Here is a 57,241-nt window from a genome sequence, read left to right on the forward strand (position 1 = left end):
TTGCTCCTACTAATCCTTGTGCTCCTGTTGCTCCTACTAATCCTTGTGCTCCAGTTGCTCCTACTAATCCTTGTGCTCCTGTTGCTCCTACTAATCCTTGTGCTCCTGTTGCTCCTACTAATCCTTGTGCTCCTGTTGCTCCCATCATTCCTTGCGGGCCGGTTGCTCCTGTAGCTCCAGTAGGCCCATTTCCTATAGGGGGATCTGGGGTATATGGATATCCAATACAACCAAGCTCATTACATTTATATCTAAATTGATTAACGCATGTATCACACTTGAAACTATTACTATAGTTACTATCCCTAATTAATCTAGCTTGATAGTAACCAAACGACATAAAATCACCTCCTGTATCATTAATAATTTATTCTTAAAAAATTTTGTAAATTAGACGATATCCTAGGATTATTTAAATGAATAATATAAATTGTCCTTAGCCTACCTATGCAAATTACTAATCTGCTCAAGCTCTTTCCTAAAGCTCCATGCTCCCTGAAACCTTTCAACCGCTAAATTTTTTTTGCAGGGTCATAGGCATTACGTTTCGGGCACTCTTTAACACTTTAGAAAAGTTATGTGGTCCCCCCTGATTGCTTTACCTCATACCTTCAGCCGGAAGAGTGCATTTGTTTATACTCAATCGTTCATTTTCTGTTATTTATTCCATTAGCAATTGATACGGTCGCGGATCTTGGACTATGTAATTCATCCTACTAGCTACACTCCAACCTCCCTCTGTCAAATCCGCAGCCAATCGTTCTAATTCTCTTGATGACCACCTTTTTTCTTTTCTATCATAGGCTTTATTACTCCCACACCTAATTCATATAAACTACTCAAAATAATAGAAAAGGTATTAGAACTTTATTTCCCTGAATATTAATAATATAGAACTCATCTTATTAACTGACTATTCCCACTATTGATTAAATTCTGTGATTGGTTTATAGTTTACTATGTTAGTAAAATATTACATCGAGGTGTTACATGAAAGCTTTAGAACGTTTTAGTCAGTTTGTTAGCAATACATTTGCAATTTGGGTGCTTCTTTTTGCAGCGCTTGCCTTTTTTATTCCTAGCGGATTTTCTTGGATTGGGGCGTATATCACGACATTACTAGGTATTGTGATGTTCGGTATGGGATTAACCATAACGGTTGCGGACTTTAAAGAAGTCTTAACTAGACCGAAGGATGTGACAGTTGGTGTAGTTGGTCAATTTCTAATCATGCCAACTTTAGCCTTTTTATTGGTGAAACTGTTCAATCTTCAACCGGAAATTGCAATTGGAGTAATATTGGTAGGTTGCTGCCCAGGGGGTACATCTTCAAATGTCATGACATTCCTTTCCAAAGGGGATGTGGCATTATCAGTGACAGTTACATCTATCACAACTTTATTAGCTCCGATCGTCACACCTGGACTTATTTATTTATTCGCAAGTGAGTACATTGATGTTGCACCTAGTGCACTTTTTATGTCGATCGTCAAAGTAATTATTATTCCGATTGCATTAGGCTTCATTGTACAAAAGTTCTTTAACAAGCAAGCCAAAGCAAGTGTGAAAGTGATGCCACTTGTTTCTGTAGTAGCCATCGTTGCTATTGTGGCTGCTGTAGTTGCAGGCAATCAACAAAAGATTGCTGAAACTGGTTTAATTATTTTCGCTGTTGTTGTTTTACACAATTGTTTAGGCTATTTTATCGGGTATTTATTTGGAAAGATCTTCGGTATGAACTTAGCGAAAAAGAAGGCTATTGCTATTGAAGTAGGAATGCAAAATTCGGGCCTAGGTGCATCTTTAGCTGTTGCACATTTCTCTCCATTAGCCGCGGTACCAAGTGCGATTTTCAGTGTATGGCATAATATATCAGGTCCTATATTAGCAACCATTTTTAGTCGTATGAACGATAAGGATAAGTAAATAAGATTCAACACATAGACTCAAATAGACCGCAAAGCTTTCTTAAGAAAACTTTGCGGTCTATTTATCTCTTGTTTTGAGGTTTTTGTACAGAATCTCTTTTGCTCATCCCCCTTCTTTTCATACCTCCCCCTCTATTTCTCCTTTTGTATCGTTTTCAAACGTATCATACATTTTCTCTTTAATGAATAGTGCAGGAATTAATCCCATGAATGCATAAGAGATACCTAATACAGCTAGTCCAAATCCAATTGATTGTGTAGTAGCGATAATTCCAATAAGGATAGGAGCTACGGCTGCACCTATTCTTCCTGTATTATAAGCCGCACCTACAGCAGTTCCTCTAATATTAGTCGGGAAGCTTTCACTTAAATAAGTAGCATTTACACCATACGGCGCTCCATATACGAAACCTAGAACCGTCATTAAAATAATGATATTTCCTGGTGATTGATAAAAATATATGACTGGTAACATAACCGCTGTAGATAATCCTGCGATCACGAAAACCCCACGACGACCAATTATATTGGCAACCCAACCAGCAAGTGCTTTACCAAGAATTGATGCCGTGTATGTTCCAATTAAATACCCTGTCATTTCTTTGAAATTAAAGCCTAATTCTTTCACTATATACGTGGGTAGCCATGTACCTACTCCGTAATATCCAAATTGCAATAGTGAAGAAGTTACTACCCATAATAAAAAGATTGTAAAAACTTTCTTATCCCTAAACAACGCAAGCCATTCATTTGATTTCTTAACTTTAGATGATTTAGCTTGTTTTTTAGCCAATCTCCAGCCAGTAGGTTCGGGTACTTTTACTCGAATATAGATCGCCACAACAACCGGGATGATGGAAATTAAGAATAATGGTCTCCAACCATATTCAGGGAGAATCGCGCCCGCTAATAAAACAGCGACTAAATATCCTAATGAATAGGAAGAACCTAATACCCCCATAATAGTTGCTCTATGTTTAACTTTTACATATTCAGCCATTAACATTGTGGCTAACGAATATTCAGCCCCCATACCAATTGCTGATAAAAAACGAACAATAATAAATTGTTCATATGTTTGTACAAAAGCTAAGAGAGCAGTTCCCCCTGAAAATAATATCATCATATAAGTCATCATTTTAACGCGACCAAAGCGGTCAGATAACCAACCTCCTAGGATTCCACCAAGCGCCATCCCTAATAGGGAAAATGTACTGATCCAGCCAGCAGCCTTAGTATCTAAGACGAATTCGTCAATTAAGCTCGGCATCACCAATGACAACATTTGGATGTCCATACCATCAACTGTTAAACCTATAAAACTAGCTACAAATACAATTTTCCATAGATTTGAGTTCTTTTCCATAACATATCTCCCTTCACATTCCTAGATTGTTTCGAAAGAAGTATCTATAAGCACAACGAGGAAACTGTATAGAATGTTTTGGTAAGAAAGGTTTAATAGTATGTTTTGTAGTATTAGAATTTCAAGTAGAAAGTAATTTACATAGAGGTGAAGGATTCTTATGATGATTTTTCATCTCCTACTTGATTAACCAAGAATTATAATTTAATTAGAATCTAACGGCACCAAACATTTTATACGGCATTTATTACCTTATTTTAAATAGTTATACATTTTATGAAATATCTTTAAAATAATTCTAAACATTATGTTTCGTAGGAACAGATAGTTTTAGATTAGAGGCATTGCTAATAAAACATGTACACATTAGTCATAAAGATAATTGATTGGACTTCCGTATACAATTAAAGAGCCCTCAGACGAATCGTGACGGAGAATTACCCGTCGACTGGATTTTCAATACGTCTGAGAGCCCTTCTATTAAATGCCTGTTGCCCAATTGTCCTTTATTGAAGTAATTGAAAATAGAAAAAAGTTCCTCATTATTTTTCAAATGAGTAACTTCACTTTGTTGAAAAAAGATATGTATAGGAATGCTATCCCTTAATTTTCTCGGTCTATGTGTAATAATGACAATCCTATTTTAGAAGGACATACATTATTTTCAACTAATTCAAAATTTCATTCAAATAAAGAGAGAATTGCTATAATCCATACACCTATCACAAGTATTAAAAACCACCAGCCGATAAACTTAACGTATTTTTTAAAAAATGATTTCTTAATGAATTTTTCTGAAAAGGAACTCATCTTTAAAAAATCATCAGGAAACTTTAACAGCATATAAGAAAAACTGCCAAAAATTAATGTAACCAATATTGCCATAATAAACATTTCCAACGTACCTACTCCTAAACTTTAAACAAAACGTCACTTACTAATTATATTATTTTGTAACTAAATTGCCTATCAAAAAATTCCAGATTTTGTCCCAAAGAACACGCACTTCCTAATTTTTCAAAAAACTAAAATCCTTCTTGTTATATTTTTTCTAGACCTTCCTATTTCCGTAGAGGGCATCTCTATATTATTGCAATTTTCACTAAAACAATTTTGTTACTTTATATAGGACAATCCTTCAAAAGAAACCCCAATAAAGTTCGTATGATTCGGACACAAGGAGCAAATGCTGTAGTTATGTTCAAAAATCCAAAGTAGTGAATTACGAAAGAAATAACTTTTTTAAATGGCATTATTGCCTCAGTACAACTACATCACCTTCTATAGGAGGAAAAAATGAATATAAAATTACGGCTTAAAATAATGATTTTTCTTCAATTTTTTATTTGGGGGTCTTGGCTCGTTACATTTGGTTCTTATATGATTAATACGTTGCATTTTACCGGTGCGCAAGTTGGAATCGTATATAGTTCTAACGGTCTTGCAGCCATTATTATGCCCAGTCTTATAGGTATCATTGCAGATCGTTGGGTAAAAGCCAATGTTTTATACGGAATATTGCATTTCCTCGGTGCGATTACCCTATTTATTGCGGCTCAAATTTCCGATCCTACGATGATGTTTTGGGTAATGCTCTTTAACTCAATCGTATATATGCCAACACTTGCATTATCGAATACGATTTCTTATTTTAGTTTGGAGAACAAAGGGTTTGATATTGTAAAGGACTTCCCGCCTATTCGTGTCTATGGGACAATTGGTTTTATTCTTGCGATGTGGATTATTAGTCTTTCCAAAATTGAATTAAGTAATATTCAATTATTTATTGCTAGCGGCTCTTCGTTAGTACTTGCGCTTTACACAATTTCTCTTCCGGCATGCCCAACTTCCAACGAAATAAAGGACAAGTCGTGGGTAAGCCTTTTGGGGCTTGATGCTTTTGTTCTTTTTAAAGATAAAAAAATGGCTTTGTTTTTAATTTTTTCAATGCTATTAGGCGTTGCGCTTCAAATTACTAATACATTCGGTGATCCATTTTTACACGACTTTGCATTGAACCCTGATTATAAAAATAGCTTTGCTGTTAAATATCCAGCTATTTTATTATCAGTGTCACAAATTTCAGAAGTATTCTTCATTCTCACCATCCCGTTTTTTTTAAGTAAGTATGGCATTAAAAAAGTAATACTAATCAGTATGATTGGATGGACATTACGTTTTGTTTTCTTTGGGTATGGAACTCCAATTGGCGGTGGATTTTTACTATTGCTGTTATCAATGATCGTTTACGGTTGTGCCTTTGATTTCTTTAATATTTCGGGAGCGATTTTTGTTGAAAAAGAAGTCGATCATCGTATTCGAGGCAGTGCTCAAGGATTATTTAGTACGATGGTCAATGGTTTTGGCGCCTATTTAGGAGCTATAATTAGTGGCAAAGTAGTTGATTATTTCACAGTTGAGGGCGTAAGAAATTGGCAAAATATTTGGTTGTTCTTTGGCGGTTATACGTTCGTTTTGGCCATCATTTTTGCTATCGTTTTTAAATATAATCACGACAGTAACGCATTGAAAAATGGATAATATCACTTCCACAAAAGAAAGAGCCTTACCGTTCATGGTAGAAGGCTCTTTTGCTGTAATGGAATTTCCCACTAAAGAATTCCACAAAATCCGCTAAAAGTTTAAACGGAATAACCTTTTCTCCACTCTTCAAGAGACATCTCATTAAAACTCTCCATATCATCTAGTCTCAATGGTGTAATTAATTCTAATGAATTACCATCCGGGTCTGAAAAGTAAATTGCTGCATGTGCATGAGGATAGTTTGATAATACTAAAGGTTGATGTTCGGAAGTAAGGCCAAATTCAGTGCGAACTTTAATGCCAATTGAAGACAACCACTCTTTTACATGCTCAAGATCTCCTTCGTCAATTTTAAATGCCAAATGTCGGATAGATGGATGGTATTTTAATTCAACGCTATCACTTTCCCATAAACCTAACCAGCTTTCTCCTTTAACAATCCAGAAAAAAGCTACCTTTCCTTTATAATATGCGAGTTCTAACCCTAACTTTTGATAAAATGCAATCGAGTTTTCTAAATTACTAACTGGTAAATGTGCTTCATATAAACCTTTTATCATTTCAACATTCTCCCATTTCACCTTTATTTATGAAATAATATATAAAAAACACATTCCATTTACATCCATCTTTAGTCTGAAATTTAAAAAACCTATCTTCTAATCTCTTCCCCCTTTCTAAATAATCAAAATAATTATGTCAATCTAATTCCCACTACAATCATAAAAAGATTCTCTTTCTTTTTTCATAACAAGCGACTTTAATGTATCGCTTAATTCTTGAATTCGACTAGTTGTATTCATCATCATTTCAAGCATATTATGTTCGTCCTCCACCGAGTGCACAATCTCTCCTGTAGAAGTTGCATTTTGTTCGGTCATGTCATTAAGTTTTTCAATCTGGAATTGGATTGTTTCAAACTGAGAAATGGCGCTGCTTAATTCATTCATCCCTCTAGTTAAATCTATATTGGCATTATTAAATGAATCTTTTAGAACATTGAAGAAGTTGCTCACATCTTGTAAAAGCATTTCCCCTTGTTGTAACGCTCTTTCACCATCATCAGAGCGTTGATGAGCTTCTGTTGATTTTTCGAACAAAGTTCTCGTTACACTCGTAATACTTACCGTAATAGCAGCACTTTCTTCCGCTAATTTCCGCACTTCATCAGCAACGATGGCGAATCCTTTACCATGCTCCCCCGCTCTTGCCGCTTCAATTGCAGCATTAAGAGCAAGTAGATTCGTCTGTTCTGCAATATGCTGTATGCCCTTTAATAAACTATCTACGGTTTTCAAGCTAGTCTGTAACTCATTCACAGTTTCGGCTGTAGAACTCATCGCTTGATTCATTACGCCCATTTGCACCATCGCATCCTGCATTTTCTTCCACCCTATTAGAATCTCCTGCTGAAGATCAGTAGATTTAGAACTAAAAGAATTTGTTTACTAGACCCAGATATTCGCTGCATTGTTTGTTGGAAATGTGTAACATGCTCATCCAATGCTTGACTACTTTTTTCAATTTCCTGAAACGTATTTTCAAGTTGATTTAATGACGTTTTTACTTCATTTTGTTGAATTGCAGCATGCTCAATTAGTTCATTGCCCCATTTTGCGATTAAATATAAAGCAATAATAACACCATTCATAATCGCTAGAAGCGTAATGAATACCGTTATATCATCAAATGGACCTAATAATGATTCCGACTTAACAATATAAAGAACAAGGAAGCTGATGTTTGTTAGCACGCCAAAGAACAATAGTAATTCTTTCTTAAAATAAAGAGCAATAATGGCCACCGAACAAAGTAAAATATAATGTTTATTTAATGAAAAGCTATCAACTAAAAATAACGTAAAGACAACACTTGAAGGAATTATTCCAAAAATAAAGCCTTTAACATACGTTTTAATTGGTAAAAAGTAATTACATATTGCTAAAGCAATAACGGCAAGTCCAACAAATAAGAACATAATGCCCTTTGAAAATATGAGCGGTCCACAAATTAGCGCAGCCAAAATTGCAATGATTGTGTATCGTAGCGAATATTTTTCTCCATTAATAAATCCTCCTAAAAAATGAATGGACATTCAGTATAATTTTCTATTATTATAAAGTATAACCACTACTTTTTATAGATAAAAATTGCATATTAGAGAATATTTCGCACTCAACAGAAATAAAGGGGGATCATTTTATGGGGAGAGTCAAACAACTTGCACCAAATTTTTATTGTATTGATACACACGATTTAAATCGAGAACAGCGTACAAGCTCTTATTTGTTGATTGATGAAAAAATTGCCTTAATCGAGACTTCTGCTAGTCCGTCAATGCCATATATAGTAGAAGGTTTAGATGAATTACATATTGATCTAGAGGATATTCAATATGTAATTGTTACGCATATCCATTTAGACCACGCTGGAGGAGCAGGTTTATTTTTACAAAGCTGTCCAAATGCCACATTCGTTGTTCATCCGCGAGGTGTATCTCATATGGTAGATCCAAGTCGTCTAATTGCAAGTGCTAAGAGTGTTTACAGAGCAGAATTCGATCGTCTATTTGATCCAATTGTACCTATTGATGCTGAACGCATTATCGAAATTGGCCATGAGGAGGTACTATCTTTAGGCCAGCATCAGCTAACGTTTTATCATACAGAAGGTCATGCAAAGCATCATGTATCAATGCATTATTCTGCTACGAATGGATTGTTTGTTGGAGATACTACTGGTGTACGTTATCCAGAAATGGAGAGCGAAGCAATTGATTTAATTATTCCCTCCACTTCACCAAATCAGTATGACCCACATACAATGGAGCAATCTATCCAGCTTTATGAAAAGTTAAATGCTTCAGAATTGTATTTCGGTCATTTCGGTGCATATAGAAATCCGGCTCAAGCTTACAGACAAGTGCGCTATTGGACGCCACTATTTCTAGCTGAAGGAAAAAAAGCGTTAACGGTATCTAGTGATTTTAAAGAACAAGTACATTTTTTAGATAGTCGCTTGAAGGCATTATTACACAACTATTTACAGGAAAACGGTATCGCAGAAAATCATCCCGTTTATCAAACAATCCCGTTCGATACCATTGTATCTGCAATGGGGATTCTTGATTATCTAGAAAAGAACGACGGATAGAATGTTGTTCTTGAACATGATTTATTTGAGGATTCCGTAGACAGCCCCATTGCCTAGTACCTGCCAACTTCTCTTGAAAAATTTCGCTCGTCCTTTCCTGTTAATCTATAATTACTTCCTCAAGTAACAGAGGTACTTGAGTTTAATAGCAAGACAGTAGTGACCATCTCATACGGGGTGGTTTTTTTGTGGTTTTAAACAAAGATTGATAATAATTAATAGAGGCTGATAAAGAAATCCTGTGAGCTAGGATCTCTTATGAAACACGATAAAAAAGAGGCTGTTTCTTATAGAAAATACTTAATGCTCCAAAATAAACACATTGCTTCCCTCTTAAGTCGAAAGTAAGAAGTGGAAAAAATTACATATATAAAATAACGCAAAAAATTGTTAAGATTTGATAGGTAAAGTATTCTATGGAATGAAATTGGAAAGATGACTTTTCTCCAACAAGTGATTATATTGGTTTAAAATTATTTGAGAATACAATCCAACCTTAGTTAGAAAAGCGAAAGAGGTAAACATTTGGCTTGTTCAACTAGCGGGTGCTCTCATTATTCGATTCACGAAATCTCAAAAGAGAAAGACTGAGTGCGATCTACGCATTACATAGATGAATTATATCTTTCTGTTTACAGCAATAATCTTTCAGAAAACAGTCTTAAACAAACATAAAAAGAGGAGCAACACAATTGAAATTATTTTTAAATGTAACAACTTATTTAGTTACTGCTATTGCCGCAGTTCTCGCATTTTATTCTTTAGCAGTCATTTATTATGAATTAAGTGGTAGTGGTAGTGGTTTTGAGATGGATTTGCAATATTTACTTGGTATTCTCTTCATGGTACCTATTACCGTGATTATTTCGTTTATTATCTGTTATTTTTTAACTAAAAAAATTACTTGCAAACCGATACTATTTGGAACAATAATCGGCTTTTGGTTAATTAAAGTTATAGAAATAGTTAACGATTCATATAACTCATATCATTATCAATCAGACGAAGATTACATACCAAACTTCTTTATTAGCAACACAATTGACTTCTATATCCTGTTATTGCCAACCATTCTTGTGTTTTTATCTCATTTCTTATTAAAGAAATATAACAACTGGTTGCATATCAGTGGTTTTACACTTGGTGCAACTATCAGTTTCTTTACAACCTACGCAATAGTTCTTTTTATGAGACATGTTAATAATTCATTAACTTCGTATCATTATTTCGATAACAAAGAATTAATGATCGTTCTCGTAGGAACTGCTATTATCACAATTCTAGGAAATATTATCGGACTCAAGAAATATAATCAGGCAAAAGAGAATTGATTTATCTCCCCGTAACTAGAACCCGGAGTAAATGTTTATTGTGTGAAAGCGAAGCGCTTATAGCTGACGCCTCGCTTTCGCTACAAAAGACATTTACTAAAAGAAATTAAATTCAAGCAATACACTACATTTCATAAGGAATTTTGGCTTCATTTGAAAAGTTTGCACTAGCCCATTCACCCTCACGCTTAAACAACTCATACACAGCTTCTCGATCCGGCGGCGGTTCATCTATCCAATTTAGTAGTGTACGAATAATAGATTCTTTTTTCGGGAAGTGATGAATAGTGACTTCAGACTGTTCATGAGTGTCGTTCAAATTTGAGAACGTACCATTACCATTGAATAATATGTTCGGATGAGTTTACGAGAGAAGCCTTGTGTAAATATTTCAAAATCTTCCTTAGAAGCTGTTTCTAACCTTTTTAACGTCCGTTTAAGAGCTTCATAAATATCACCATTAAAGCAGATTGCTATCTCCGATGTAAGTTTATACGGACCAAATCGTTCTCCTAAATCCTCTCCATACATACAGACACAGAGTTCCTTTAGAAATGCATTTTCGTAATAATTTGAGGGGGTAACCGTGTCGTCGTAATATGCTACAGCTATACCAACACCACGAACTAGAGAACGATACTTTTGAGACAGTTCTTCAGCAGTTTTTTTAAATTCTGACAACTTAACGGAACTCAGTTTGGACTCAAACAGCGCAATAAGGTCTAGATCTGATTTTTTTACAATCGCTTCTCCTAATATTGTTACCTTACTAATAATTCTAATAGACGTTTCTTGAATAACTGATTGTCAATGGTTTTACACACTTTTGCGTTAGGAGTGTGCCCTGCAAATCCATCAGAAATGGCAAGTTTACTACCGTCGTTTACTATCACTTGACCATAGGCAGCAGCTTCTGTAGTACACACATAGCAGTAACATAACTTGTCTTCAAGGACGATTTCATCCCATAATACAACACCCATTGCCACGGCATCTGGTAAATCAACAATATGCTCATTACTTCTTTGTAAATTATATTCAAGCAAGGAACGGTTACATTTAACAGAGAACACAGCTTCTTCTTTACCACTTGATAGTAATACATCCATATCGTCCTTATTCAATGCTGCTTCGCCTAAACATACATCAAATCCAATAATGGTAATAGGTATACCTGAGTTGAGCATAATACTATATGCCTCTGCATCTACATACACATTAAATTCTGCAACAGGTGTAGTATTTCCAGGGCCAAATCCAGAAGTGCCCATTGTGTAAATATGCTTTACCTTTTTCATTGTCTCAGGTGCTTTTAAAATAGCAAGGGCAATATTTGTAACAGGACCAATGGTTACAATTTCGATTTCACCAGGGTTATTTTCAATAATTTCAAGGATAGCATCTACGGCATGCTTGGTTTCTGGCAAAAGAGTAGGATTTATTAAATTACAATCTCCCATTCCGTCTTCACCATGAACATTAACAGCTGTAACTAAATCACGCATAAGTGGTTTGCCTGCTCCAACATAAAGAGATGGCTTTTGACCATTAACAACTTCGATAGTCATTAGTGCATTTTTTGTTGCCAATTCAACTGGGACATTGCCACAAACAGTTGTTATCGCTTCTACTTTAAGATTTGTTGATTTTAATGACATAATTAACGCTACAGCATCATCACTTCCATTATCTGTGTCAATAATAATTTTCCTCATAACAAGACCTCCAATACTTATTTGTCCTGATTATATAATTCAATCTATAATGAAAATAGGTCAAATGACCAAAAGCGAAAAGAAGGCGAAAATATGGATTTTAAAGATATTGTGAATGATGCATCAACGAGTATTAAGAAAGAATTTATTTATAGAAGACATAAGAAAGGTAGCCTTATTATTCACCCACATGAACAAAATAATTATCTTTATATTCTAATTACAGGTAGAGCAGAAGTGTATAGACAAAGTTATGAAGGAGCGATGCTTTCCCTATATATTTATGATTCATATAGTTGTTTTGGGGAAATAGAAATTTTTAATGAAAAAATTAAAACACTCGGTGTTATTGCAAAAGAAAATTGTGAAACGATAGCGATCCATAAAACAAAGGTTTATGAATGGATGAAAACCGATTTTAATTTTAATTTTTACATAATTAAACAACTTGCTTCAAAATTAACTTTAAGTTCAGATACTACAGCAAAATTATCATTGCTAACAGTTAAAGATCGTATCTTATTAAGCATACATAATCATTATAAAATCGGTGATTTAGATAATCTTACAAAGCAAATTTTATCAAATGAGGTCTGTGCACCAATTAGAAGCTTAAATCGTTCAATAGCTCAGTGCATAAATGAGGGCGTCATAAGTTATAAAGATAAAAAATTCTCTATAAATTCAATTGAAGAAATAGAGCAATACCTTGAAAATTTTTTATTAAAATAAAATTATGGATTATATTTGTTTTCACATGTATAACTTTTTTTCAAACCGACAAGAGTACGTTCCTAAACGTACTCTTTAAAAGATAATGATACTATAGTATGTCAACACTAAACTGTACAAAAATTATAAGGGCTTTTACTTAGTGTTCCTGAATTCGAAAGTTATTGAACCGATGAACATAATCATCAAGTTCAAAAGCAAGCTGTTCAAGAGAAAAGAGAAATGGACTCCGTTAGCGAAATCTGTATTAAATACCTTAAAGGTCTCTTCAGCCACAGCGTAGTCATAAGGGCATCTTTCATCCCCGGTGATCTTTGGATACCGAATGTTTCAAGACTCTCTGAAATTAGCTTGTTAAAAAATTCTTTCCCTCGACCGAATCACATCTATTTTCGTCCCATGATCAGCGCCGCCGGCTTTCAAATACGAACAGAAATATAAAGTCAACTTTAGTAAGTAATTTAACATTAAATTTTGATATAGCAAACGAAATTAAAATCTATTTAAAAGACTTAGATTACATAATAAAATTATAATCTTGTTAAAAAGCATCGCCACTAAAGCCGATGCTTTTTGCTTTTATCGGTTTTGCTCCTATCTGCCTGTTCATACTTAGAAGAATCCCTGAAAAGATGGATAGGACGTCAAAAGTCGTGGATAGAATCCCTAAAAAGATGAATAGAACGTCCAAAATCCTGGATAAGCACCTCATTGCTCCATTAACCGTTCTAAAGCCGATCGAAAATCCTGGCTCTCCCCTATTTCGCGGAAATTTTTAAATGGGTTGCTCCCTTTTTTCATACGCTCCAGTACAGCAGGAATCGTAAATTGATCTGGTGTTAAACGCTCATTAACCTCCTCCCAGTATAATGGCGTTGCCACTAATCCCTTCTCATTGCCACGAGTTGAATATGGCGCAATCATCGTCTTGCCTTCTGCGTGCTGCACATAATCTAAATATAATTTTTGATGTCTATTCTTCTTTAAACGCTCAATCGTATACAATTCTGGTTTTTGCTCACATAAAAACCGACAGATAAATTCAGTAAATACGCGCACCTCATCATAAGTAAAGGCGTTTTCAGGTAATGGTATATATAGCTGTAATCCTTTACCCCCTGATGTTTTCACAAAAGATTCGAGCTTAAAATAATCGAGCATTTCCTTTAAATCCAGTGCCCCAGAAACGGCAAGCGAAAATTGATCGACAGAAGGTGGATCTAAATCGAAGACAATTTCAGTCGGATGATCTGTTTGTAATGTTTGAAAAGGTATGTGCAGCTCTAATGCAAGCTGATTGCCTAACCATAGTAATGTTTCTAGATTATTGCATACAAGATAATGAATATCGTCCATCCAACCTGTAGAAGCAAATGCAGGTATTTTCTCGGGACTACTTTTTTGATAAAAGCTTTCACCCGGCACCCCATGTGGAAATCGAATTAACGTAAGTGGTCGATCTCGCAAAAAAGGTAGCAAATACGGAGAAATCATTTGCAAATAATGCAAATAACCATCCTTCGTAATACCAACTTCAGGCCAAACTGGCTTATCAGGATGCGTTATCAGAACAGTGTCTGGAATAGGAAAAAGTTGACGCTGCATATGATGCCAATGACAATCCTCTGGTAATATTTCCAGTCGAAATGTATGAAAACGCGGTTCTCGACATTTGCTGCCATCAAAACCAATACATGCTATATCAACACAGATAGATGGCTCCAATTCCCATGTTTCATTATTTCTCTGCCCATTTGCTTGAAAAAAAGTAATAAATGTTTTACGTTCTTCCTCTGACATTCCATGTTTAAAACTAACAACTTCAACTAGCTTTTCCTGTTGATAAATACTGCCATGAAAATAACCATTGCTATGATCGTATTTCGTAACGATGACCGTAACATATCTCCAATTTTTTATTTTTAACCAATGCGCCGAGCGTGTATCCCCAACCCATTTACTTGTTTTCTTCTTCGCAACCATGCCCTCTCCATTGTAAACCTTAATAGCCTCCCAAAGAGGGTCACTATGCTCCACACTACTAATCACCTGCAAAGGACGCTGATCCTCATAATTGACAGTCACCGGGAGCTTTAAAGTCGTAAAAAGCTTAGAAATTTGCTGTTTGCGTGTTTTTAAATACTTACTTGTTAGCGACTCCCCTTTTAAGCTCAGTAAATCAAAAGCTATATAGTGACAAGGAAAAGTTTTTGCATGTGTAGCAATAACATCTTTGTTTTGCATTCTCCCCCTTTGTTGGACGAGCGAAAAATCACTATTAAAGTTATTCGTGAGACAAACTAATTCACCATCAAATGTAAGTGGTAAATACTTTTTAACTTTATTAAATATACTTTTACAAAAATCGAGTATCTCTGGAAACAAGTTATTTAAGTTATTGCCATTTCTACTTATTAACATTGGCTGTTCGTCCCATACTAACATACATCTAAATCCATCATATTTTGTTTCGTACATCCATTCCTCACCAATAGGCGTTTCAAGCACTTCCGTTAAAAGCATCGGTTTCATAAGAATACCTACTTTTCTTTTTACCTTCAGTTTTTGACGATTTCAGTTTAAGATACATAAAAATAAGTAAAATATATCATAGTAAGAAAAACGAGGTGATACAAATGCATACAGTTTGGAAAGGCAGTATCTCATTTGGTCTTGTCAATATACCGGTAAAACTTCATGCCGCTACTGAAAATAAAGACATTAAATTACGACAGCTCCATAAAGAATGTCATACCCCTATTAGCTATAAAAAGGTTTGTGAAGGCTGTAACCAAGAGGTAAAAGATGAGGATATTGTGAAGGCGTATGAATATGCCAAAAATAAGTTTGTCGTATTAGATCAAGAAGAATTAGAGAGCTTGCGGAAGGAAAATGAAGATAAGGCCGTTGAAATCATTGATTTTGTGAAATTAACTGAAATCGACCCTATATATTTTGAACGTACTTATTTTTTATCTCCTGATTCGACTGGCGGAAAGGCTTATTCCCTTCTACGTCAAACTTTAGAGCAATCCGGAAAAATAGGCGTTGCTAAAATTATTATCCGTTCAAAAGAGCAATTAGCGATCGTCCGCGTTTATCAAAACGCTTTAGTGATGGAAATGATTCATTACCCTGATGAAGTAAGAAGTGTTGGGGATGTTCCAAATGTGCCAAGCGAACAAAATATAGTTCCAAAAGAGCTAGAAACTGCACTGATGCTCGTTGATCAATTAACGACCGAATTTAATCCTGAAAAATATACAGATGATTATCGCAATGCATTAATGGAGCTTATAGAGGAGAAAAAAGCTACGAGTACTATTTCAGCTAACGATAAACGCCCAGTCCCGGATAATGTCACAGACTTAATGACAGCGCTCCAAGCCTCCTTAGAAAAAACGAAAAAGCCTGCAACGAGAAAACGAGCAACGAAAACGAAGAAAAATGCTTAAAATACACATATAAGAAGCGTATCCTTTATTTATTGGATATGCTTTTTTTAAGAATCTCCCTTTTACTTGTTACGACCAATAGCTTGTCTTTATACTTTCCATATTTGTTATAAAAATTAGGTTTGCTAATCTCCTCAAAATAACGATTCCATTGAAACATTTTAATGAATATCGAAAAAATTGGCTTGTAATTTGACTTTTCTAAGCCTAGTTTTTGTAATATAAATCGTTTTATTATTCGATAAACTCTAATGAAATAATGTGTATCTAAGAAAATAATTAAGTCAGCATTCGAAAAGCTTTGTGCTACCCAGTCCTCATTATGAACGCCCTCAATAATCCAAGATTTCGTCAGAATAATATCATTCAAATAATCCACTTTTTGTTGCTCGGTTCTTCTAATATCACCAGAATTTTGTCTTATCCAAACAACATTATCTAATTCATAATAAGGTATATTTAATTTCTCAGATAATTCTTTCGCTAAAGTTGTCTTCCCACTCCCAACAGAACCAATGATATGTATTTTACGCGAAAATTCTTTGTTCAAACAAACCCTCCTAATCATCTATTAATATTATTTATGGCTCATCGCAATAGCGTGGGTTGATTTCTGTTCCGCCTAGGCGCTTCGCTTTCGTGCAGTTAAAACATTTGCCACTGGCACTTCGCTTTCGCACATAGCAAAGCGTCCTGGGGGCGTCCGATGAGCCGCTTCGCTCCATGATTTCAACTGTGACGCTGATCCACAAGGAGTCACCGCCTTCACTCCAATTAACTTATATACATGGCATTCATTTATAAACACCATTACATTATAAGAACCTAATTTGCACGAATATTGGATACATTATACAATATTCTTACAATTAAAGAAAAAGTTGAAGGAGCTAAAATATATGTTTCAAAATGAGTTTAATGGAAATCTAGAGAAATATAATAACCCTATTGAATATGATGCACTTTATGAAAATCACAAAGTAGATTTACATTATATTGAAGATCACCTAAAAACAAAGAACGCTACGATTATTGAATTAGCTTGTGGGACAGGTCGATTAGCTATTCCTCTTGCCAAGCAAGGATATGAGGTTTATGCAATTGATATTCACGAAGGGATGATTCAGCAAGCTATTGAAAAAGCGAAAAAGGAGAATGTTAATGTACATTTCACTGTGCAAGACTGCACACAACTTCATTTACCAATCACCTCAAATTTTATTTATATGACAGGTAATTCATTTCAACATTTTTTAAGTAATGAAAGTCAAAATGCTTTATTCCAATCCGTTAAACAACATCTACATCCTGGAGGAGAATTTGTATTCGATACGCGGAACCCTATTCTAAGCGAGCTATCTATTGTAGATGAATACGAGGAAAGCTTGGTTACTAGCAATGGAGAAAAACTAACCATTCAACACCATGAAGAATATGACCCTATTACACAGATTTTAACTGGTCGTTCTATCAATAAACTAGAACATTCAACTTTCGAAGATTCAATTCGAATTCGCTATACATATCCAATGGAATTGAAAAGGCTATTAGACCAAAATGGATTCGACTTGTTACATCTATATGGGTCATGGAACAAAAGTGACTTTACAAAAGATAGTATTTGTATGATTGTACATGCACAATTGAAAAAATAAGGCTTTTTTCGAAAAGATTGTTGCTATTCAACTATTGAAACAGTTTAGTTTAACAAGGATATTGGTTATTTGTCAGTTAGTTTGTAGAACGAGAGGAGCGATAAAGTAAGTATGAAGGTAATCATCTTTTTATACAATGGCGTAACTATGTTGGATGCGATTGGGCCTTATGAAGTTTTAAAGAATATGGAGGATACTGAAGTATTATTTGTCGCAGAAAAAACAGGAGAAATAAAAGCTGATTCAGGTTTTATAGACATCAATGTGAAATACAACATCGATGATATAAAAGATGCAGATATTTTAATAATACCAGGTTCAACTATAGGGTTTATGCAGGAAATGAAAAATGCAAACGTATTGAATTGGATAAGGGAAGTAGATAAAACTACAAAATGGACAACTTCTGTATGTACAGGTTCATTATTATTGGCCTCAGCAGGTTTACTCAATGGATTAAAAGCAACATCGCATTGGAGAGTTATCAATTTACTTAGCAATTTTGGAGCAATTGCAACAAGAGAAAGAGTAATAGAACAAGGTAAATATATAACTTCATCAGGGGTATCTGCTGGTATTGATATGGCTTTACATTTATCTAATAAACTAGTTGGTGAAGATCAAACCAAAGCAATTCAGCTTACTATTGGATATGATCCACAACCAATTTTTAATTCCGGTAATTTTTCAAATGCAGAAGAAAAAATCAAAAAAATTGCAGAGAAGAAATTAACAGAAGACGTAAAAAAAGAACTTGGGTTGCTAGGTATGATTAAAAACTCAAAAAATATACTTAAATTAATTAAATAAACTTTTATCGTTACAATAAAATAGTTTAATTCCTATTCCACTAAAGGGTGCAAGAGTTATAGATGCAAGCTGTCATTTTGGTAGCTTTTCTTATTGCACTAAAATGATGATAGCAAACTAGAAGCAACAATCTTGGAGAAAATAGCCCAAAATAAAAAAACTACTTCACGAACACAAGTTTCCTTTTCTGTTATAATGAAGAAAAAACTAGGAGCTCAATAGATGATAAACATTCGTGAACGCATGGAGCATTACCGTATAACAGGTTTAAGCATTGTAGCTATCGAAAAGGGAAAAATCAGTAAGAAGGAGCATTTTGGTGTTCTAGAAACAGGTACCGATAAAATAGTTAATGAGCGCTCCATTTTCAACGCTTGCTCAATTAGTAAGTTTCTAACAAGCATTTTAGTAATGAAATTCGTAGAACAAGGGATTGTAGATTTAGATGAAGAAGTTAATAAAAAACTAGTTTCATGGAAGGTTCCTGACAATCCTTTGACAAAGCATAAAAAAGTTACATTACGAAACTTACTCTGTCATCAATCTGGTATTGTGGACCCTGAGGGCAGTTTTATGGAACTAGAATCTTTCAACGAAATACCGTCCATGGTAGAAATATTGAATGGTACAACGGCTTTTTGCCCTACTACCATTGAAGTGACATATGAACCTGAAAGTGAATTTCACTATTCTGATGCGGGCTTTTGCCTTATTCAACTATTACTAGAAGATATAACGCAAAAACCTTTTTCTTATCTACTGGACACTTTTATATTTAAACCACTGAGTATGACGAACAGTACATTTTCTACCTCTCTTTCAACATCGAATTTAGAAAATTTTGCATGTGGTCATGATCAAAATGGAGCGTTAATTCCAGGGAAATATTCTATTTATCCTTATATTGCAGCTTGTGGTATATGGACTACCCCGAGCGATTTAACAAAATTATTACTGGATATTATGAATGCTATCAAAGGCCAAAGTAAAATTGGCATTTCGTCCAAACAAGTCAAAGAACTATTCCGCACACAAGGCTGTAAAGAATGGACAGGTCTCGGCGTATTTCTAGATGGCATGGGTGACAACCTTGAGTTTTCCTCTCTTGGCTGGGGTGTTGGATTTCAATGTATGCTAGTCGCCTACCCTTACCTTGAACAAGGGATTGTTATGATGACCAATACTGACACAGGTGTGCATCAAATGAAGGGAATCATGGGAGAAATCTACCGTTCGCTTTCCTAATGATGGAAAAAGAGGCTGATGATCTTATGTAAGAGTATAAGAATAGAGGATAATTAGTCTTATAAAGGCTAGTTATCCTCCTTTCTTATTTAGCTTTGATCTTGATGGTAAAGTTCATCAATTGACAGAGGAAGATGAAATTCCTGAATCGCTGTCTTTTGCTAAACTAATGCAGCCTGTTAGTTCAAGAATAAAACTATTAATTTTTAATAACTACTGACTCACTAAATATCATTCTTTATTCAATTAGTTTGCCCTACAGCTACAATTTTGCAAGTTGAAATTGCAAATCTAAAAATTGGTTGATTAGGACTTATTGGTAGTGTACCTAACACAATACCAAGCCCTGTTTGTTCCACGTTAAAATCTACTGCAATAGACCCGTTACTTGCCAAAAGATTTACTGTGGAACCAATAAGTGAATTCAGCAATTGTCTAATTGGCCGTTCCCGACAATTGCATTCACATCCAGAATCAACAGGCGGTAACAAATTGATAGTAGGTCCGGGTGGGAAAAAACCTACCCCTGTTACATCAGAAATATTTACCACAAAAGTTTGAGTTCCATTTGTAACAGTAACTAAAAAATCATTCACCTCAACAATAGTATATAAAAAAAGGAGAGGAGGTACATTAGGTGCGTCTGCAATAGTACCAAGAATTACAGTTTGCCCAACAAGTTGTTGTAAGACTGACTGAAGTGGAGAAACACAACAGTCACAAAGACATGAAGATGAAGGGACTGAAGGACAACAATTATTAAGCGCTGTGAATTTAACCGGAGGACAAAAACCAATAGGTTTTATTCTAGTAATTTTCTTTTTTTCAGACATAATTTCACCCCACTATTTCTAATAGAATATGCTTTTAAGAAATATTAGATTGGATTAAAAACTACTCAAGTTTTTATCGAACATGAACAAACATGTACCGTTAGTTGAGGAAGACAAGGTAAAACAACAATCGTTACAATCAAAAACATTAAAAATAAACCAAACATAAAATATATAGAATATGTCTGGTCTATTTTTTTACTTACGTTTGAAGGTTGTCACCTAAATATAAATGATCAAACTTCTTTCTTCACCTTATAATGCATTTGCACCATTTGCCCAAAGCGTTGTGTATTTACTAACTCCAGGTCTTGAAATGGATTATTATCCTTGAACAATGGAATGCCAGAACCTAATAGGTGCGGTGTAACCGTAATAATTATTTCATCTATTAACTGTTCCTTTACAAAGTGATCGAGAATTCCTGCTCCACCTACCATCCAAATTTTAGAGCCTTCCTGCCCCCTTAACTTTTTAGTAAACGTTACAATATCTTCATTTACAAACTCAACATGTTCGTTTTGTCCACTTAGTGACGTTGTAAATACATAATTTTTCTTATCGGGATATGGAAAAGACTCAATATGGTCTACAACCCAATCATACGTTCTTTTACCCATAATAATGGTATCAATGGATTGATACATGTTTGAATATCCAGCATCCCCTTCCCCCTCTGCTTCTTCTAGCCATTGTAAATCATCATTCTCTTTCGCAATATATCCATCCAAACTAGTTGCAATGTATAAAATGATTTCTCGTGACATAACATCATCTCCTTTAAACTTTTGAAAAACTACTGAACAAGATCTATACTAAACAAAAAACATGACAACTACTGGCATGATTAAATGAAAATAAGGTGAGAAAATGTCAAAAGCAAAACGACTATTAGATATCCTTCTGTTTGTGAGTGCAAAAAAGAAATTTACTGCTCAGGAAATTTCCGATGAATTCAATATATCGATTCGCACGGTTCATCGATATATTTTAGATTTAAGTGATATGGGCTTGCCTATTTATGCAGAACAAGGGCGGAACGGTGGCTATACTGTCCTATCGAGCAGACTTCTTCCACCTATTTTATTTACAGAAGATGAAGCCGTTTCGATTTTCTTTGCGTTTCAATCTCTTCATTATTACCGTGATTTACCCTTTAATACGGAAATACAATCTGCTTCTCATAAGCTTTATGGCTCGCTTCAGGAAGAGGCAAAGAGGAAAGTGGATCAACTTCAATCTTACATCGCGTTTTGGAATCCTAAACGGGCAATTGAAACCCCTTTATTGAAAGACGTTTTAGAGGCAGCTATTGAAAACAAAAATCTACATTTTCACTATGAATCAAAATCAGGTACAACTACGAAACATACTCATCCAATTGGTGTGTATGCTCATGATGGGTTGTGGTATATGCCCGCCTTTGATTTCACAAAACAAAAAATATTACTGTTTCGTGTAGATCGCATACTTTCCATTATAGAAAGTGAAGAAAACAAAAAGGTATTTGTAAATTTGAAGGAGTGGTTTAGTAGCAATTTTGAAACTAAACAACCTATCCGTTTACATGTACTATTATCAAAAGAAGGTGTGCGACAATGCAAAAGCGCACCAAACCTTGAAGAATTGGTCGTGATCAAAGAAGACGGCACCGGTTATATTAATTCCATTATAGACAAAGGAGAGCTGAATTTTATTAGTCCCCTTTTCTATCGACTTGGCATGCATGCACAAATCGTAGAACCGAAAGAATTGGTCGATATTTTACGACAGCAAGCAAAAGACATTTTATCTATGTATCCAGAAAATGACTAAAGTTATATGACGATTTTGTAAGATTGGCGTAACATTCATCGTTACTACTTTATGGATAACTTCCGTATACTTTGTCAATGAGGAGTGAGAAAAATGAAACCAATTGAATTAAACAAACGAATTGATACACTAGATTATTTAAGGGGATTTGCTTTATTAGGAATTATTTTAGTCAATATTCCAGCATTAATGTTGATTAATCTACCAGACACATCTGTGGATGTTGCATATAATAGGTTTTTAACACTTTTTGTAGAAGGTAAGTTTTTCACCATTTTTTCATTTTTATTTGGTGTAGGCTTTTATATTTTTATTTCCCGTGCCATGGCTAAAAATGAAAATGCCTACTTATTATTTATTAGAAGAATTATTATTTTATTGTTAATCGGACTTGTACACTTTTATTTCCAACCTGGAGAAGCATTAACTATTTATGCAATATTCGGGCTAATAGCGTTACCTTTTTACAAAGTTCGTAAAGAAATAAACCTGACTATAGGGCTTATTTTATTAGCGGTAACCGCTTATTTTGGTTTCAAAATTGCTATGCCGTTCCCTCTAATTTTACTAGGATTAGCTGCTGGGCAGTATCGAATTTTTGAAAAGATCCATGACAATCGTAAAAGAATAGCTATCTTGACAGTTATTATGTTCTTTATTAGCGTAGGGGGATTGCTGTATCAATGGCATTATGTCCCAGAGGCAATGGTGAACTTTGATCAAATGACAGAAGATGAGCTTAAGGTACATGTGACAAACATTGAAAAGTTTACACTAATCGGGCTTCAATTTAGCCCATTTGTATCAGCATTTTATGTAGGATTATTAATGCTTTTACTACAACGTCCTTTATGTCAAGTTTTGCTTTCACCTTTAAAAGACTATGGTCGAATAGCATTAACAAATTATTTAGGACAAACTGCGCTGATTTTAATAATTGGTAATGCTTTTCACCTTATTGGCAATATTCGTTTCATCCAATCTCTATGGATTTGTATAGGCATTTACATTTTCCAATTGATTTTCAGTAAAATTTGGTTAAAATTCTTTAAATTTGGTCCATTTGAGTGGTTATGGCGCATGGGTACGTATTGGACAGTACCTTCCTTACTTAAAAATTCTACTAATTCTAAAAAACACACCTAAAAAACAGTTGTTGATTTAGACAAAGGCCTAACAGCCCTCTTTTCTTTTTCATAAGATGGTAGTGTATCTAATTTGCTTCCAACTTGCTCATACCTTGGGCAAAAAACACACCCCCATCATTATTAAATCTTTCTTTGGTCACTTTTCACTTAGGAAAAGTGGCCTTTTTTTCATATCATTTACCCCCAAAATTCACTTTTAATAAAAAACCGACAAAATCATTAAAGATTTTGTCGGTACTCTGCTTATTTAGCAGCCCAAATATCAATTTCTAATTTAATGTCAGGAAGTCCTAAAGCAGTAATATAAGCTATCGTCATTGATGGATAAGGATTTCCAAACATCATCTCCCATTGTTGGTCGAAGTCATCCCAATCTATCTCTTCAGTCGCCCAAATATTGGCCTTCACCACATTGTTTGCGTTAAGTCCCTCTGCTTCTAATATTAATTGAATATTTTTTAATGTATTTTTAACCTGCTCTGTTAGTGTCGATGGCAATTCACCGCTAGCTCCTACTCCAATCTGTCCAGATAATGCATACATTGTTGCATCCTTAGGAATTATTGTAAGATGGCTATAATTGCCAACAGGGCTAGGTACTTGGATTGGATTTTTGCGTGTTATTTTAGTATTCATGTTAATCTCCTTTAGGTTTATATTTTTCTAAAAAAGGGCAGACTCGCCCCTAAAAACTCCATTTTAGAAAAAAACAGCCGTTGAGAATCCGATACCCATAGATAAAAAACGTATTGATCTTTTTTTCATTTGGATTCTCCCCCTCACCTAAAATCAATTTCACATTACCATAATTTCCTTTAACAATCAAATCTCTACATTTTTAATTCTTTTCCTTTTTCGTAAAGATTTTTATCAAACCTACTAAATAGTAAATCACACTTGACACTATTACACTATAAAATAACACAGTAATTGACGTTGGACCCCATACTTTAATAAATTCCCAATTTGATCCCCCAGGTAATACTTTCGGGAACATCATGATCAGTGCAATAATTATTGCAATACTTAAAGAATGAAAAACTAATAATAAAGCCCTTTTCATATTTAAAGCTACAATAATACGTTGTTTTTTAATAACCTTCTGCAAGGATTGTAGCAATAAAACGCTTAAAAACATCCCAAAGCCTACAACAATAACGCATATAAGTGACAGCGTTTTATCCAAATTCTGAAAGTTGTCAGCATGAATAGTATTTACCGTTTTCCCTTCCCATAAATCCATCACACCCTGCCCTATTGCAGTTGTATAGCTCGAGTTCATATTGGATAATACGGCTACTCCTATTTGTTCATCGGGCTGCATGATGAAATAAGATGAAAATGTAGGGTTTTCTCCAGCATGGAATATATATTGTTTTTTATCTTCTTTTCCTCTAACTCCCCATCCACTTGCGTAGTATGTATCCGTATCGAATGGCTCTACAGATTGATCTGGAATATGCGATTCTTGAATAATTTTATTCTCAATCGCATTAATTTGGCTATTTCCTAACTGAAGCTTTAACCAGTTTGCTATATCGTTTGTATTACTAATAATATATCCAGCAGGTATATTTCCACGGTAGATAGGTGGTGTGTATTCCTGTTCTCTCATCAGTCCTATTTTATATCCTGACGCCATCTCATTAGATTCAACTTGATGAAGTCCAACAAATGAATCTTTCATATTGATTGGCTCTAATATATGCTGTTTGATATACATATCAAACGGTTGTTTTGAAACCTTTTCAATAACGAGTCCTAAAACATCATAATTGACTGTTGCGTATTCAAATGAGCTACCTGGCTGTCTATTTAATGGCTGATCAAGCAAGTTTTTCACAGTCAATCCAAGTGCGTTCTCTTCGTTACTTTTAGGAATATTTGTTATTGTGTTCGTAGCTATACCACTTGTATGATACAGTAACTGATTAATAGTAATCGTCCGAGGTTCTCCATTATATTCCAACTCCAACCACGGGATATACTTTCGGACATCATCAGAGCGTTTTAGTAACCCTTCCTTTTCCAATTTTAAAATGGCAATTCCAGTGAAGGCTTTCGATGTAGATCCTAGTTCAAATAATGTATTGGAGGTAACTGGTGTTTTTGACTGAACATCGGCATATCCAAAACCTTTTTCATAAACCGTTTTCCCCTTCTCAACAATTACTAGCGATATCCCTGGAATTTTACTAATCGCCTTTTGCTCTTGAATAAATTGATCAATCATTTGAGTTTTTTCATTTGCATCTGCGTTTACGATTGTAGGCGTTAAACTATAAAAGGCCACAATCGTAACAATTATAGACAAATAGATTTTTAATAGTGCTTTCATTTTCATTTCTCCTTTAAGCAATTAATGCTGGGTATAAGGTTATAAATTATCATAACAGCACCGTTAACTATATCAAGCATTTCGGACTACAACAATCGTTTTACATGACTAAAAACATGACAACATGACAGTTTTGTAACGTATAGTGCATAGATAATCTTTATAAGCTTGAAATCTTGAATAGACATAAAAAGACCAGATTCTCATTCAAAAAAATAAGAACTGATCTTTTTTATGATATCCATTAGGATTTAAATTTTTGCTCAAAAGCTTTCAGAAACTGATGCACGAAAAAACTGTGTAGTTATCGTTTATTTTTTATGACAACCTCAGTTACAGCTAACGCTTTTCTTGGTTTTATATTGTCCATAATAATATCCGCGATATCATTAGGATCCATTAATGTTTTAGTTTTTTCCTCAGTAAATATCCCGTCCCAAAACTCTGTTCTCATACCACCCATGTATACAGCACATACATTAATCGCTGTTTCGTTTAATTCTAATGCTAGACTCTCGGTAAATCCGCGTACACCAAATTTACTAGCACAATAAACAGATTCCGTTACTTTTCCTTCTAGACCAGCTGTTGAAACAATATTGATGATTGTTCCTTCATTACGTTCTTTCATACCTTTTAATACTGCTTGTGTGCAAAAAATTGTTCCTTTTAAGTTAATATCAATCATTTGATGAACTGAATCCTCACTCAAGTTTTCAGCATTATCAAAATAGCCAACACCCGCATTATTAATTAATAAAGGAATGGATCCAAAATCATCTTGTATAGATTGAATTATTTGAGTAACCATTTGTTTTGAAGAAACATCCACCTCATAAATAGAATAGCCATTAGTTAACGCTTTAGCCGTATTCTCAAGCTTTGATTTTGTTCTACCAAGTAAACAAATATGATAGCCTAAAGTCGAATATTTTTTAGCAAGCGCTGCACCTAAGCCACTACCTGCCCCTGTTATAACAACGATGTTTTTACTCATATTGATCATCCTCTCTCGCAGTTAATTATACCAGAATAGGAACTCCTATCAATAAATTATTCTCACCCCGCCTTATCAAAAAGCCTTATTATGTACTGTTACTCATCTGAGTTATAGTTATTCATATAATACACCCAAAATGGTAGAAAGTCATAGCTCATTCGATAGCTAAAGAAGAAATATATAAATATCAATTTCTACATTTTTATTGAAAACTGATGAATACGTTTAGAGCATGTCTATAGAAACTGAATACAATGATTATGTAATCTGCGGATTATCAATCTATTTTTGGAAAGAGGTGAATTTAAATTGCCTTTAACTACAGGACCAATTGAAAATACAGGGAATCAACCAGCTAATGCAGCTAACGTTCGTGTCAAAATTCTCAATCTAACTGGAGGTTTACTAACTGGAGTAGTAAGAGTTTTTAGACTTGACGGAGCAAGACAATTACTATCTACAACTCCATTTGCCGCAATTGCTAACGGTTCAACATTCGTAACTCCAAGTGTAGGTGTTTCTGCTCAATATGAAGTTGAAATCGTTCCTAACCAAACTGGCGGTATATATAGCGTTTATGGTAGAACAGCTGCAGGGGTTCTCATTACTGCCCAAAGGTTTGTAAATGCAGAATTAACACAAATACTTTAATTTTCGGAAAAAACTTTGACTAACATTCTTCGTTTAAAGTAATTAAAGGTAATTCAATTGGGGTACATTTGAGAACAAGCTTCTCCTTTGTAACCTAATTTCATTTTGCTGAATAATTATGTAAAGTCACTCAATTTTTAATGAGTGACTTTTTAATTTAGAGTGTAGTACTGAATTGACGTTCCATATAAACATTCCACTTTTTAACATTTTTATTCTAATTACATCTATCTTGGTCTATATATGTCCATCTTTTCTTGTCAACCAACATTATTTTGTCATTTTTTGGGTTTTCAATACATATACTATTATATTTATTAAGCAAAATGCATACTTTCATCGAACACAGAATATAATTCTGGAGGGTGTTACATGAACACTATTAAATCTTTAATTTTCCCCCAAGACTTGCATAGATTAAGCAAAACTCTACTTAAAGAGATTTGTAATAAAATGACTTTAGATACCAATGGCAATGTATATGAATTAGCTAGCAGAGTATGGGATGTTTTTGAGCATACTGATAGCGATGTTCTTAAAATAATTAGCGATAATATTTTCTCTGGAGCAGTTTCCTTAGCTTGGTACCAGGCAACAAATAAAACTGATTTAACAGGTTTTAAACAAAGTATTATTAATAAAATGCCATTTAATCCTTTCGAAACAGTAGTTACACCAAATAGCGAAAATGTTCCTATTGATCCTACCATTATTGCTGCTGCCGATATCGAAGGTTCACAAATATATTATTTGCGATTCATTCATAGAACAGGTGTTAATGTTGATTACTTTTTAGCAAACCGTAGAGAATACATTAAACATGAAATTACAACAGTTTACATTGATGAAGTTAAGGGAATAATTGAAGTACGAGCAAGTTCAGCTGTTGCAAAAAAAATAATTGCCTGGTTAACTAAAGTAGTTGATGAACAATATGAATTCAAACAGTATGATTTATTAGAAAATTATGGTGGTAATCTTGCGACTTTAGCGGATTCCCTTCAAGGAAGGCTGATTGATGCTACAGGAAGACCAGCAGGATTAGTCAATACATTTGAAGAAACGCAGGGTCAATCCATTGTGAGTATACTTTCTGCAATTGACGAATACTATACTAATGGTGAATTATCAGTTCTAGAGCAAAATTTAAATTGCGAACATATCACCGGTATTTTAGAAACAACACCTTTTACTTTGTTACTGTTAAGTGGTCTTGAAACGATAGGATTAGGTAGTATTAGAGAACTAAGAGGTTTACCCTTATACAATTATTTAGAGCCTTATCTTTCCAAACAAAAAGGATCTATACTATTTGAACACAGTGTTGATGGTGTTAAACAAGAATATTCTGTTCGAATCGGTGTAAATACAAAGACATTTAAGTTCAATGTATTTGCGTCTGAACCTGTATTGGATTATATTAGAGAAAAATTGATTTACCAAATTTATTCTGCGAGGTAAAAGTATTGAGCAATTTAAAGCCATGGGAAATTTCTCAAAAAATAGATAATGCACTTGAGGTAATTGCTATCAGTAAAATTGATAAATTTTACCATAGTTATATTGCAAAAATAACTAACTTGCCTCTTGGATTAGTTATTGATCAATTATCTGAATTAGAAAAACAAGAAGCACTCGTTATAAAATTAGAATTTCAATGTGAGGAATGTAGTAGAAGTATTTTAACTGCTAGTAAATCCGAACTTGAAAATATCGATTCCATTACATGCAAATATTGTGGTACAGAGAATTGTTTTGATCCTTTGAACGCTATTCCAATCATTGAATTAAGTGAGGATTTCAGACAAAGTTTTTCAAAAAAAAAATTGCTAATAAAAAGGAAAATGTCGGGATAACTAAACACAATAAACCCGAGAGTTTAAGAGAAATTATCGATATTTTAACAAAAGAAAATTCTGATCAAGTATTGGATAAAGTATCGAAACTTGGGAAAGTTACTATTATATTAGGAGATGGTTATATGGGTGAATCTAGTAAATATGGTGGTCTAACTTTTGGAGAAAACAAAGGTAATATAACTATTGAAAACAATGGTACACTCAGTCAAGGGATAGCTAGCCCACCAAGTGACATTATCAATGCTTTACAACAGCTTCAAGAAGAAGTTCAGCACCTAGCAGATGAACAACGAGAAATTGCAGAAGCTCATTTTGAACTCCTTAAAACTCATATTGAAAATGGAGATAATGAGAAAGCTAAAAAACCATTAGAGAAATTAACTAGTATACTAGGTGTTATTAGCTCTATTGTCTCGATCGCTTCTGCATTAGGTCTTGGAATTCCTTTAAAATAATTTATTTCAATTATGCGATGATTTAGGCTAACATCATTTACGAACTCCTTTTCAATTTCCGTGACATCCGCGGAGGCTTTGGGCCAACGTGATGTTGGTCACTCAGTCGCGTGTTGTTGCTGTCGCTTCGCTTTCGCACAGAAAATTTGCCACAGGACGTGGCGTTCTTAGACTGAGTTCCTATATTTCAGCGGATGTTAGTAAGGTAGAATGTAATGAAAACACAGTTCATAAATCACAATATCAATAATGGGAAAACTTTTTAATATTGTCTTTTAAAGATGCTATCTGTATATTACAAGGGACTGAAAAACATCCCGTTTTTAATGCAAAAAAAAGAGACCAATTCTTGCTCAAATGATATTGAACATGAATTGGTTTTTTTATTCTCCTCTACTATCTTTTTCTTCTAAAAGTGACATGATTCGTTTTAAATTCACGGCGAATTTTGTTGTTGTACTCTATTCGTTATGTTTAGTCCTCTTAAAATAGGGAAAAGAAAAAATATAGAACCAGATACAATATTTTGGGGAGGGGTTAATAATGGCGAAACGAAGAACAGGTGTTGTAATTACAGGGTTAGCTTTAATAGCATCTTATTTAAGTAAAAAAGAAAACCGTGATAAAGCATTAAGTATGCTCAATAATGCAAAAACTAAATTAGGATCCTATTTAAATACTGTGGAAATGGACAAAAACATATCAGAGCGGATAACTGCTCAAGCAGCGACACGAGCTGGAACATCTCCAACAAAAATAGCTTCAAACGAAATGGTTGCTGAAGGTGGAGGACATACCGGTATCCACTTTTTCAATGAAGAAATTCAAGGAAAAGAACAATAATAACACAAGCATTCTCAATCCACTTTAGAAAACTGGATATTGTAACTAATTAAGTTTTTCAATTATATATTAAGTATTAAAAGTCGATTTATACCGAAAATTTTGGTATAAATCGACTTTTTCATTGGCTTGTCCAACACAGACTTTTAATGGTGTTTCCTCTGCTGTTTGATCAGCATTTTCGGCTTTCTTACAACTGTTACTTTCGTTATCTTTGTTACACGCTACTAACAAAATAACTAGTAGCAATGTTAGTGGTACTAAAAATAATTTTTTCATTGTTCAAAATCCCTCCTCCATAAATATAAATAAACGGATGGAGATTTACTATATCTAATTTTTTCTCTTTCCTTTGCTCTCCTCTACATTTAGCTTTTTTCTCAGCCTCTTAACAGCGATACTTTTAAAATGCCTTGGTAGAATTACATCATAAAAATGTTTTTACCATAAAAAATAAGCATTCAATCAAAAGATTTCCTGCCCATAAATTGATTTGCAGAAGCTGTTGCTGTTACACAGTTGCAAAAATAATAATTCATTTATCCATAATAATTCAAGTGATCATCTTTACACAAATTAGGGTACAAGTTATTCTTGTACCCTAGAAACCCTGATATATAAGCATTTGTAGCACTATCTAAAAATGTTATGCTCATATAGATAATCATACGAAAGATCGACGAACAAGTACTCATGCTCGTTAATTGCAATCGAAAATGTTCTTGTGATTTCTCCTGTCTCGATATCTCGATAAAGCTCTGAAATTTCTCCGCTTTGATCGTTGCGCATTTTAATGATTGTTTGTAGGAAGTATGGTCGCCAACTCCAGTTTTTATTGATCGCCCTAGGCTGCAATTCCCACTGACCATCTATACGCATGACGTTTGGGGATAGTTGGAAACCATCTTCATTGCAAATATATACTCGGAACGAATAACTATCCAACAACTGCGCTAGATGCTCTAAATGTGTGATGTTGTCACTAGAAGGCTTAACACGATGGACGATCGCTTCTAGCTCCTCCCTCAACTTTTTCAACTCAAAATATTGTGCCTCCAAAATTTTCTTTTCAGAGGTAATAAATTGTTGGCATTCTTCCTTAAAACGCTCTTTTAAAATATCCTTCTCAACGAATGTCAATGCAGAATTTGCCAAGTATCGGCCCTGATAAAATCGGCCTCCATTTTTCCAGGCAAATTGTAATTGATAAACTGTTTCGATTCCTTCAAATAAAAGATTTGCGCCAATTTTATAAGCTAGGCTACCTATTGCTGATATCATATCTGACTGCGCGGACCAAGAATCATAATTTAAGTCACGAATATTGACCTTTAAGATTTGTGGTGATAATAAAGCAATGTGCTCTAGATGACTCTCCGCTCCTACTTCCTGAATAGCAATTTTGACTCCAAACGTCGTAAAGTATCGTACTGCATGGTGCAACTTATTAATGTCACCTAAAAAACGATGCTCTGAAACAACTAATACAATACGATGTAAATCCTCTTCACTAATGTATTGTTGAATTATATTAAAATGACTTTCACCGAAATCCTGCATCAGTAAGTTCGGGTTACTTGGAATATAAATATCAATATCCTGTCCGATTTCGTCTATTTTTGCTAATGCAGCGTGTAAAATTTTATGTTCCATATCGATACGATATTCTTCTGGAATATCTTCGTTATCCACAAAGTCTTTTAAATTAATTTGTTGACCTTCAATTTGTAACTGTCCGGAAATTTCGTAGGCAATCACCGTATGCGCATCCGCGCTAAATATAGGTTGAAAATACCCATGTATTTGATCTAAATTTGTTAACACTTCAATTGCATCCATTGTCGAAACCTCCATAATGATGTTATCCAAGAATAACATTACATTCACAGCTCATTTCATAAAAAAAGCTCTCTGAATGTATAATAATTTGTTTAAAGTAAATTGGCAACTTCAAATGACGTTATTTTATGGAATAAATTGTCCTGAAGTTTAACAAGATCCTACCAAGATAATGTATTAATAAAATGAATTAGCGCTTAATAATTTTTTTCACACACGTTCTGTTCATCACTTCTTAACAATAAAGATCATAAAAGTACCATTACTTTGACGATATAACAGTCTTTTTCATACCACAGCCGTACTCTAAATCCTGCGTTTTTCTGACATTTCATCTTTCATAATGACTTTTCCATAAAATAGGTTGCTTAAGTACATATATTTTTATTTGGCGCCACACAAACATATGGATTCGCCTTTTTCATGTAGTAATGCGTAAAACCCCTTAGAATTTCTTCCTATAATAATTTATGCAACTATCGGAAGTGAAAGCCGTGATAACTAGAAGTTTTCATCCTATTTCCTACAACGATTCAGCCGTTCACCCATTTATTTATTGTGCTGACGCATTCACTACTAAATCAATTATTTCCTGAAAGTAGATAAAAGCAGCATTCCAACGTATGGATTAACCCTACAGGAATACTGCTCATAACTATTCTGACATAAAGAAATACCAAATAATCGCAATCGTGATTAATGATACGATAACTGCAATTGTTACACGAAGTGGTGAAATCGGGGCATCTCCACCTACTCGACCTGTCTGTCCATTCACCATAAATCGATAAACCTTTTCTTTGTAGCGGAATGAAGAAAGCCAAATTGGTAACATTAGATATTTATATGTAATATCATCATGCGTTGTTGAGAAATGTAAACTAGATACTACGTCCGCATTATGTTCCCAACGTATTTTTGAAGTAATTTGTGCCTCCAGATGATCTGAAATTTCCCTCTTCGCTTGACTCCATCCGTCCTGTAAACCAATACTGTATCGTTCTGATAAAAAGCCTGATACATATTCTGGTTTATAAGCTTTATTGTTGAGTAAATTAAAAGGTTCTATTTTTCTCATCATATTTCGATCATAACGGGCTGTTCCACTAATTAAATGATCATCAATAAATTCCTGATAAAAACCACTTGTGGAATACCAATCTGTTTCAGTTCGGGTATTTCCCTCTTTATCTGTAACTGTTCGATGTCTACCGTACCTTGCAGAATACCTTGAGCTTGTTTTAGTATCAAAAGTCCAATATGGAAGATAAACTCCGTTAAATGAATCAGGCTTAGCACTTTCTTTTGCTGCTTTTGGTGTAAACCATTTCCCCTTAATCCAACTTTGAAAGTTCTCTCCTGCTTGCTTATCTGTTATTTCAAATGCACATACCCCGTTCGGTGCTAGTGTATTTTTAGCACTTGCCTCCATAACTTGATTAGAACCACAATACGGGCAACTATCGGCTACCTGTAACGCATCATAAATTGTTTCTGCCGCACAGGATTTACAAATAACTGTTTTTTTCTCAACACCCCAGTTGAAATTCCCACGTTCTTCAGCCATTGCAAAATCCATTTCCTGGGCAACTTTTTCCTCTTGCTTTTCTGGGTCTGCAATTTCAGTCTCATAGCCACAATATGGACACGTAAGCTTTCCAGAGGCGGGATTAAATTCAATAGATGCACTGCATGATGGACACTCAGCGTCAAAATCAAGCTTTACTTGTTTAATATTTTCAGCATCTTGCGTTGGCATCATTAGTCATCCCCTTACTTAACATCATTCTCATCAAACACATCGCCACACTCAGGACAGAACTTTGGTGGGTTCGCAGGGTCTTCTGGCTGCCACCCACATTTATCGCAAACGTATTGTAATGCTCCTGAAGGTTTTTTAGCACCACAATCCCCACAGAATTTGCCTTTGTTGACAGCACCACATGTACAAGCCCATCCTTCTTCTGCAGGTTTTGGTGTCCCACAATTTGAGCAGAATTTACCAGTGTTTTCGTTGCCACATGCACATTTCCATGCATCTGAGTTCGTCGCTGTTTGTTGTTGCTGGGCTACCTGTTTATTTTGCTCATTCATTTGGTAAAGCTGTCCTGCATTAACACCACCTGCTTGAGCTGCCATGTTCATACCCATAAATCCTGCCATAGCTCCGCCATCATTTTTAGATGCTGCAATCATTGCTTCCGCCTGAGCACCCGTTAAATGAGCCGCTGCCATACCTGGATCACGCATCACTGCATTTCTTTGTAGTTGTTTAATCATTGCTTCATCTTCTTCAGATGCTTTTAAAGAACTTATGCCAAATGATACAACTGCTAAACCACGTGTTGCTAGCCATTTCTCTGATAACACTTTATTTAGGGCATCTGCTAGAGCTACAGTATGAGCCGGAATTTCGCTATAGCGAACCCCGCTTGCTGAAATATGTGCGAAAGCCGGCTGTAACGCAGTCATCAGCTCCGTTTTTAATTGACTATCGATGGCATCTCTTGTAAATTCACGCTCTACGTTTCCACAAACATTCGTATAGAATAATAATGGATCTACAATTTTATATGAATATTCGCCATGACAACGAATAGCAATATCAATATCTAGGCCGATATTACGGTCGATCACACGGAAAGGAACCGGTGCTGGTGTCCCATATTTATTACCTACGATTTCTTTTTTATTGAAATAGTACACACGCTGATCCTTTGCAGGTTCTCCTCCAAAAGTGAAGCGTTTACCAATCTGCTTGAATGTTTCCATAATACCTTCAGACAAATCACTGCCATACATAATCGAAGGCTCCGTTGATGTATCATAAACATACTCCCCAGACTCAGCAGAGAACTCCACTACTTTCCCTTGCTCGACAATCATCATACATTGCCCTTCATTTATAGCAATAATAGAGCCATTACTAATAATATTGTCATTACCTTTATTTGACCCTCGTTTAGAAGTACGTTTAAAACCTTTTGCCACAAGAACATCAGCGGACAGTGATTCACAATAGAAATATTCACGCCATTGATCTTCTAAAACACCTGCTAATGCGCCAACTCCTGCTTTTAATAAACCCATATTTATTCCCACCTTCAACTTATATACTTAAGACTTATTTTACCATATCAAATATGCCTCGACATAATTGCGTCTGCAGGCTTTATACCCACACAACGCTTGTCACTCAGGTATTTTCTCAGACGTGAAGTGCTTAACCTGAATTCCTGTATTTCAGCGGATGTTTGAGCAACCGTTGAAATAAGCTAGAATGCTAAAATAATCTAATCATTATGTAATACGCTTAAATAGACCAATTTGTTTCATTTTTTTACTTCTTTATAAAAAATGAGATAGCTCCATAGGAACTACCTCACTCTTATTTATAGTGTATATGCCTAAGAAAATGCGGAAATAGCCACAAGCACCCAGGCAATGATAAATAGCAGACCACCGATTGGGGTAATCGCACCAAGCTTTTTCACACCTGTAACCGCTAATACATATAAACTACCCGAGAAAAACACTATACCTGCAAACATTAAATAACCTGCCCAAGAAAGCATACTAGAAGCTCCTAAAAGAGCATCACTCGATAAAATACCAAGCCCCAGTAAACCTAATGAATGGTACATATGATACTGCACTGCAGTTTCCCAAATGGCTGCGTAGTGTGGTGACGCAAATTTATCTTTTAATGCATGTGCTCCAAAAGCGCCTAGCACGACACCAAGACATGCCATAATTGCACCTATCGCTAATAATAGTTCCATATATGTTTCTCCTATTTCGTCTCGCGTGCGATTTCTTTGTATTTCGCATCCCATACCGGATCAATTTTACTTAAGGACACCGGACGTAACGTATCTTTTTGCGCTAGAATATGTACGGACTGAGCAGTAGCTGCAATCGTGCCATCTTCATGTAAAATTTCATAGCCATATGTTGTACGTAGACGATCGTGCTTTTCCACCCATGTACGGACCGTTGCCACTTGTCCATAATGCATTGCTGCCTTATAAGAAATGGATAAATCCATCACTGGCGATACATAACCATCTTTTTCTAACTCTGCATACTCAAAGCCTGCATCGTTGACTAACTGTGAACGACCTATCTCCATCCAAATAATATAGTTCGCATGATACACCACGCCCATTTGGTCGGTCTCAGCATATCGAATTTCAATTTGTTTCTCACTTACAAACATTTTCTTCACCTCGTCCACCATTATAGCGTAAAAATATTGATTTGGCGGGGTTTTTGCATTTTAGATATTAAAAAAATAGTGTTATCCTTTAATACCCGTTATACATTACTTATTTGGGATACAAATTGGGGTACACAACAGAGATGAGTGTCTTCAAAAGGTGAATCTATCTAATTATTTGTTCGAATGTTTCACCATTAATTGTAAAAACGGCTTTTAATGGTTTGCCATCATTCTCTGTTTCAGATGGTAAAGATGCTAAAAAGTGCAACACTCCAGTTTGTAATGGCTCAATATAAGTAATATTTGAATAAGTGAAGTTTTTACCCCCATTTTCTTCTAGCGTAGAAAATGTTGTATATTCATATTTATCATCGTAAATAATTTTTAGACTTACAAAATCACTTGCAACTTTCCCGGAAGTTTGTAAACTTTTCACGGTAATAACACTGTCTAAATACACTTGATTTGGTTCTTTATTTTCATAGTATGTGTAGAAATCACCTGGATTTGGCGGATTAATAACTTGACCAAAATTATTGCTATTCAAAATGATTTCCGCAAAATCATTAACCACCATCACTTCACCTAATTTTATTTGGGTTGGGGCTTTTGATTCTTCAGGTTTTGTATTTCCCTCTTTTTTAGACACTTTTTGATTTGCTTCTTCAGAATCTTCTTCTTGGTTTTTGACAGGTTCAGAAGCACTTTTTTCTTCTGAGTTACCGCAAGCAACTAAGAACAAAGACATGCATAATAACACTAAAAATTTCTTCATTATATATTCCTCCTCAACCATAAATATACATAAATAATAGAGAGATTTCTATTACTATTTTCATACCTTTACATTTTTCTCACCCCTGCCAATGAAAGAACCCCCCGAATGGGGGTGTTAGACATAATTAAATTACGTAATGTGAATGTTCTATCTCTGATTTTTACGTCGTTCAAGCTCAGAAAACATTTTAGAAACTATTTTATGAGAATATAGTTCATTGTTTAATGCACCTTGAATAGCAAAATAATATAATTGAACATCTCTTTTTGTCATTTCATTAACTGCTCTACTCCACCACTCACCAAGATTATTGATTGTGGTGAGTAAGATTATAATACTCGGAGAAGTTTAAAATTGCTTTTAAACACTTTTCATTTGGGTATTTCGATAGTACTCCCTCCTATTGAGAGTAACATCGACCTCAAAACTATACGTTAAAATTTACTTTGATAAATGAAATGATTGGACGCTATTCAAGTTTATGTCATGTTTAAGTTGCAGCCTAGAAGCTTTATTTTCTTGAGACATTTTAATCTTTAGTAGACCTAATTAATTTAATCGTGTATTTGCTTTTGCGGCGCTCATTTTTACTTCATGTTCTTTTAGTAATGTGTAAAGACACTTTTAATTCTTCTTCAACATAAGTCGGCAAATGATTTGTTGGAACACCATACTGATTTATTCGCTACTTGAAGCATTCGGAATTTGAATGACCTCGACACACGCAAAATCTCTCAAGTGTATTTGATGCCGATTAAAATTCCTGTAGCTATAGACAACTCTTTGATAGCAAAATATGCTACATGTTTTACATTTGTTCCTTTTGATACATCTGTTACATTTACAGTTTTATTAGTTAGCAATGAATTGACGAATAAAAGTTAATTTTAATTTATTTCGTTCACTAACACTGCAGTATTCGGAGCAACGATTGCTTCAATTCCCACGGCTTTGTAACTAACTAGAAATTGGTCGGTTTTGAATGTATCAGAATTAAAAACAAATTCCCCGTTTTCATCCAAAACTGGTGATTAGGTGATATCATAATGGAATTTTACGTCCCTTGCATCGCTTGGCATATCTGGTTCAGGTTTATAATCCTCTGGAATTTCAGTTGTTGCATATCTAAAATAAAGTTGTATGTCGTTGCCATTTATTTTTTCAAAAGGTCATACGTATTTCCTTGCGACCTCATACCATCAAAATAAATCGTTTCCTTTTCTTTATCGGTAAGGGGCAGATAAGGTACGGCAGCTTTTGCTAATTCAACCCCTTATCAATTACCCCATCATTTGCTCGATGACACTAACAAATTATCCGTCTTCAAACGAAACTAAACAACCAGTCGCCTGCTATATAGCGACAACTGGCTGTAAAAAGTTGTTTTCTTACTGCCTCAAAAACGACAGTCAATGACCTAAGATGAAAGCGTAGTTAGTAAACAAAATTCTATGGCCTATATGGAACAAATTTTTCTTCAAGAGAACCCACTAGCCATTGATTATTTCTCTTTGTAAGTAAAACATACTGTACCAATTCTCCTCCAGATACATAAACCTTACGACTGATCCTCATATTCGTGTCTTTTGGATAAGAATAATAACCTCCATTTTCGGACATATCCGTAAAGGTTAAGTTTCTCATAATAATTAAATTAATCATTTCATCCGTGAAGTATGGCTTTAAATACTGCCTTTTTTGAGAGATGTTTGAAACATTTTTTACTTTTGCAATGGCTTCATCCAGCAGCTTATAGCCGTCCTTATAGAACAGTGGTTGAGCATAAACAGTAACCCCATAAACCCCATACGGGTCTGAATATAAGTAAGCCAACCGTTCACTTTTATCCCAGTATGTTGTACCCCCTAATGCATCACCTATATATCTTATCGGTAAAAAAATGCTTCCATTTTCTAAAAGTAACGATACATCCATTTGAAGTTGCTCATTATTGACTTTTAGTATCTTAGAGCCAAGTGTCAGTTTGATCACTTTCTTGTCTTTGATTAAAGTGGCTGTTTTTGTTGCCTTATCCCAACTTACTTCCGCTTGTATCTTTTCACCAACAGCTCGAATAGGTGCGTAAAGTCTTCCGTTTACCACTTTACCATTATAAATCCCATATTTATTTTCACTTGCATATACAGTACTATTCCCTGTACCGAAGTGGAATGTTGCTATAACTACTATTAAACAACAAACTACTAACCTTTTTATTTTACCCACACTTCACTCATTCCAATCTTTCATTATTATTCTATTAATTGATATTAATAGCATCCTTATTATACGTATTTTATCCATTATTAACTATTCGAAAATAATTCATGTGAATATAGTACTACAAAGAAATCTTGGCCGCGAAGGTCGGTCATTCCCAAATATTTAAGATTTTATTAATACTAAAGGAAGAAACAGTTACTCGACCTCCTCTATAAAAACCGAATTAAATAGAATCGCGAATACTCATTAAGCTGTAGAGTGTAACGGACACTGAGGCTATTTCCAATTCCTCTAACAATCGAAAAATAGGTTATTTGTGATACAATTGAATAAATTTGTAAATTATACGGGGGTTTCATAAATGCAAGAAAATCAAAGATTCGCCTTAATCGCTTCTTTATTTGCATTAATTGGTTTACCTACTATTTTTCTAACAATATCCTTGTACACAGGTGTATGGCGGTTTTTTATAATTAGTATTGCACCTGCGTTAACTGTTGGTTTAACAGGGCTAATTCTTACAATGCAGAAAATCAAAAAAGATAAGCGATTGGCTTAACGATTTTCGTACTATCCAGAGTGCTTGTGATAAAACTATTAAAACGACATGACATTTGGCAAATACTAAAAGATTGGGGAAATACAAAATGAAGAAATCTATGTCAGGCTTACTTCTGGCTTTAAGTTTAGGGTTATTCAATTATCCACATGCAAGTGCAGGACCGCTAGTTAAGTCAGAAGAGAATGTTAGACCAATAGAAGTTGTTGCGAATGGTGAATTTATCAAGATGGATGTACATCCTCTGATGGATAATAACCATCTATTTGTCCCGATCCGAGTGCTTTCATCTCTTGGTCTTTCCTATAGTTATAACCCTAAGACTGAAGTCGCCACAGTTCAAAATAAAGATGGAGATTATTTGAAAATAAATACGAATAGCAAAACCGCCTATAAAAATGGGAAAGCTATACAAATGGATATACCTGCTCAAAATAGCAATGGCCACATTCTCGTTCCTATACGATTCGTCTCTGAATCCTTGGGATACAACGTTCAATTTGAATCCATTCGCAAATTTGTTTTTGTGAACTCAAAGGACTATGCGTTTGATCCAAAATTACTGAATCAGAATGACCTTCAAGCAGCACGTAAAGCGGCTATCGCATCACCAATCAACACTGAGTTCAAAACACTTGGTACATTAGATGGTTATCGTTTACATGAATATACGTTCCCTTTAGGAAGAGCAGACACTTACTATTTAAATGATGGGATTTTTACATTTGTGCAAATCAAAGATGGGAAAGCAATAGCCATTGGACAGTTATTTCGAGAACGAAGAGAGCCATCTCGAGCAGCAGGGAATGTTTCACCCGAAATGAATTTAGATACAGACCCGATCATAGAACCATATAACCACGGTAATGTGTTCTTTTCTGAAAATAATGATGGTACGGCTACAGCAGGTTACATCGATGATAAAAATAAATGGGTAGGAATTAACACAAAAATGAATATATATTCTGATATCATACAGAAACTTCCCGACCACAGATAAAGAGATTGATTTAGGCAGGAAAAAACTTGTCTATTTACTTTTTTTATACAAAAACTTAGAAACTTGGACCATTTTATATTGGCACATTAAACAAATTTATCATTTTTAACATCTCATCATATAGTTCAGTAAGTATTAGACTAATTTTGCTATTTTAAGATATACTAGTATTTTTGAAAGGGGTACATATTTTGGATATTAACAAAATACACATCAGAAAAATGACTGATAATGATTATGGTTTAATGGCTAAATGGTTGAGTACGAGAGAAGTTTTAGAATTTTACGGGGATATTAATTCACCATTTTCAATAGAACAAGTAAGGAAAAAATATGAACCACGCGTTCGTGGTGAAATTCTAGTTCTCCCCTTCATTGTTGTTAGACGATTCCCCAATAGGATTTATGCAATACTATAAACTTCAAGCAGAAGAATTAAAAGAATTAGGCTATTTAAATAATGAAGTGGTTTTTGGAATTGATCAATTTATCGGTAATCCTAACCTATTAAATAAAGGCTATGGAACAATTATGGTTTGTAAATTTATTGAACTCATTATTAATATAACAGACGCTGAAATTATAATAGTAGACCCTGAATTTTCTAACGAAAGAGCTATTAGATGTTACGAAAAATGCGGGTTTACAAAAGTTAAAACAATTAATAATGAAAGTGCTTTGCTAATGGAATTTATAAATACTGAAATCTAACTATATATTATCATTGGATCTACAGTAAGTATTTCTCTTCCCGATGTATTTTTATGATATATACTTTCTAGCAATGGGAGAAGATTTTTCAATAAGAAGAAATTTACTATCAAAGTTTAAAGCCTTTGCTAAAAAATTAAAACAAAATTCATTTGTACTTTACTTGTCTTATAAAGATCCAAGAACCCCATGATATGCAAACCTTGTGGCTATGCTTATAGTTGCTTATGCTTTTGCCCAATAGATTTAATTCCAGATTTTATTCCTATTCTAGGGTTCTTGATGATTTGATAATTGTACCATTTGAAATTATCTTCGCTTTAAAATTAATTCCACGACATGTGATTGATGATCATAAAGCAGCTGCAGAAAAGTTAAAACAATCTGGAAAACCAAAGAATTGGTTTGTTGGTATTCTTTTTATTATTATTTGGGTTATCATTGCATTTTGGATTAGTAAAATTATTTTCCATCATATTATAGGCTGTTTTCTCAAAGATTGTCTTGAAGAATCGAAAAATTAAACTAAAGCACCTTAGTTGAAGATAATTTAACTCTCTTTAACGTTTATAACTAGTTCCCCAAATAATTTATCATTAAAATATATTTCTAATTTCCATAATCCACTTGTAGGGAACACCATATTCGATGGGATATGGGAATCTGCACCGTTATTAGGGCAAACCTCGATAATCAAGGTTTCTTAATCTTAGAAGAATTAATTAGTGAAAATCTAAATAAAAATTTCTTTGGGTTTGTCTACTACATTCTCATAATATCAATCATTCTCATAATATCATCGGATATAACTAATAAAAATACTAAGACACTAGTGACGATGGCATATTTCTTTGCTTTTGTATCAGCATTATTGAAGGTAACAATAATTGTTTGCAAGCTAAAAAAAACAACTAATGACCATAAGAGTGGTTCAATGATTAAACCAAATAAACCTTCTATTGCCACTAAAATAACCTTCTTTCATTAGAGTCATTTTTTACTCTTAAATATACATAATCTGTGCGGAGATTTGCTCCTTCTTTAGGTCTTACCTTCGCTTTTATTCCACCTTATGCCGTATATTCTAACGTTTCCGTTGAACGAAATACACCTGTATTTATAAAATCCCATTCATAATCACTTACATCTTCAGAGTAAACTCTAGCGAGTTCGTCAAATGCTTGTTACATATTTTCAAATTGGAGATACTCTAAAATATTTCCGAAGGGGTCTCTGAAACTAATATATTTTCCTGGAGGACAATTAGTTGGTTCATCTACAATAAATTCCACATCTTTATCTTTTAAGAATTTAACCGTTTCATAAATATCTTCAGTTCTCAATCCTAATACAACTCCTGTAATTTTATTATCTTGCTTAAAGGTTGTATTATCGTTTGCCTCTAAAATAATTGGTAACTCTCCGTGTACAAGTGATGCAATATTAGGTCCATACTGCTTATTTAATTCAAAACCTAAAGTATTAGTATAAAAGTCAATTGCTTTGTTTAAATTGGGCACGTAAATACTTATAATACAAACCTGATTCTCCATATCATCCCACCTATCCTTAGTATTACTGTGAATATTCTACACGCATTTATAAGAACCCTTTATTTTGAAAAATTTCAAAAAACAGAGTTCATTCTACACATCTTGTAGATTAGATCTGTCTCTTTGTTTTAATAGCAACAATCTTTGAGAAAACAGCCTATTTAAAGGATTGTTCAGCAAGACTGCCTGACTATATGATCATTTTAAATTCTATCAATCCGACTAATAGGAGGTATCAGGATGACGCTAAAGATTGTTAAAACTCTTTTAGCTATCTTTTAAATTGTTCTTTTCTTTATTATGATTCTCTTTATTTATGAAGTAGGTGTAGAAACTGGTAAGCGGAATTGTGAAACTAAGAAGTCTTAGGTTACTTTCTTTTATTTTTTCCAATTTTCTCGTTACCACGTTTAAAATTACCTGTAATTTTAGCTAACAATAACTGTACTGCTGTTAGATTGTCTTCAACTTCTTTGATTCTTGCGATAAGACGCTCAGCCTCCCTATCCTTTACAATTTTTATTTGTTTACCTTCGTATGCTATTACTACCGTCCCTTTTTTCGTTATTTGATAAGCAAATGGTTCTTCGCTTAATCTGTTTCGTTTATCTATTCCGCTCACAACACCATCTCCCTAAATGTTTTAGTTTCAAATAGTATATTCAAAAAACCTGTTGGTTCACTCGATAATATTTTCTTCTCAATATGTATATGGTGTATGAAATAATGTATTAATTGCAAACTGATCAATTATCCCTTTGCTTAATGTCTGAGCTGTAGCGTGTGACGACGGTGCGGCATTTTCTATTTTGTTCAGAAAATGTTTATACCTAAATGTTAACCTACTATTAGAAAGGTAGGTGGGATTAATGTTAGAACCAATGGAATTTCTAATTAATCAAATACTAGAGAAACATGATGTAAAAAATGAAAATTTAGCCAAAGCACTTATAGAAATTTTTGATGCTTATTACAAACTTTCTCAACAAAAATCTGTTGTAGACTTTGTACTAAAAGATGGATTACATTAAAATCGTACATTAATCATTGCTGCAAGAGTCACATCTAGAATGCTGACTTTTGCAGACCCTCTTTCTAAAAATCATTATTCATATTGTTCAAAAATAAATCGAATATTTAAAAGTGTATCTAACAAACTTTATGATTCATGAATTATTAACAAGAAACAATTACCAATTACTTTCGTCCTTTAATAATAAGGGGGAGATGTTCTATGTTCGGTTTTCTTAATCTGGGAAGCCTAGTACTTGGTGTAATAGCAATACTGTTACCAATTTGTAGTATTTTGAGTACTAATAAGAAAGTCCACAATTATAGATTAATCTTTTGCACTTTAAGTTTCAGTGCTTGTGCTATATCGATAAGTTTCCAATTATTATATAATAACCATCTTGTTAAGATTGAGGATTGGTCTGCTCTTATGGATACAACTAGTAGTTCAGTATTTGCTGTAACCATCTTACTAATCAGCACGATTCTATTAAATACACTAACAATAATTATTAATCGTGACAAAACAGTTAAAAACTATCCGCATTGAAGCAGACTATGCTAAGAAAAAGCGCAACAAAGATACCAAAAAATAATAAATTTAAAATAAAAAGCGATCAAAAAACGAATCCAATTTGAACAATCTTTTTTCAAATTGGATTCGTCTTATTTATTTAGATTATTTAAATCAAACTTTGCTTCAATGTCATAACCGGTACTTTGTATCTTCTTCTGATATGAAAATACTTTCAATTATAAACCTTTGAAAGCTTCAGTTTGTTCCTTTATTCCTTTTTCTGCAGCAAATCTCTCAATACTAGAAGCACCAAAGAATCCAACAATCCCATCTACTCTTTCAATAACATAAGCAGCATCTTCTGGTTCTGCAATTGGACCTCCATGACAAATTGCTAATATATCAGGATTTATAGACTTACCAGCATTAATAATTTTTTGAATTCGATCGACACAGTCATCTAGAGTTAATGCAGTTTGTGCACCAATCGTTCCTTTTGTTGTTAATCCCATATGGGCCACTAAAATATCTGCACCCGCTTCAGCCATTTTCTTTGCTTGCTCTTCATCGAAGACATAAGGTGTCGTTAGTAAGTCTAATTCATTAGCCTTTCTAATCATATCTACTTCTAAATCATAGCCCATCCCAGTTTCCTCTAGATTTTGACGAAATACACCGTCAATTAACCCGACTGTAGGAAAGTTTTGAACCCCACTAAACCCTTGTTCTTTCAGCTGCTTTAAGAAAACTTCCATCACTTTAAAAGGATCTGTTCCATTAACACCAGCTAGTACTGGAGTATCTTTTACAACTGGTAATACTTCATTACCCATTTCCATAACAATTTGATTGGCATCACCATAAGATAATAACCCAGCTAGGGAACCACGACCAGCCATTCTATAACGGCCAGAATTATAGACAATTAACATGTCAGCTCCACCGGCTTCACTACTTTTAGCTGTAATTCCTGTACCAGCTCCAACACCTAACAGAATATTACCTTTTTTAATTTCTTCTTTAAAACGATTCAATAGTTCTTGTCTCTTTGACATTATTGCTATCCCTCTCTTTATTTTCTATTAATTCAATCAATTTTTTCGCTGCAGCTAGTGCAAACTCTTCACTATTAATATCCGCATTGATTTCAATCATTTCCACTTTACTTTGGTCAACATTTTCTCTTAATGTATCAAATAACATTCTATCTTCTTCTAAACCATAAAAAGGTTGCCCTTCAACATCTAGACCAGATAGCCCTCCTAGCGGTAAAAATAATGCTGTGTATCCTTTTGCTAAAGCTAATTTTTCTGCAATTACTTCACCTATTTGTTTGTTCTCTTCAACGGATGTGCGCATCAAAGTAACTGTTGGATTATGCTTATAAAATTTTCGACCTTTAAATTTATCAGGGACAGAGTCGAATGGACCGAAGTTAACCATATCTATTGCACCCACCGATACAACTTGAGGAATTTGTTTTCGTGAAGCTGCTTCTAAACGATTCGGTCCAGCTTTTAATATACCGCCAATTAACTCATCAGCCCATTCAGTGGTCGTTATGTCAAGGACACCATCTATAAATCCATTAGCTATTAAATTCTCCATTGTACGACCACCAACACCTGTTGCATGAAATATTAATACTTCATATCCTTTAGCTTCCAAAAAATCTTTAGCCTGATTAATACAAAGTGTTGTTAGTCCAAACATAGTTGCAGCAATCAGTGGCTTTTTTTTCACGATCGTTTTATTGTCAAAATTCAGCATACCTGCAATCACAAATACTGCATTCGTAAATATTTTTGTCGAAATTATATTTAAACCAGCAACGTCTACTACGGATGGAATCATAATGATGTCACTAGTACCTACATACGGCTCCGTATTACCAGAAGCAACTGTAGAAACCATCACTTTTGGAACACCTATTGGTAGTGCTCTCATACCAGTTGTTACGATAGATGACCCTCCAGTACCTCCAAAGGAAAGTACACCGTCGAATTTACCTTCTTCATACAGTTCCGGCAAAAGCACTTCCATCCCCTTCGCAAGAACTGCGGTTGCATTTGCTCGATCTCTCTTTGTCGCAATGTCCTGTATATCTTCTGCAGCTGCAGCTGCTACTTCAACATTTGATACGTCAGGCTCAAATGCTGGATTAAAAACACCAGTATGAATCGTAAAAGTATCGAAACCTAAAGATTCAATCAACTCTTTTACATACAAATATTCTTTTCCTTTTGAATCAAATGTTCCAGCCAAAGCAATTGTTTTCATATCATCTCTCTCCCTTCTAGATCTTTAAATCGTCAAAATAATCATATAAGAAAGCGATTACATTTATTACTCCATTCCATAATAACGTTTTCTTTTAGGAGAGTTAATGTGCTTTTGTTCTATAAAATTGTCTCTTTGTTATATTATCAATTATGCTTTGGCATAATCGCGTCTGGAATCGGCTTTGTGCTTAGGCCTGCACGAGGGCCAACACGATGTCGATCATTTCAGTAATGCCATAGGACGTGGCGTTCTTAGACTGAGTTCCTCTATTTCAGCGGGTGTCCAAACACCTACTGAAAGAAGTTAAATAGTTTTTAGGTGACACACCTTTATATTTTTTGAATATTTTACTAAATTGAGTGTAATCCGGATAACCTACCATTTCAGCAATATTATTTAGCGGTATTTTTTCAAATTTCAGTATTTCGATAGCGCGATTAAGCCGAAAATTAATAAGATATTCAGTAAATGAAATACCCATCTCTTTTTTAAATAATGTACTTAAATAAGAGCGAGACAAGCTTAATATTTCGGCCACTTCATTCAACGAAATTTCGTCCATATAATGTAAGCTGATATACTTCTTTGTAAAATTAATATAATCCTCTTGGCTTCCTAAACCATCAGTAATTTTACTGATTAATTCATCCAACTTAAAATCGTTCGTCTGCTTAAATGATTTCGTAATATGTATAAGTGCTTGTTCATTTGGAATCCTTTCAAAAACGGAACCTCCGATGTACCCCATAATAGTAGTATCATCGTACATATACTGAACATCTATTGGCTTATTAACCGGACCTCCATAAATCATGTTAATAATGTTTGGATTCAGTTCATTACATCTATTAATAATAGTTACAGCCATCCTTTTGGCAGCATGTAAAGATAAAATCTTTTTAGCGCCTAGTGATCCCCCATTCGTTAAACCTTAGTGAACACAAATAATATCTGCCCCCGCTTCTACCATACTTATAGCTTGCTCCTCGTTAAATACAAAAGCTACTGTAAACAAACCTTTTTCACTAGCGATGCGAATTGCTTCTATCTCTTTTTCATATGTAATTCCTTGTTCTTCTAAAGCTTCCCTAAAAAGCCCATCTATCAGACCAATACTTGGATAATTATTAATACCTGCAAATCCTTTCTTCTGAATCAAATCGATATAGCTATCTAATTCAATTGTTGGATCTGTTGCACATAAACCAAAACAAACTGGAATTTTTTTAATCGTAGGAATAATCTCTTTGCATGCAAAATCCATTACAACATCATTACTATTGGCATACGGTAAAAAACCTGCTAATGAGCTTACCCCCATTAATCTAAACCGCCCTGAATTTAGCGCAAGAATAAAATCAGCGCCACCTTGTTCTGCATATTTAGCTGTCATTCCAGAACCTGCTGCAACACCTAAAATATATTTATTTTTATTTATTTGTTTGTTCATATAATTTTTTATTTCAAACTTCTGATTTAGTTTGTCATCCATTTAATTTTCACCCCTACTAACATTGTTTAGTCTTCAGTTATTTTAATCATTCTTCTCTTTTAGAGTAATAAACATTATCTCTACTACCAAAGCTATACTTACTGATTTCCTAACTTTATAAGGTGAATTACTTCAACAACCTCTCCCTATATCTCCCATAACCTTTTTACATCGACCAATTCTTGCCCATTGAATTCCATTCTGTATATGTCTGGCTTTGTTGTCTGTAATAAAAAGTTCAAATCATATCTACTATCATAAAACCCCATCATTAACGTCATTACAGCCCCATGTGTGCCAATTACTACTTTCTGACCTGGATATACGTTTACTATTTCTTCTAAAATTTTAATAGCACGTTTCTGACAGTCAGCATTTGACTCGCCTCCCTCTAAAGCATAGGTTGGGTCAGAAAATGACTTTTGTAAAAAAGGGAATAATTCCTCGTCAGAGATTCGCTTATCTCCTGCAATAAATAGTTGCTCTTTTAGATCTTCAAATATAATAACCTCTTTTTCTATTTGATTAGCTACTTCCTGAACAGTTTGGATTGAACGACTATACGGGCTTGAAATAACAGTATCAATGCCTTCTTTTTGTAAAATATCAGTTATTCGTCGAGCGTCTAACCTACCTTTTTCAGTCAATTCTCTCGTTCTCTCATTCCCGTCTTTTGGTGAATCTCCATGTCGCACCATATATATGAATGTTTTCATAATGCCTCCTAAAATTGAGTTTTGACCTAAATCATTTTTGGGACGAAGCTAAATATACATATTGTTCTGAAGAACTTCTACTGTTTATCTTCTGATATCGGTAAGACTGTAGAATATTTAATTTCTCTTAATGATAAGTTAGTTTGAATACGGGATATGCCCATTCTATTTAATTTTCTAATAAAGCTATCTAATTCTTTTCGGTCTCTAACAATGACCTTTAAAAGATAATCATACTCTCCTGTTAAACAATGACATTCTAATATTTCGGTCATTGTTTTCAAGGTATTTTCCAAATCTTCTAATTCCTTAGCTTGGTGAATATTAGTACTCATGAAAACATAGCACAGTAAATCGAATCCAAGTTTCTCAGGATTTAAAATGGCAACTTGTTTGTCAATAAATCCTTCACTTTCTAAACGTTTTATCCTTGTGTGGGTTGCCGGCGGAGACAAATTCACCCGTCTCGCTATCTCTGCATTACTTATCTGAACCTCTTTCTGCAAAATATCTAGTATTTGAGTATCAACACGATCTAATAATTTTCTTTCCACATCTCTCATACTTTTTTCTCTCCTTTTTTTATTCGAAATTTCAACCATATTCGACATCTATTTTTAATTTTATTCTGCAAAATTTCATTTTTCTTTTTATTGTTTTGATTTTTAGCATTCTTACAAAATATTATACTGTTAAAACAGTAAAAGTGTTATGATTCTTTTATTAAATATGTAAGTTGATTGTACGTAAAACAATCAAAGGAGAGATAGTGATTTGATGAATATCTATGTTTTATTAATGCTTTTAACCAGTTTGCTTTGGGGCGGCAATTTTGTAGTGGGCAAATCTCTTGTGGAACATGCCTCCCCCTTAACATTGACGAGCTTAAGGTGGCTCATTGCCATTGCAGCCCTTCTTCCAATGGTATGGTGGAAAGAGAAAAAACTTCTTCCCTCTCGAGCTGCCCTTCTCCCTTTATTTTTAATGGGCATTTCAGGTGTGGTATTGTTCAATATCTTTCAATTTTTAGCATTAGAAAGAACTACGTCGACAAATGTTGGTCTCATTTCAACATTAAATACAATTTCTATTGCGTTTTTTTCATTTATTTTTCTAAATGAAAAAATGAATAAACTTCAAGCACTTTCAATGCTAGTTTCGTTGTTTGGTGTGCATCTCGTACTTTCAAAGGGGAATATCGATTTTTTATTGTCTTTTCATTTTAATTTGGGTGATTTATGGATGATTGCAGCTGTATGTGTATGGGGAATTTATTCCGTTTGTAGTAAATGGGCAATGAAGACTACTTCGCCACTAATGTCTACTTTGTATTCAGGAATATTCGGACTTCTTGTACTATTACCGTTTAACCTTAAGGATTTTACCATTTCCAATGTTAATCATTCATTTATTCTTTCTCTTTTATATACTGGGCTTATCTCCACGGTTGTTTGTATGGTACTTTGGAGTATTGGTATTCAAAAATTAGGGGCTACAACATCCGGTGTTTTCCTTAATTTCAATCCGATTTTCACGGCACTTTTAGCGTTTTTATTTTTAGGAGAAAGCATTTCTTGGACTCAAGGGATTGGAGGGTTGATTGTTATTTTAGGATGTTATTTATTTTCACATTTTAAGTCAAACACAACCAATTTGAATACATGCCTTTCAAATAAAAAAATGTCAACAAAATATGTTGACACTCATAAATTACAATGAATTATATTTTTTCACTTGTAAAGGAATAGATAGTACATATAAATCTACAGCATATGTAATAATCGTAATCCCTTTACCTTCTTCAGTAAATTTTGCTTGAAGAAAACGTTCCGAAACTTTTCTTTTCCCCCATCTTTTAGGGAACCATTCAAATCCTAATAACATATAATTTATCACCTTTTAGTATTTTCTTTTATAAGAATGTTATTTTCATATAGACTATTACATTAAGACTAAGTTGATTCTACACATTTTGTAGAATAACTTGGTTCCTTTTAATATTATAGTATTTGTCTTTTTAAGAAGATATAAAAACAGAAGTTATTTCTTTACATTATTGGTCCATAAAATTCTGTATAAAAGTGCAAACTCAGCTTCTTCAATACCCGCGGGTAATTCACCATTTTCGCTTCCAACAAACCTCAATTTATCTTTTGTAGTACCTACCCACGCCGCTAAATAAATAGGTTTATTTTTCTCTAAAGTAACTTTTTCACTTACTAGCTTACTGAAAGATGAAGATGTCATGTTATTAGAATAATTAGTTGTAGCAAACCCAGAAGGTATACCACTTATCAGTTGTAAAGAATGGTCCTTGTCATTAATGTTATTTATTCCAAAAGAAACGATGCAATCTTCAAACTTTGTTTGTGGTTCATTCGAAGTACTTAGCGACTCTTCTTTAAGTTTACCGTTTTCATACACCTCTACGGTAAATTGTAAATCATCATCTTCCTTCAAATTGCCTTCCAACTTAAAAAATGCAATTTGCTCTACACCTGTTTTACTAATGAGTAATTCTTCTTTTTCACTCATCTTATATGGCTCAATGGTTAATTTCGTATTTGATATTGATTTTTCGTTTTCTTTTTCTACACCCACGCACCCCGTTAACAACAAAGTAAAAATTATAAACAAACTACCGCTTATAAAGTTTCGCATTTTTCACTCTCCTGATAAAAATCAATTTTTAACTAATTATTTCAAATTTCTTCTATTTTTTCAATAATCTCGTGTTCACTGTCTTGTTGATAAAGAAGCAATTCCTTTACCCCTATACCTTCTTATATGGTTTATACTTTAAGGTATATTAAGAGTTTTAACCAACATCTTGCTATTAAAACTTTAGTAGCAGAAAATAAATCGTACGAGGTGAATCAAAGATGGGAAATTGTTGTAGTAGCCCTAAAAAAAATAATATTAATAACACTATTATTTGTCCGTCTTGTAAAAATAAAGCTAAAAATATACAACTAATAACAATAAAATCATTGCTTAAACCATCTGTATTAGGAACAATAAATGCTATGGAAAATCACTATTTTTGTTCTACGGTAGATTGTCATGTCGTTTATTTTGATACGAGTAATAAGGAGTACACTCTTCCTGATATAAAGATAACTGTGCATCAAAAGGATGACTCATTAAGTACACCTGTTTGTTATTGTTTTGATTGGACTAAAGACAAAATTAAACACTATGTAGAAAATGAATTGACGCCAAATCCATTAGATCATATTCGTGCAAATATTAAAGAAAACCGTTGTGGCTGCGAGATAAACAATCCTCAAGGTAGTTGTTGTTTAGGGAATGTTACGAAATATATGAAAGATCTAGCCTAAATAAAAAGGAGTCCTAAAATCCTAGTAAAACAGGGGTTTTAGGACCTTTTTATTGCTCGTGAAAATTGTTAATCAATTAATTGATTATACTTTTCTGTAGGGAAATCAACCCCTAGTTCTTCCATTTGTTTTTTTGCATTCTCAATTAATTTTGTTGCTTCTTTTTTAGTTTCATCATCCAAATTCGCGAATCTTCCGCCTTTTTCTTTATGGGTTGGAAGGGTTACTCCTAGGTCTTTTAGTTTTTTATTCGCTTCCTCTTGAGTTAAAGAACCCCCTTTAACTCGCTTCATAATTTCTTGTATCTTTGTTTTTGTTTCATCATCTAAATTGGCGAATTGTTCGCCTTTTCCAATATGGGTTGGAAGGGTTACTCCTAGGTCTTTCAGTTTTGTATCCGCTTCTTCCTGAGTTAAGGCACCTTCTTTAACTTGCTTCATAATTTCTTGTGCCTGTGTTTTTGTTTCATCATCTAAATTGGCGAATTGTTCGCCTTTTCCAATATGGGTTGGAAGGGTTACTCCAAGATCTTTCAGTTTTGTATTCGCTTCCTCTTGAGTTAAGGCACCTTCTTTAAGCTGTTTCATAATCTCTTGTACTTGTGTTCTTGTTTCGTCGTCTAAATTAGCGAATTTATCGCCTTTTCCATTATATTTTGAAGATAATGACACCCCTAAATTAGCTAGTTCAGTCTTTAGGTTGTTTAAAATTTCATCAACTTTTTGTTGTGTTTCAGCATCCAAATTTTTGTATTTATCTACATTTACTGTTTCCTTTTGATTTGTAGCTGCAAGAGTTGGAACAGTTGTACCGCCAATTATCCCTATTGATAAAGCTCCTGTCATAGCATAAATCGAAATCTTACTTCTTATTTTCATTCTTATTCACTCCTTGAATTAGTGTAACGGGGTGTTTGCCCCTAAGCTTAGATTTAACCAAGCTGTATCTACACTATATCGATGAAGTGTGTCAGCTGTATGTCAAAAGAACAGAAATTTTAAAAAACGTATTATCATTGCCTCCTCCTCTTTCTTATGTTTTCTATAACGGTATTATTCCTATTAAGGTGACTTACCCAGACTTAGCTTTTTTCCAATAAGTATTTGGTCCATTACATGTTAATGTTGCGTTTTTCGGTACCTGTTTCATTATAAGAAGAAGATTTAGTAAATCAACTGACGATCCCATTGCGTTTAGTATGACCAAGAACTTTAATGTCGTTGTCAAGAGTCCAACTACACTTAAAATTAGTGGCAAAATTATTGACAGTATTATAAAAGGAGCAACCGTAATGAAGATATATCTTGATTTTGAAATCTCTTCTTCCGTAATAACAAAAGCCCCGAACAGAGTAAACCCTACAGATATTTTTTCTGATTTCATAAAATTAGGAATGAACATCAAATGAAGTAATTCATGAATGATCATTAGTAAGGCTAGCCACAAAATAATACTAAAGTTAATTGTTATAGTGATTACACCAGATGAAAATCCAAAATCGCTCAAAAAAATACTGGAGAAAATATTTATTACCCCAATAGAAATCATTGAGGCGACAATCATTAAAGGGGTCGATAACAAAATAGCACTTATTAAATTTTTAGGTTCTTTCAGTGGAATCCAGCCATTATTAATTAGTTCTACATGTAAATTCGGGTCACTTTGCGGTAATTTGTTTCGTAATTTCATTTTACCCCTCCATTACAATCTATTGATGTTTAATAATTTCACTTAATTTTAAAATGCCTTCTCTAATTGTTTTGAGTGGAGCATACCCGTAGGAGATTCGTATAAATAATCCTGATTTTTCGGCATAAATACTACCAGGATTCAGAAGAATATTGTTGGATAACGCTTTCTCAAACAGCCTTTTTACTTTATATTCTGGATTTATTTTAACCCATATGAACAATCCACCTTTTGGGATGTCCCACGTAGCGTAAGGACTCAAATATTTATCTAGTGCATTTAAAGCAACTTTTCTACGAATGTTAAGTTGTTCTCTTACTTTATCAAGATGATCCTCATATAGATTACTTGATAGCCACTCTGCTGCTACGAGCTGAGAAAGAGTACTTGATCCATAATCGGATTGCATTTTTAAATCTGCTAATCGATTAATGACTGACTCCGAACCTACTACCCACCCAATTCGTAATCCTGGACTAAGGGTTTTGGATAAACTTCCAACATACAATACATTCCCGTAATGGTCCATCGCTTTTAGTGGTTTAGGTGGTGGATTGTCAATCCATAAATCACGGTACACATCATCTTCTATAACTGGCAGTTGCTCTCTTTCACAGTAGGCCATTAATTCCTGTCGCCTCTCTTATTGCATTAATGCGCCTGTTGGGTTGTGGAAGGTTGGGATTGTATATAAAATATTCTTGCCTTTTTCATTAGTCGGATAAATGGAATCTATAATAATCCCCTCACTGTCCATCGTTAATCCTTGCAACGCCATCCCAGCAGACTCAAAAACAGTCAATGAGTAAAGGTAGGACGGCATTTCTAACAATACCGATGAACCTCTTTTTAGGAGACCAATTGAAATTAGATGTAAAGCTTGGAGCGCACCAGAAACGACAAGAATGGACGACGGTGAAGCTTCAATTCCTCTTACTTTTAAATAATCACTAATGGCTTGGCGTAATTTTATATTTCCTTTCGGCTCTTCATAGCCAAAAGTGGTCAATTGATTCGAAACTTTTTGAACAACGGCTTTCATCTCTTCTAAAGGGAACATCTCTGGTGATAACTCCCCTTTACTCAACTGAATAAGATTCGCATTCGATTCCGCTTCGTTAATTTCCTGCACCATAGAAACGCTTGGTTTATGCGTTCCTAAAGTGATATTTCCACTCCAGTTCGTCGAGGATTTTGCCCCCATCAAAGTCCAAGTATTATTGGTGACGACAGTTTCCTTTCCTGCTTTTCCTTCAATGAGTCCTTCTGCCATTAGTTCCTCTAAGGCTGTTATGACTGTACTCCGATTAACCTCAAACTGTTTGGCCAGATTACGTTGACTTGGTATAGGACTGCCGATCGCCCACTCCCCTTTCGCAATTTTCTCTTTAATAAAATCAATAATTAATTGGTATTTTGGCTTTTTCATATGTACTCCCTTTAATGAACTGGTTGGTTATTTTTATTTTAACCGGTTGAAGAAATTTTACCAAAGTCCTATTAACATTAAAATCATCAATTTAACCGGTTGGATGATAAAAGTAGAACGAGGTGTAATTATGTTTAAAACATTCAATTTAAAAATTATATCTGCTCATTTCTTAATGATCCTTTTATGGGCATCAGCTTTCCCAGGAATCCGAGTCGCATTGACGGCTTATTCACCCGAACATATATCACTATTACGATTATTAGTCGGCTCATTCGTATTAATCATCATCGCAGTTATTACAAAAACGCCTTTACCTGCACAAAAAGATATCCCAATTATTTTATTACTTGGCTTTTTAGGATTCACTGTATATCAAGTAGCGCTTAATTATGGGGAGCAAACGATTAGTGCTGGCGTTGCAAGTTTACTTGTTTCAACAACCCCAATATTCACCGCCTTGTTAGCTGTATTCTTTTATCGAGAGAAGCTTGGGTTATCGGGATGGCTTGGTTCACTTGTTGGTTTTTGTGGTGTAGCATTTATTTCTGTAGGAGGTTCAACCGGAAACTTTGTTTTTAATACGGGGATCATCCTAGTTTTAATAGCATCCCTTTCAGAAAGTATATACTTTGTTTTTCAACGTCGTTATGTAGAAAAATACGGGGCTCTTCCATTCACGATGTACGCAATTTGGTCAGGTACTATCTTTATGTTGCTATTCTCATCTGGCTTGAGTGAAGCCATTATGGACGCGCCGTTAAATGCAACATTCGTCACTTTGTATCTCGGCATTTTTCCAACAATCATTCCCTATTTTATGCTAGCCTATGTTACATCACGAACAGGAGCAGCTGAAGCAACGAGTACACTTTATTTAACTTCTGTTTTTGCATTTCTTATTGCGTGGATCTGGCTTGGTGAGGTTCCACATTTTTCGGCCCTAACAGGCGGCTTGATTACTTTAATAGGTGTATTTATTGCAAACATAAAGAAAGAAGA

General features: G+C 34.3%; 61 protein-coding genes and 5 pseudogenes (1 of these 66 only partly in view). 26 read left to right on the top strand and 40 right to left on the bottom strand.

Annotation, left to right across the window (positions count from 1 at the left end):
- A pseudogene (locus AC3WSK_RS21065) lies at positions 1–340 on the bottom strand (hypothetical protein); the annotation flags it as partial.
- A 650-nt stretch (positions 341–990) separates the two neighbouring features.
- Between AC3WSK_RS21065 and AC3WSK_RS21070 the strand changes: the two are divergent.
- Positions 991–1,926 (top strand): bile acid:sodium symporter family protein, encoded by a 936-nt coding sequence (locus tag AC3WSK_RS21070; protein ID WP_079563260.1) that lies wholly within the window; start codon positions 991–993, stop codon positions 1,924–1,926.
- A 120-nt stretch (positions 1,927–2,046) separates the two neighbouring features.
- On the opposite strand, the gene AC3WSK_RS21075 is transcribed toward AC3WSK_RS21070, so the two are convergent.
- Together AC3WSK_RS21075 and AC3WSK_RS21080 are read right to left on the bottom strand one after the other, a co-directional pair.
- Entirely contained in the window at positions 2,047–3,294 is a 1,248-nt protein-coding gene (locus AC3WSK_RS21075) for an MFS transporter (RefSeq protein WP_492414459.1), read from the bottom strand.
- Positions 3,295–3,975: 681 nt separating this feature from the next.
- On the bottom strand, positions 3,976–4,188 hold the full coding sequence (locus AC3WSK_RS21080; protein ID WP_427482509.1) for a hypothetical protein: 213 nt from the start codon (positions 4,186–4,188) through the stop codon (positions 3,976–3,978).
- A 402-nt stretch (positions 4,189–4,590) separates the two neighbouring features.
- Between AC3WSK_RS21080 and AC3WSK_RS21085 the strand changes: the two genes are divergently transcribed.
- Positions 4,591–5,835, top strand: coding sequence for a nucleoside permease (locus tag AC3WSK_RS21085; RefSeq protein WP_079563258.1), 1,245 nt, complete (start codon positions 4,591–4,593; stop codon positions 5,833–5,835).
- 101 nt (positions 5,836–5,936) lie between these two features.
- Here the strand turns inward: AC3WSK_RS21085 and AC3WSK_RS21090 are convergent, their stop codons facing one another.
- The 3 genes from AC3WSK_RS21090 to AC3WSK_RS21100 all read right to left on the bottom strand — a co-directional run bounded on the left by AC3WSK_RS21090 (position 5,937) and on the right by AC3WSK_RS21100 (position 7,933).
- Entirely contained in the window at positions 5,937–6,398 is a 462-nt protein-coding gene (locus tag AC3WSK_RS21090) for a VOC family protein (protein ID WP_492414460.1), read from the bottom strand.
- Between the two features lie 144 nt (positions 6,399–6,542).
- The gene (locus tag AC3WSK_RS21095) at positions 6,543–7,220 is read right to left on the bottom strand and encodes a methyl-accepting chemotaxis protein (RefSeq protein WP_492414461.1); all 678 of its coding nucleotides are present in this window, start codon (positions 7,218–7,220) and stop codon (positions 6,543–6,545) included.
- A 14-nt stretch (positions 7,221–7,234) separates the two neighbouring features.
- Positions 7,235–7,933, bottom strand: coding sequence for a hypothetical protein (locus tag AC3WSK_RS21100; protein WP_492414462.1), 699 nt, complete (start codon positions 7,931–7,933; stop codon positions 7,235–7,237).
- Between the two features lie 107 nt (positions 7,934–8,040).
- On the opposite strand from AC3WSK_RS21100, the gene AC3WSK_RS21105 reads away from it, so the two are divergent.
- Together AC3WSK_RS21105 and AC3WSK_RS21110 are read left to right on the top strand one after the other, a co-directional pair.
- Positions 8,041–8,991: an MBL fold metallo-hydrolase gene (locus AC3WSK_RS21105; protein WP_492414463.1), complete on the top strand. Its 951-nt coding sequence runs from the start codon at positions 8,041–8,043 to the stop codon at positions 8,989–8,991.
- Positions 8,992–9,683: 692 nt separating this feature from the next.
- Positions 9,684–10,322 (top strand): hypothetical protein, encoded by a 639-nt coding sequence (locus AC3WSK_RS21110; protein WP_492414464.1) that lies wholly within the window; start codon positions 9,684–9,686, stop codon positions 10,320–10,322.
- Positions 10,323–10,446: 124 nt separating this feature from the next.
- Here AC3WSK_RS21110 and AC3WSK_RS21115 read toward each other — a convergent pair whose 3' ends face one another.
- The 3 genes from AC3WSK_RS21115 to AC3WSK_RS21125 all read right to left on the bottom strand — a co-directional run bounded on the left by AC3WSK_RS21115 (position 10,447) and on the right by AC3WSK_RS21125 (position 12,037).
- Positions 10,447–10,641, bottom strand: coding sequence for a hypothetical protein (locus tag AC3WSK_RS21115; protein ID WP_492414465.1), 195 nt, complete (start codon positions 10,639–10,641; stop codon positions 10,447–10,449).
- The gene (locus AC3WSK_RS21120) at positions 10,638–11,003 is read right to left on the bottom strand and encodes a hypothetical protein (RefSeq protein WP_492414466.1); all 366 of its coding nucleotides are present in this window, start codon (positions 11,001–11,003) and stop codon (positions 10,638–10,640) included. The genes AC3WSK_RS21115 and AC3WSK_RS21120 overlap by 4 nt, the downstream gene beginning before the upstream one ends.
- Positions 11,004–11,083: 80 nt before the next feature.
- Positions 11,084–12,037: a nucleoside hydrolase gene (locus tag AC3WSK_RS21125; RefSeq protein ID WP_492414467.1), complete on the bottom strand. Its 954-nt coding sequence runs from the start codon at positions 12,035–12,037 to the stop codon at positions 11,084–11,086.
- Positions 12,038–12,130: 93 nt separating this feature from the next.
- Here AC3WSK_RS21125 and AC3WSK_RS21130 point away from each other — a divergent pair, with 93 nt between their 5' ends.
- Positions 12,131–12,769 carry a Crp/Fnr family transcriptional regulator gene (locus AC3WSK_RS21130; protein WP_492414468.1) on the top strand — a complete coding sequence of 213 codons (639 nt, stop codon included), beginning with the start codon at positions 12,131–12,133 and terminating at the stop codon, positions 12,767–12,769.
- A 139-nt stretch (positions 12,770–12,908) separates the two neighbouring features.
- On the opposite strand, the pseudogene AC3WSK_RS21135 reads toward AC3WSK_RS21130, so the two are convergent.
- A pseudogene (locus AC3WSK_RS21135) lies at positions 12,909–12,977 on the bottom strand (hypothetical protein); the annotation flags it as partial.
- A gap of 500 nt (positions 12,978–13,477) precedes the next feature.
- Positions 13,478–15,301, bottom strand: a complete 1,824-nt coding sequence (locus tag AC3WSK_RS21140; protein WP_492414469.1) for a DNA ligase D — start codon at positions 15,299–15,301, stop codon at positions 13,478–13,480.
- A gap of 104 nt (positions 15,302–15,405) precedes the next feature.
- Between AC3WSK_RS21140 and ku the strand changes: the two genes are divergently transcribed.
- The gene (gene ku, locus AC3WSK_RS21145) at positions 15,406–16,224 is read left to right on the top strand and encodes a non-homologous end joining protein Ku (protein ID WP_492414470.1); all 819 of its coding nucleotides are present in this window, start codon (positions 15,406–15,408) and stop codon (positions 16,222–16,224) included.
- A 25-nt stretch (positions 16,225–16,249) separates the two neighbouring features.
- Here ku and AC3WSK_RS21150 read toward each other — a convergent pair whose 3' ends face one another.
- Positions 16,250–16,774 carry an AAA family ATPase gene (locus AC3WSK_RS21150; protein ID WP_427482440.1) on the bottom strand — a complete coding sequence of 175 codons (525 nt, stop codon included), beginning with the start codon at positions 16,772–16,774 and terminating at the stop codon, positions 16,250–16,252.
- Between the two features lie 349 nt (positions 16,775–17,123).
- On the opposite strand from AC3WSK_RS21150, the gene AC3WSK_RS21155 reads away from it, so the two are divergent.
- The 3 genes from AC3WSK_RS21155 to AC3WSK_RS21165 all read left to right on the top strand — a co-directional run bounded on the left by AC3WSK_RS21155 (position 17,124) and on the right by AC3WSK_RS21165 (position 19,934).
- On the top strand, positions 17,124–17,879 hold the full coding sequence (locus AC3WSK_RS21155) for a class I SAM-dependent methyltransferase (protein ID WP_079563247.1): 756 nt from the start codon (positions 17,124–17,126) through the stop codon (positions 17,877–17,879).
- A gap of 111 nt (positions 17,880–17,990) precedes the next feature.
- Entirely contained in the window at positions 17,991–18,689 is a 699-nt protein-coding gene (locus AC3WSK_RS21160; RefSeq protein ID WP_492414471.1) for a DJ-1/PfpI family protein, read from the top strand.
- Positions 18,690–18,911: 222 nt separating this feature from the next.
- Positions 18,912–19,934: a serine hydrolase domain-containing protein gene (locus tag AC3WSK_RS21165; RefSeq protein WP_492414472.1), complete on the top strand. Its 1,023-nt coding sequence runs from the start codon at positions 18,912–18,914 to the stop codon at positions 19,932–19,934.
- 242 nt (positions 19,935–20,176) lie between these two features.
- Here the strand turns inward: AC3WSK_RS21165 and AC3WSK_RS21170 are convergent.
- Positions 20,177–20,665, bottom strand: a pseudogene (locus AC3WSK_RS21170) (hypothetical protein); the annotation flags it as partial.
- A 338-nt stretch (positions 20,666–21,003) separates the two neighbouring features.
- On the bottom strand, positions 21,004–21,534 hold the full coding sequence (locus tag AC3WSK_RS21175) for a dihydrofolate reductase family protein (RefSeq protein WP_492414473.1): 531 nt from the start codon (positions 21,532–21,534) through the stop codon (positions 21,004–21,006).
- A 103-nt stretch (positions 21,535–21,637) separates the two neighbouring features.
- Here AC3WSK_RS21175 and AC3WSK_RS21180 point away from each other — a divergent pair, with 103 nt between their 5' ends.
- Together AC3WSK_RS21180 and AC3WSK_RS21185 are read left to right on the top strand one after the other, a co-directional pair.
- The gene (locus AC3WSK_RS21180; protein ID WP_492414474.1) at positions 21,638–22,582 is read left to right on the top strand and encodes a helix-turn-helix transcriptional regulator; all 945 of its coding nucleotides are present in this window, start codon (positions 21,638–21,640) and stop codon (positions 22,580–22,582) included.
- A 93-nt stretch (positions 22,583–22,675) separates the two neighbouring features.
- The gene (locus AC3WSK_RS21185) at positions 22,676–23,728 is read left to right on the top strand and encodes a DUF418 domain-containing protein (protein ID WP_492414475.1); all 1,053 of its coding nucleotides are present in this window, start codon (positions 22,676–22,678) and stop codon (positions 23,726–23,728) included.
- Between the two features lie 245 nt (positions 23,729–23,973).
- On the opposite strand, the gene AC3WSK_RS21190 is transcribed toward AC3WSK_RS21185, so the two are convergent.
- The 3 genes from AC3WSK_RS21190 to AC3WSK_RS21200 form a co-directional block, all read right to left on the bottom strand.
- Positions 23,974–24,366: a RidA family protein gene (locus AC3WSK_RS21190; RefSeq protein WP_492414476.1), complete on the bottom strand. Its 393-nt coding sequence runs from the start codon at positions 24,364–24,366 to the stop codon at positions 23,974–23,976.
- 202 nt (positions 24,367–24,568) lie between these two features.
- Entirely contained in the window at positions 24,569–26,074 is a 1,506-nt protein-coding gene (locus AC3WSK_RS21195) for a serine hydrolase domain-containing protein (protein ID WP_492414477.1), read from the bottom strand.
- Between the two features lie 298 nt (positions 26,075–26,372).
- Entirely contained in the window at positions 26,373–27,065 is a 693-nt protein-coding gene (locus AC3WSK_RS21200; protein ID WP_079563240.1) for an SDR family oxidoreductase, read from the bottom strand.
- Positions 27,066–27,377: 312 nt separating this feature from the next.
- Between AC3WSK_RS21200 and AC3WSK_RS21205 the strand changes: the two genes are divergently transcribed.
- From AC3WSK_RS21205 to AC3WSK_RS21225, 5 genes are all read left to right on the top strand, one after another.
- Positions 27,378–27,719 (top strand): ATPase, encoded by a 342-nt coding sequence (locus AC3WSK_RS21205; RefSeq protein WP_079563239.1) that lies wholly within the window; start codon positions 27,378–27,380, stop codon positions 27,717–27,719.
- Between the two features lie 372 nt (positions 27,720–28,091).
- Positions 28,092–29,180 carry a hypothetical protein gene (locus tag AC3WSK_RS21210; RefSeq protein WP_492414478.1) on the top strand — a complete coding sequence of 363 codons (1,089 nt, stop codon included), beginning with the start codon at positions 28,092–28,094 and terminating at the stop codon, positions 29,178–29,180.
- Positions 29,181–29,185: 5 nt separating this feature from the next.
- Positions 29,186–29,575, top strand: a complete 390-nt coding sequence (locus AC3WSK_RS21215) for a hypothetical protein (protein ID WP_079563237.1) — start codon at positions 29,186–29,188, stop codon at positions 29,573–29,575.
- Between the two features lie 125 nt (positions 29,576–29,700).
- Positions 29,701–30,033: a hypothetical protein gene (locus AC3WSK_RS21220; protein ID WP_079563236.1), complete on the top strand. Its 333-nt coding sequence runs from the start codon at positions 29,701–29,703 to the stop codon at positions 30,031–30,033.
- Between the two features lie 543 nt (positions 30,034–30,576).
- Complete coding sequence (locus AC3WSK_RS21225) at positions 30,577–30,876, top strand: YbyB family protein (RefSeq protein ID WP_492414479.1); 300 nt, start codon at positions 30,577–30,579, stop codon at positions 30,874–30,876.
- 69 nt (positions 30,877–30,945) lie between these two features.
- Here AC3WSK_RS21225 and AC3WSK_RS21230 read toward each other — a convergent pair whose 3' ends face one another.
- From AC3WSK_RS21230 to AC3WSK_RS21265, 8 genes are all read right to left on the bottom strand, one after another.
- Complete coding sequence (locus tag AC3WSK_RS21230; protein ID WP_492414480.1) at positions 30,946–31,155, bottom strand: hypothetical protein; 210 nt, start codon at positions 31,153–31,155, stop codon at positions 30,946–30,948.
- Positions 31,156–31,509: 354 nt separating this feature from the next.
- A complete protein-coding gene (locus AC3WSK_RS21235; RefSeq protein ID WP_492414481.1) occupies positions 31,510–32,715 on the bottom strand; it encodes an EAL domain-containing protein in 1,206 nt (401 codons plus the stop codon).
- A gap of 655 nt (positions 32,716–33,370) precedes the next feature.
- Complete coding sequence (locus AC3WSK_RS21240) at positions 33,371–34,477, bottom strand: TFIIB-type zinc ribbon-containing protein (RefSeq protein ID WP_492414482.1); 1,107 nt, start codon at positions 34,475–34,477, stop codon at positions 33,371–33,373.
- 11 nt (positions 34,478–34,488) lie between these two features.
- Complete coding sequence (locus AC3WSK_RS21245) at positions 34,489–35,805, bottom strand: SPFH domain-containing protein (protein WP_079563231.1); 1,317 nt, start codon at positions 35,803–35,805, stop codon at positions 34,489–34,491.
- Between the two features lie 317 nt (positions 35,806–36,122).
- Positions 36,123–36,497, bottom strand: coding sequence for a DUF423 domain-containing protein (locus AC3WSK_RS21250; protein ID WP_079563230.1), 375 nt, complete (start codon positions 36,495–36,497; stop codon positions 36,123–36,125).
- Positions 36,498–36,508: 11 nt separating this feature from the next.
- Complete coding sequence (locus AC3WSK_RS21255) at positions 36,509–36,934, bottom strand: acyl-CoA thioesterase (protein WP_079563229.1); 426 nt, start codon at positions 36,932–36,934, stop codon at positions 36,509–36,511.
- Positions 36,935–37,100: 166 nt separating this feature from the next.
- On the bottom strand, positions 37,101–37,712 hold the full coding sequence (locus AC3WSK_RS21260; RefSeq protein WP_492414483.1) for a hypothetical protein: 612 nt from the start codon (positions 37,710–37,712) through the stop codon (positions 37,101–37,103).
- Positions 37,713–39,164: 1,452 nt separating this feature from the next.
- Complete coding sequence (locus AC3WSK_RS21265) at positions 39,165–39,941, bottom strand: copper amine oxidase N-terminal domain-containing protein (protein ID WP_079563227.1); 777 nt, start codon at positions 39,939–39,941, stop codon at positions 39,165–39,167.
- Between the two features lie 358 nt (positions 39,942–40,299).
- Here AC3WSK_RS21265 and AC3WSK_RS21270 point away from each other — a divergent pair, with 358 nt between their 5' ends.
- The 6 genes from AC3WSK_RS21270 to AC3WSK_RS21295 all read left to right on the top strand — a co-directional run bounded on the left by AC3WSK_RS21270 (position 40,300) and on the right by AC3WSK_RS21295 (position 42,732).
- Positions 40,300–40,497: a hypothetical protein gene (locus AC3WSK_RS21270; RefSeq protein WP_079563226.1), complete on the top strand. Its 198-nt coding sequence runs from the start codon at positions 40,300–40,302 to the stop codon at positions 40,495–40,497.
- A gap of 88 nt (positions 40,498–40,585) precedes the next feature.
- The gene (locus AC3WSK_RS21275; protein WP_079563225.1) at positions 40,586–41,497 is read left to right on the top strand and encodes a copper amine oxidase N-terminal domain-containing protein; all 912 of its coding nucleotides are present in this window, start codon (positions 40,586–40,588) and stop codon (positions 41,495–41,497) included.
- Positions 41,498–41,688: 191 nt separating this feature from the next.
- Entirely contained in the window at positions 41,689–41,916 is a 228-nt protein-coding gene (locus AC3WSK_RS21280; protein ID WP_240518356.1) for a hypothetical protein, read from the top strand.
- Positions 41,903–42,208 (top strand): GNAT family N-acetyltransferase, encoded by a 306-nt coding sequence (locus tag AC3WSK_RS21285; RefSeq protein WP_492414484.1) that lies wholly within the window; start codon positions 41,903–41,905, stop codon positions 42,206–42,208. The genes AC3WSK_RS21280 and AC3WSK_RS21285 overlap by 14 nt, the downstream gene beginning before the upstream one ends.
- Positions 42,209–42,397: 189 nt before the next feature.
- The gene (locus tag AC3WSK_RS21290) at positions 42,398–42,499 is read left to right on the top strand and encodes a DUF1232 domain-containing protein (RefSeq protein WP_368483758.1); all 102 of its coding nucleotides are present in this window, start codon (positions 42,398–42,400) and stop codon (positions 42,497–42,499) included.
- Positions 42,496–42,732 carry a hypothetical protein gene (locus AC3WSK_RS21295; protein ID WP_346427005.1) on the top strand — a complete coding sequence of 79 codons (237 nt, stop codon included), beginning with the start codon at positions 42,496–42,498 and terminating at the stop codon, positions 42,730–42,732. The genes AC3WSK_RS21290 and AC3WSK_RS21295 overlap by 4 nt, the downstream gene beginning before the upstream one ends.
- 26 nt (positions 42,733–42,758) lie before the next feature.
- Here AC3WSK_RS21295 and AC3WSK_RS21300 read toward each other — a convergent pair whose 3' ends face one another.
- The 4 genes from AC3WSK_RS21300 to AC3WSK_RS21315 form a co-directional block, all read right to left on the bottom strand.
- Positions 42,759–42,905, bottom strand: a complete 147-nt coding sequence (locus tag AC3WSK_RS21300) for a DUF4871 domain-containing protein (protein ID WP_492414485.1) — start codon at positions 42,903–42,905, stop codon at positions 42,759–42,761.
- A gap of 65 nt (positions 42,906–42,970) precedes the next feature.
- The gene (locus AC3WSK_RS21305; protein WP_079563224.1) at positions 42,971–43,174 is read right to left on the bottom strand and encodes a hypothetical protein; all 204 of its coding nucleotides are present in this window, start codon (positions 43,172–43,174) and stop codon (positions 42,971–42,973) included.
- Between the two features lie 218 nt (positions 43,175–43,392).
- Positions 43,393–43,761, bottom strand: a complete 369-nt coding sequence (locus tag AC3WSK_RS21310) for a VOC family protein (RefSeq protein WP_079563223.1) — start codon at positions 43,759–43,761, stop codon at positions 43,393–43,395.
- Between the two features lie 370 nt (positions 43,762–44,131).
- Complete coding sequence (locus tag AC3WSK_RS21315) at positions 44,132–44,383, bottom strand: hypothetical protein (RefSeq protein ID WP_492414486.1); 252 nt, start codon at positions 44,381–44,383, stop codon at positions 44,132–44,134.
- A 247-nt stretch (positions 44,384–44,630) separates the two neighbouring features.
- Between AC3WSK_RS21315 and AC3WSK_RS21320 the strand changes: the two genes are divergently transcribed.
- Positions 44,631–44,792 (top strand): hypothetical protein, encoded by a 162-nt coding sequence (locus tag AC3WSK_RS21320; RefSeq protein WP_170939042.1) that lies wholly within the window; start codon positions 44,631–44,633, stop codon positions 44,790–44,792.
- Positions 44,793–45,525: 733 nt separating this feature from the next.
- Here AC3WSK_RS21320 and AC3WSK_RS21325 read toward each other — a convergent pair.
- The 6 genes and pseudogenes from AC3WSK_RS21325 to AC3WSK_RS21350 all read right to left on the bottom strand — a co-directional run bounded on the left by AC3WSK_RS21325 (position 45,526) and on the right by AC3WSK_RS21350 (position 50,343).
- A complete protein-coding gene (locus AC3WSK_RS21325; protein WP_079563220.1) occupies positions 45,526–46,344 on the bottom strand; it encodes a phosphoenolpyruvate hydrolase family protein in 819 nt (272 codons plus the stop codon).
- Positions 46,310–47,569: a Tm-1-like ATP-binding domain-containing protein gene (locus AC3WSK_RS21330; RefSeq protein ID WP_079563219.1), complete on the bottom strand. Its 1,260-nt coding sequence runs from the start codon at positions 47,567–47,569 to the stop codon at positions 46,310–46,312. The genes AC3WSK_RS21325 and AC3WSK_RS21330 overlap by 35 nt, the downstream gene beginning before the upstream one ends.
- 274 nt (positions 47,570–47,843) lie before the next feature.
- A complete protein-coding gene (locus AC3WSK_RS21335) occupies positions 47,844–48,134 on the bottom strand; it encodes a helix-turn-helix domain-containing protein (RefSeq protein WP_492414488.1) in 291 nt (96 codons plus the stop codon).
- 117 nt (positions 48,135–48,251) lie between these two features.
- Positions 48,252–49,064: pseudogene (locus AC3WSK_RS21340) on the bottom strand (phosphoenolpyruvate hydrolase family protein); the annotation flags it as partial.
- Positions 49,065–49,210: 146 nt separating this feature from the next.
- Positions 49,211–49,780: a histidine phosphatase family protein gene (locus AC3WSK_RS21345; RefSeq protein WP_079563217.1), complete on the bottom strand. Its 570-nt coding sequence runs from the start codon at positions 49,778–49,780 to the stop codon at positions 49,211–49,213.
- Positions 49,781–49,857: 77 nt separating this feature from the next.
- Complete coding sequence (locus tag AC3WSK_RS21350) at positions 49,858–50,343, bottom strand: Lrp/AsnC family transcriptional regulator (RefSeq protein ID WP_079563216.1); 486 nt, start codon at positions 50,341–50,343, stop codon at positions 49,858–49,860.
- Between the two features lie 214 nt (positions 50,344–50,557).
- On the opposite strand from AC3WSK_RS21350, the gene AC3WSK_RS21355 reads away from it, so the two are divergent.
- The gene (locus tag AC3WSK_RS21355) at positions 50,558–51,499 is read left to right on the top strand and encodes a DMT family transporter (RefSeq protein ID WP_079563273.1); all 942 of its coding nucleotides are present in this window, start codon (positions 50,558–50,560) and stop codon (positions 51,497–51,499) included.
- On the opposite strand, the gene AC3WSK_RS21360 is transcribed toward AC3WSK_RS21355, so the two are convergent.
- Entirely contained in the window at positions 51,491–51,664 is a 174-nt protein-coding gene (locus AC3WSK_RS21360) for a hypothetical protein (RefSeq protein ID WP_170939041.1), read from the bottom strand. The genes AC3WSK_RS21355 and AC3WSK_RS21360 overlap by 9 nt on opposite strands.
- A 156-nt stretch (positions 51,665–51,820) precedes the next feature.
- Positions 51,821–52,441 (bottom strand): YgaN family protein, encoded by a 621-nt coding sequence (locus tag AC3WSK_RS21365; RefSeq protein WP_079563215.1) that lies wholly within the window; start codon positions 52,439–52,441, stop codon positions 51,821–51,823.
- 221 nt (positions 52,442–52,662) lie between these two features.
- On the opposite strand from AC3WSK_RS21365, the gene AC3WSK_RS21370 reads away from it, so the two are divergent.
- Positions 52,663–53,121, top strand: coding sequence for a putative iron-sulfur cluster-binding metallochaperone (locus tag AC3WSK_RS21370; protein ID WP_079563214.1), 459 nt, complete (start codon positions 52,663–52,665; stop codon positions 53,119–53,121).
- A 68-nt stretch (positions 53,122–53,189) separates the two neighbouring features.
- Here the strand turns inward: AC3WSK_RS21370 and AC3WSK_RS21375 are convergent, their stop codons facing one another.
- The 3 genes and pseudogenes from AC3WSK_RS21375 to AC3WSK_RS21385 all read right to left on the bottom strand — a co-directional run bounded on the left by AC3WSK_RS21375 (position 53,190) and on the right by AC3WSK_RS21385 (position 56,239).
- Positions 53,190–53,999: a hypothetical protein gene (locus tag AC3WSK_RS21375; protein WP_492414487.1), complete on the bottom strand. Its 810-nt coding sequence runs from the start codon at positions 53,997–53,999 to the stop codon at positions 53,190–53,192.
- Between the two features lie 193 nt (positions 54,000–54,192).
- Positions 54,193–54,810, bottom strand: a complete 618-nt coding sequence (locus tag AC3WSK_RS21380; RefSeq protein WP_079563212.1) for a DUF3267 domain-containing protein — start codon at positions 54,808–54,810, stop codon at positions 54,193–54,195.
- A gap of 19 nt (positions 54,811–54,829) precedes the next feature.
- Positions 54,830–56,239 (bottom strand): annotated as a pseudogene (locus AC3WSK_RS21385) (aminotransferase-like domain-containing protein).
- Positions 56,240–56,369: 130 nt separating this feature from the next.
- On the opposite strand from AC3WSK_RS21385, the gene AC3WSK_RS21390 reads away from it, so the two are divergent.
- A protein-coding gene (locus AC3WSK_RS21390; protein ID WP_079563210.1) for a DMT family transporter crosses the window boundary here: on the top strand, positions 56,370–57,241 show its 5' portion. It continues 40 nt past the right edge of the window; only the first 872 of its 912 coding nucleotides appear in the window; its start codon is at positions 56,370–56,372; its stop codon lies beyond the right edge, outside the window.

The sequence above is a fragment of the Lysinibacillus sp. EB271-A1-10B genome, assembly GCF_058791335.1.

What these genes read in the sequence shown, in the direction of transcription:
- AC3WSK_RS21355 (WP_079563273.1), top strand. Translation starts at nt 50,558, where the DNA reads ATGAATATCTATGTTTTATTAATGCTTTTAACCAGTTTGCTTTGGGGC.
- AC3WSK_RS21255 (WP_079563229.1), bottom strand. Translation starts at nt 36,934, where the DNA reads ATGTTTGTAAGTGAGAAACAAATTGAAATTCGATATGCTGAGACCGAC.
- AC3WSK_RS21105 (WP_492414463.1), top strand. Translation starts at nt 8,041, where the DNA reads ATGGGGAGAGTCAAACAACTTGCACCAAATTTTTATTGTATTGATACA.
- AC3WSK_RS21090 (WP_492414460.1), bottom strand. Translation starts at nt 6,398, where the DNA reads ATGATAAAAGGTTTATATGAAGCACATTTACCAGTTAGTAATTTAGAA.
- AC3WSK_RS21380 (WP_079563212.1), bottom strand. Translation starts at nt 54,810, where the DNA reads ATGAAATTACGAAACAAATTACCGCAAAGTGACCCGAATTTACATGTA.
- AC3WSK_RS21250 (WP_079563230.1), bottom strand. Translation starts at nt 36,497, where the DNA reads ATGGAACTATTATTAGCGATAGGTGCAATTATGGCATGTCTTGGTGTC.
- AC3WSK_RS21220 (WP_079563236.1), top strand. Translation starts at nt 29,701, where the DNA reads ATGGGTGAATCTAGTAAATATGGTGGTCTAACTTTTGGAGAAAACAAA.
- ku (WP_492414470.1), top strand. Translation starts at nt 15,406, where the DNA reads ATGCATACAGTTTGGAAAGGCAGTATCTCATTTGGTCTTGTCAATATA.
- AC3WSK_RS21370 (WP_079563214.1), top strand. Translation starts at nt 52,663, where the DNA reads ATGGGAAATTGTTGTAGTAGCCCTAAAAAAAATAATATTAATAACACT.
- AC3WSK_RS21240 (WP_492414482.1), bottom strand. Translation starts at nt 34,477, where the DNA reads ATGATGCCAACGCAAGATGCTGAAAATATTAAACAAGTAAAGCTTGAT.
- AC3WSK_RS21325 (WP_079563220.1), bottom strand. Translation starts at nt 46,344, where the DNA reads ATGTCAAAGAGACAAGAACTATTGAATCGTTTTAAAGAAGAAATTAAA.
- AC3WSK_RS21125 (WP_492414467.1), bottom strand. Translation starts at nt 12,037, where the DNA reads ATGAGGAAAATTATTATTGACACAGATAATGGAAGTGATGATGCTGTA.
- AC3WSK_RS21195 (WP_492414477.1), bottom strand. Translation starts at nt 26,074, where the DNA reads ATGAAAATGAAAGCACTATTAAAAATCTATTTGTCTATAATTGTTACG.
- AC3WSK_RS21190 (WP_492414476.1), bottom strand. Translation starts at nt 24,366, where the DNA reads ATGAATACTAAAATAACACGCAAAAATCCAATCCAAGTACCTAGCCCT.
- AC3WSK_RS21360 (WP_170939041.1), bottom strand. Translation starts at nt 51,664, where the DNA reads ATGTTATTAGGATTTGAATGGTTCCCTAAAAGATGGGGGAAAAGAAAA.
- AC3WSK_RS21085 (WP_079563258.1), top strand. Translation starts at nt 4,591, where the DNA reads ATGAATATAAAATTACGGCTTAAAATAATGATTTTTCTTCAATTTTTT.
- AC3WSK_RS21260 (WP_492414483.1), bottom strand. Translation starts at nt 37,712, where the DNA reads ATGAAGAAATTTTTAGTGTTATTATGCATGTCTTTGTTCTTAGTTGCT.
- AC3WSK_RS21235 (WP_492414481.1), bottom strand. Translation starts at nt 32,715, where the DNA reads ATGGATGCAATTGAAGTGTTAACAAATTTAGATCAAATACATGGGTAT.
- AC3WSK_RS21185 (WP_492414475.1), top strand. Translation starts at nt 22,676, where the DNA reads ATGAAACCAATTGAATTAAACAAACGAATTGATACACTAGATTATTTA.
- AC3WSK_RS21245 (WP_079563231.1), bottom strand. Translation starts at nt 35,805, where the DNA reads ATGGGTTTATTAAAAGCAGGAGTTGGCGCATTAGCAGGTGTTTTAGAA.
- AC3WSK_RS21180 (WP_492414474.1), top strand. Translation starts at nt 21,638, where the DNA reads ATGTCAAAAGCAAAACGACTATTAGATATCCTTCTGTTTGTGAGTGCA.
- AC3WSK_RS21275 (WP_079563225.1), top strand. Translation starts at nt 40,586, where the DNA reads ATGAAGAAATCTATGTCAGGCTTACTTCTGGCTTTAAGTTTAGGGTTA.
- AC3WSK_RS21175 (WP_492414473.1), bottom strand. Translation starts at nt 21,534, where the DNA reads ATGTCACGAGAAATCATTTTATACATTGCAACTAGTTTGGATGGATAT.
- AC3WSK_RS21225 (WP_492414479.1), top strand. Translation starts at nt 30,577, where the DNA reads ATGGCGAAACGAAGAACAGGTGTTGTAATTACAGGGTTAGCTTTAATA.
- AC3WSK_RS21345 (WP_079563217.1), bottom strand. Translation starts at nt 49,780, where the DNA reads ATGAAAACATTCATATATATGGTGCGACATGGAGATTCACCAAAAGAC.
- AC3WSK_RS21140 (WP_492414469.1), bottom strand. Translation starts at nt 15,301, where the DNA reads ATGAAACCGATGCTTTTAACGGAAGTGCTTGAAACGCCTATTGGTGAG.
- AC3WSK_RS21080 (WP_427482509.1), bottom strand. Translation starts at nt 4,188, where the DNA reads ATGTTTATTATGGCAATATTGGTTACATTAATTTTTGGCAGTTTTTCT.
- AC3WSK_RS21365 (WP_079563215.1), bottom strand. Translation starts at nt 52,441, where the DNA reads ATGCGAAACTTTATAAGCGGTAGTTTGTTTATAATTTTTACTTTGTTG.
- AC3WSK_RS21310 (WP_079563223.1), bottom strand. Translation starts at nt 43,761, where the DNA reads ATGGAGAATCAGGTTTGTATTATAAGTATTTACGTGCCCAATTTAAAC.
- AC3WSK_RS21160 (WP_492414471.1), top strand. Translation starts at nt 17,991, where the DNA reads ATGAAGGTAATCATCTTTTTATACAATGGCGTAACTATGTTGGATGCG.
- AC3WSK_RS21320 (WP_170939042.1), top strand. Translation starts at nt 44,631, where the DNA reads ATGTTAGAACCAATGGAATTTCTAATTAATCAAATACTAGAGAAACAT.
- AC3WSK_RS21375 (WP_492414487.1), bottom strand. Translation starts at nt 53,999, where the DNA reads ATGAAAATAAGAAGTAAGATTTCGATTTATGCTATGACAGGAGCTTTA.
- AC3WSK_RS21075 (WP_492414459.1), bottom strand. Translation starts at nt 3,294, where the DNA reads ATGGAAAAGAACTCAAATCTATGGAAAATTGTATTTGTAGCTAGTTTT.
- AC3WSK_RS21200 (WP_079563240.1), bottom strand. Translation starts at nt 27,065, where the DNA reads ATGAGTAAAAACATCGTTGTTATAACAGGGGCAGGTAGTGGCTTAGGT.
- AC3WSK_RS21330 (WP_079563219.1), bottom strand. Translation starts at nt 47,569, where the DNA reads ATGAAAACAATTGCTTTGGCTGGAACATTTGATTCAAAAGGAAAAGAA.
- AC3WSK_RS21100 (WP_492414462.1), bottom strand. Translation starts at nt 7,933, where the DNA reads ATGTCCATTCATTTTTTAGGAGGATTTATTAATGGAGAAAAATATTCG.
- AC3WSK_RS21290 (WP_368483758.1), top strand. Translation starts at nt 42,398, where the DNA reads ATGATATGCAAACCTTGTGGCTATGCTTATAGTTGCTTATGCTTTTGC.
- AC3WSK_RS21130 (WP_492414468.1), top strand. Translation starts at nt 12,131, where the DNA reads ATGGATTTTAAAGATATTGTGAATGATGCATCAACGAGTATTAAGAAA.
- AC3WSK_RS21285 (WP_492414484.1), top strand. Translation starts at nt 41,903, where the DNA reads ATGCAATACTATAAACTTCAAGCAGAAGAATTAAAAGAATTAGGCTAT.
- AC3WSK_RS21070 (WP_079563260.1), top strand. Translation starts at nt 991, where the DNA reads ATGAAAGCTTTAGAACGTTTTAGTCAGTTTGTTAGCAATACATTTGCA.
- AC3WSK_RS21210 (WP_492414478.1), top strand. Translation starts at nt 28,092, where the DNA reads ATGAACACTATTAAATCTTTAATTTTCCCCCAAGACTTGCATAGATTA.
- AC3WSK_RS21155 (WP_079563247.1), top strand. Translation starts at nt 17,124, where the DNA reads ATGTTTCAAAATGAGTTTAATGGAAATCTAGAGAAATATAATAACCCT.
- AC3WSK_RS21095 (WP_492414461.1), bottom strand. Translation starts at nt 7,220, where the DNA reads ATGCAGGATGCGATGGTGCAAATGGGCGTAATGAATCAAGCGATGAGT.
- AC3WSK_RS21165 (WP_492414472.1), top strand. Translation starts at nt 18,912, where the DNA reads ATGATAAACATTCGTGAACGCATGGAGCATTACCGTATAACAGGTTTA.
- AC3WSK_RS21270 (WP_079563226.1), top strand. Translation starts at nt 40,300, where the DNA reads ATGCAAGAAAATCAAAGATTCGCCTTAATCGCTTCTTTATTTGCATTA.
- AC3WSK_RS21335 (WP_492414488.1), bottom strand. Translation starts at nt 48,134, where the DNA reads ATGGACGAAATTTCGTTGAATGAAGTGGCCGAAATATTAAGCTTGTCT.
- AC3WSK_RS21230 (WP_492414480.1), bottom strand. Translation starts at nt 31,155, where the DNA reads ATGAAAAAATTATTTTTAGTACCACTAACATTGCTACTAGTTATTTTG.
- AC3WSK_RS21350 (WP_079563216.1), bottom strand. Translation starts at nt 50,343, where the DNA reads ATGAGAGATGTGGAAAGAAAATTATTAGATCGTGTTGATACTCAAATA.